At 72.3% G+C, this 52279-nt stretch carries 50 protein-coding genes and 5 pseudogenes; 18 read left to right on the forward strand and 37 right to left on the reverse strand.

Annotated features, from left to right (window positions below):
* Positions 1-139: 139 nt before the first annotated feature.
* From AC07BS_RS14960 to AC07BS_RS14970, 3 genes are all read right to left on the reverse strand, one after another.
* On the reverse strand, positions 140-1504 hold the full coding sequence (locus AC07BS_RS14960; RefSeq protein WP_478932419.1) for a dihydrolipoyl dehydrogenase family protein: 1365 nt from the start codon (positions 1502-1504) through the stop codon (positions 140-142).
* 60 nt (positions 1505-1564) lie between these two features.
* Complete coding sequence (locus AC07BS_RS14965; protein ID WP_478932420.1) at positions 1565-3139, reverse strand: alkaline phosphatase D family protein; 1575 nt, start codon at positions 3137-3139, stop codon at positions 1565-1567.
* 136 nt (positions 3140-3275) lie between these two features.
* Entirely contained in the window at positions 3276-4103 is an 828-nt protein-coding gene (locus AC07BS_RS14970) for an alpha/beta fold hydrolase (RefSeq protein ID WP_478932422.1), read from the reverse strand.
* A 236-nt stretch (positions 4104-4339) separates the two neighbouring features.
* Between AC07BS_RS14970 and AC07BS_RS14975 the strand changes: the two genes are divergently transcribed.
* The gene (locus AC07BS_RS14975; protein WP_478639523.1) at positions 4340-5089 is read left to right on the forward strand and encodes a GntR family transcriptional regulator; all 750 of its coding nucleotides are present in this window, start codon (positions 4340-4342) and stop codon (positions 5087-5089) included.
* A gap of 7 nt (positions 5090-5096) precedes the next feature.
* Here AC07BS_RS14975 and AC07BS_RS14980 read toward each other — a convergent pair whose 3' ends face one another.
* From AC07BS_RS14980 to AC07BS_RS14990, 3 genes are all read right to left on the reverse strand, one after another.
* Positions 5097-6260 carry an ROK family transcriptional regulator gene (locus AC07BS_RS14980; RefSeq protein ID WP_478639520.1) on the reverse strand — a complete coding sequence of 388 codons (1164 nt, stop codon included), beginning with the start codon at positions 6258-6260 and terminating at the stop codon, positions 5097-5099.
* An 80-nt stretch (positions 6261-6340) separates the two neighbouring features.
* Positions 6341-6991, reverse strand: a complete 651-nt coding sequence (locus AC07BS_RS14985; RefSeq protein ID WP_478639517.1) for a response regulator transcription factor — start codon at positions 6989-6991, stop codon at positions 6341-6343.
* A gap of 4 nt (positions 6992-6995) precedes the next feature.
* A complete protein-coding gene (locus AC07BS_RS14990; RefSeq protein WP_478932425.1) occupies positions 6996-8234 on the reverse strand; it encodes a sensor histidine kinase in 1239 nt (412 codons plus the stop codon).
* A 107-nt stretch (positions 8235-8341) separates the two neighbouring features.
* Here AC07BS_RS14990 and AC07BS_RS14995 point away from each other — a divergent pair.
* Positions 8342-8992: pseudogene (locus AC07BS_RS14995) on the forward strand (ABC transporter ATP-binding protein); the annotation flags it as partial.
* Between the two features lie 80 nt (positions 8993-9072).
* Complete coding sequence (locus tag AC07BS_RS15000; protein WP_478932427.1) at positions 9073-9822, forward strand: ABC transporter permease; 750 nt, start codon at positions 9073-9075, stop codon at positions 9820-9822.
* A 20-nt stretch (positions 9823-9842) separates the two neighbouring features.
* Here the strand turns inward: AC07BS_RS15000 and mug are convergent, their stop codons facing one another.
* From mug to bioB, 10 genes are all read right to left on the reverse strand, one after another.
* Positions 9843-10403, reverse strand: coding sequence for a G/U mismatch-specific DNA glycosylase (gene mug, locus AC07BS_RS15005; protein ID WP_478639510.1), 561 nt, complete (start codon positions 10401-10403; stop codon positions 9843-9845).
* A 1-nt stretch (position 10404) separates the two neighbouring features.
* Positions 10405-11838 carry an adenylosuccinate lyase gene (gene purB / locus AC07BS_RS15010; protein ID WP_478639509.1) on the reverse strand — a complete coding sequence of 478 codons (1434 nt, stop codon included), beginning with the start codon at positions 11836-11838 and terminating at the stop codon, positions 10405-10407.
* Between the two features lie 109 nt (positions 11839-11947).
* Complete coding sequence (locus AC07BS_RS15015) at positions 11948-12733, reverse strand: SGNH/GDSL hydrolase family protein (protein WP_478639506.1); 786 nt, start codon at positions 12731-12733, stop codon at positions 11948-11950.
* Positions 12734-12745: 12 nt separating this feature from the next.
* On the reverse strand, positions 12746-13783 hold the full coding sequence (locus tag AC07BS_RS15020) for a hemolysin family protein (RefSeq protein WP_478639505.1): 1038 nt from the start codon (positions 13781-13783) through the stop codon (positions 12746-12748).
* Positions 13780-15129, reverse strand: a complete 1350-nt coding sequence (locus AC07BS_RS15025) for a hemolysin family protein (RefSeq protein WP_478932429.1) — start codon at positions 15127-15129, stop codon at positions 13780-13782. Before AC07BS_RS15025 ends, AC07BS_RS15020 begins: the two co-directional genes overlap by 4 nt.
* Before the next feature lie 214 nt (positions 15130-15343).
* Entirely contained in the window at positions 15344-16234 is an 891-nt protein-coding gene (locus AC07BS_RS15030; protein WP_478932431.1) for an LLM class F420-dependent oxidoreductase, read from the reverse strand.
* A 65-nt stretch (positions 16235-16299) separates the two neighbouring features.
* Complete coding sequence (locus tag AC07BS_RS15035; RefSeq protein WP_478639500.1) at positions 16300-16998, reverse strand: class I SAM-dependent methyltransferase; 699 nt, start codon at positions 16996-16998, stop codon at positions 16300-16302.
* Positions 16999-17201: 203 nt separating this feature from the next.
* Complete coding sequence (bioD, locus tag AC07BS_RS15040) at positions 17202-17918, reverse strand: dethiobiotin synthase (protein ID WP_478932433.1); 717 nt, start codon at positions 17916-17918, stop codon at positions 17202-17204.
* Positions 17919-17992: 74 nt separating this feature from the next.
* Positions 17993-19297, reverse strand: a complete 1305-nt coding sequence (locus AC07BS_RS15045) for an adenosylmethionine--8-amino-7-oxononanoate transaminase (RefSeq protein ID WP_478932435.1) — start codon at positions 19295-19297, stop codon at positions 17993-17995.
* Positions 19290-20522: a biotin synthase BioB gene (gene bioB / locus AC07BS_RS15050; protein WP_478639494.1), complete on the reverse strand. Its 1233-nt coding sequence runs from the start codon at positions 20520-20522 to the stop codon at positions 19290-19292. Before bioB ends, AC07BS_RS15045 begins: the two co-directional genes overlap by 8 nt.
* A 151-nt stretch (positions 20523-20673) precedes the next feature.
* Here bioB and AC07BS_RS15055 point away from each other — a divergent pair, with 151 nt between their 5' ends.
* Positions 20674-21825, forward strand: a complete 1152-nt coding sequence (locus AC07BS_RS15055) for an 8-amino-7-oxononanoate synthase (RefSeq protein ID WP_478932438.1) — start codon at positions 20674-20676, stop codon at positions 21823-21825.
* 2 nt (positions 21826-21827) lie between these two features.
* Here the strand turns inward: AC07BS_RS15055 and AC07BS_RS15060 are convergent, their stop codons facing one another.
* Both AC07BS_RS15060 and AC07BS_RS15065 read right to left on the reverse strand, forming a co-directional pair.
* Entirely contained in the window at positions 21828-22127 is a 300-nt protein-coding gene (locus tag AC07BS_RS15060; RefSeq protein ID WP_478639492.1) for a DUF397 domain-containing protein, read from the reverse strand.
* Between the two features lie 9 nt (positions 22128-22136).
* The gene (locus tag AC07BS_RS15065; protein WP_478932440.1) at positions 22137-23006 is read right to left on the reverse strand and encodes a helix-turn-helix domain-containing protein; all 870 of its coding nucleotides are present in this window, start codon (positions 23004-23006) and stop codon (positions 22137-22139) included.
* A gap of 294 nt (positions 23007-23300) precedes the next feature.
* Here AC07BS_RS15065 and AC07BS_RS15070 point away from each other — a divergent pair, with 294 nt between their 5' ends.
* A complete protein-coding gene (locus tag AC07BS_RS15070; protein WP_478639487.1) occupies positions 23301-23738 on the forward strand; it encodes an ATP-binding protein in 438 nt (145 codons plus the stop codon).
* A 195-nt stretch (positions 23739-23933) separates the two neighbouring features.
* On the opposite strand, the gene AC07BS_RS15075 is transcribed toward AC07BS_RS15070, so the two are convergent.
* From AC07BS_RS15075 to AC07BS_RS15105, 7 genes and pseudogenes are all read right to left on the reverse strand, one after another.
* A complete protein-coding gene (locus AC07BS_RS15075) occupies positions 23934-24422 on the reverse strand; it encodes a C40 family peptidase (protein ID WP_478932443.1) in 489 nt (162 codons plus the stop codon).
* A 498-nt stretch (positions 24423-24920) separates the two neighbouring features.
* Complete coding sequence (locus AC07BS_RS15080; protein ID WP_478932445.1) at positions 24921-25229, reverse strand: hypothetical protein; 309 nt, start codon at positions 25227-25229, stop codon at positions 24921-24923.
* Positions 25230-25234: 5 nt separating this feature from the next.
* Entirely contained in the window at positions 25235-25810 is a 576-nt protein-coding gene (locus AC07BS_RS15085; protein ID WP_478932447.1) for an ATP-dependent Clp protease proteolytic subunit, read from the reverse strand.
* Between the two features lie 137 nt (positions 25811-25947).
* Positions 25948-27326, reverse strand: a pseudogene (locus AC07BS_RS15090) (UDP-glucose dehydrogenase family protein).
* A 79-nt stretch (positions 27327-27405) separates the two neighbouring features.
* The gene (locus tag AC07BS_RS15095; protein WP_478932448.1) at positions 27406-27843 is read right to left on the reverse strand and encodes an NUDIX domain-containing protein; all 438 of its coding nucleotides are present in this window, start codon (positions 27841-27843) and stop codon (positions 27406-27408) included.
* Between the two features lie 28 nt (positions 27844-27871).
* The gene (locus AC07BS_RS15100) at positions 27872-28213 is read right to left on the reverse strand and encodes an asparagine synthase-related protein (protein WP_478932450.1); all 342 of its coding nucleotides are present in this window, start codon (positions 28211-28213) and stop codon (positions 27872-27874) included.
* Positions 28214-28512: 299 nt separating this feature from the next.
* Positions 28513-29505: pseudogene (locus tag AC07BS_RS15105) on the reverse strand (asparagine synthetase B family protein); the annotation flags it as partial.
* A gap of 253 nt (positions 29506-29758) precedes the next feature.
* Between AC07BS_RS15105 and AC07BS_RS15110 the strand changes: the two are divergent.
* Positions 29759-30592, forward strand: coding sequence for a hypothetical protein (locus AC07BS_RS15110; RefSeq protein ID WP_478932452.1), 834 nt, complete (start codon positions 29759-29761; stop codon positions 30590-30592).
* A 44-nt stretch (positions 30593-30636) separates the two neighbouring features.
* Positions 30637-30891, forward strand: a complete 255-nt coding sequence (locus tag AC07BS_RS15115; RefSeq protein ID WP_478932454.1) for a hypothetical protein — start codon at positions 30637-30639, stop codon at positions 30889-30891.
* A gap of 907 nt (positions 30892-31798) precedes the next feature.
* Here AC07BS_RS15115 and AC07BS_RS15120 read toward each other — a convergent pair.
* The gene (locus AC07BS_RS15120; RefSeq protein WP_478932456.1) at positions 31799-32908 is read right to left on the reverse strand and encodes an alkene reductase; all 1110 of its coding nucleotides are present in this window, start codon (positions 32906-32908) and stop codon (positions 31799-31801) included.
* A gap of 546 nt (positions 32909-33454) precedes the next feature.
* A pseudogene (locus AC07BS_RS15125) lies at positions 33455-34620 on the reverse strand (IS30 family transposase).
* A 202-nt stretch (positions 34621-34822) separates the two neighbouring features.
* On the opposite strand from AC07BS_RS15125, the gene AC07BS_RS15130 reads away from it, so the two are divergent.
* Positions 34823-35239, forward strand: a complete 417-nt coding sequence (locus tag AC07BS_RS15130; RefSeq protein ID WP_478932457.1) for a competence protein CoiA family protein — start codon at positions 34823-34825, stop codon at positions 35237-35239.
* Positions 35182-35631 (forward strand): hypothetical protein, encoded by a 450-nt coding sequence (locus AC07BS_RS15135; protein ID WP_478932459.1) that lies wholly within the window; start codon positions 35182-35184, stop codon positions 35629-35631. Before AC07BS_RS15130 ends, AC07BS_RS15135 begins: the two co-directional genes overlap by 58 nt.
* A 1084-nt stretch (positions 35632-36715) precedes the next feature.
* On the opposite strand, the gene AC07BS_RS15140 is transcribed toward AC07BS_RS15135, so the two are convergent.
* From AC07BS_RS15140 to AC07BS_RS15180, 9 genes and pseudogenes are all read right to left on the reverse strand, one after another.
* Positions 36716-37267 (reverse strand): hypothetical protein, encoded by a 552-nt coding sequence (locus tag AC07BS_RS15140; protein WP_478932461.1) that lies wholly within the window; start codon positions 37265-37267, stop codon positions 36716-36718.
* Between the two features lie 18 nt (positions 37268-37285).
* Entirely contained in the window at positions 37286-37843 is a 558-nt protein-coding gene (locus AC07BS_RS15145; RefSeq protein WP_478932463.1) for a Tn3 family transposase, read from the reverse strand.
* Positions 37844-37872: 29 nt separating this feature from the next.
* Positions 37873-39012, reverse strand: a complete 1140-nt coding sequence (locus AC07BS_RS15150; protein ID WP_478932465.1) for a Tn3 family transposase — start codon at positions 39010-39012, stop codon at positions 37873-37875.
* A gap of 52 nt (positions 39013-39064) precedes the next feature.
* Complete coding sequence (locus tag AC07BS_RS15155; RefSeq protein ID WP_478932467.1) at positions 39065-39226, reverse strand: hypothetical protein; 162 nt, start codon at positions 39224-39226, stop codon at positions 39065-39067.
* A gap of 190 nt (positions 39227-39416) precedes the next feature.
* The gene (locus AC07BS_RS15160) at positions 39417-39662 is read right to left on the reverse strand and encodes a hypothetical protein (protein ID WP_478932469.1); all 246 of its coding nucleotides are present in this window, start codon (positions 39660-39662) and stop codon (positions 39417-39419) included.
* A 15-nt stretch (positions 39663-39677) separates the two neighbouring features.
* Positions 39678-40139: a hypothetical protein gene (locus AC07BS_RS15165; protein WP_478932542.1), complete on the reverse strand. Its 462-nt coding sequence runs from the start codon at positions 40137-40139 to the stop codon at positions 39678-39680.
* 40 nt (positions 40140-40179) lie between these two features.
* A pseudogene (locus AC07BS_RS15170) lies at positions 40180-40461 on the reverse strand (DUF4158 domain-containing protein); the annotation flags it as partial.
* A 245-nt stretch (positions 40462-40706) separates the two neighbouring features.
* Positions 40707-41702: an Lrp/AsnC family transcriptional regulator gene (locus tag AC07BS_RS15175; protein WP_478932471.1), complete on the reverse strand. Its 996-nt coding sequence runs from the start codon at positions 41700-41702 to the stop codon at positions 40707-40709.
* 110 nt (positions 41703-41812) lie between these two features.
* The gene (locus AC07BS_RS15180; RefSeq protein WP_478932473.1) at positions 41813-42652 is read right to left on the reverse strand and encodes a LysR family transcriptional regulator; all 840 of its coding nucleotides are present in this window, start codon (positions 42650-42652) and stop codon (positions 41813-41815) included.
* 93 nt (positions 42653-42745) lie between these two features.
* Between AC07BS_RS15180 and AC07BS_RS15185 the strand changes: the two genes are divergently transcribed.
* Positions 42746-43495, forward strand: a complete 750-nt coding sequence (locus tag AC07BS_RS15185; protein ID WP_478932474.1) for an SDR family oxidoreductase — start codon at positions 42746-42748, stop codon at positions 43493-43495.
* A gap of 404 nt (positions 43496-43899) precedes the next feature.
* Here AC07BS_RS15185 and AC07BS_RS15190 read toward each other — a convergent pair whose 3' ends face one another.
* Positions 43900-44808 carry a hypothetical protein gene (locus AC07BS_RS15190; RefSeq protein ID WP_478932476.1) on the reverse strand — a complete coding sequence of 303 codons (909 nt, stop codon included), beginning with the start codon at positions 44806-44808 and terminating at the stop codon, positions 43900-43902.
* 482 nt (positions 44809-45290) lie between these two features.
* Here AC07BS_RS15190 and AC07BS_RS15195 point away from each other — a divergent pair, with 482 nt between their 5' ends.
* The 8 genes from AC07BS_RS15195 to AC07BS_RS15230 all read left to right on the forward strand — a co-directional run bounded on the left by AC07BS_RS15195 (position 45291) and on the right by AC07BS_RS15230 (position 52169).
* Entirely contained in the window at positions 45291-45617 is a 327-nt protein-coding gene (locus tag AC07BS_RS15195; RefSeq protein WP_478932478.1) for a type II toxin-antitoxin system Phd/YefM family antitoxin, read from the forward strand.
* A 199-nt stretch (positions 45618-45816) separates the two neighbouring features.
* Complete coding sequence (locus AC07BS_RS15200; RefSeq protein WP_478639478.1) at positions 45817-46119, forward strand: urease subunit gamma; 303 nt, start codon at positions 45817-45819, stop codon at positions 46117-46119.
* 13 nt (positions 46120-46132) lie between these two features.
* Positions 46133-46444 carry an urease subunit beta gene (locus AC07BS_RS15205; protein ID WP_478639476.1) on the forward strand — a complete coding sequence of 104 codons (312 nt, stop codon included), beginning with the start codon at positions 46133-46135 and terminating at the stop codon, positions 46442-46444.
* Entirely contained in the window at positions 46437-48158 is a 1722-nt protein-coding gene (locus tag AC07BS_RS15210) for an urease subunit alpha (protein ID WP_478932481.1), read from the forward strand. Before AC07BS_RS15205 ends, AC07BS_RS15210 begins: the two co-directional genes overlap by 8 nt.
* Positions 48159-48167: 9 nt before the next feature.
* Positions 48168-48848: an urease accessory protein UreF gene (locus AC07BS_RS15215; RefSeq protein ID WP_478932483.1), complete on the forward strand. Its 681-nt coding sequence runs from the start codon at positions 48168-48170 to the stop codon at positions 48846-48848.
* A gap of 75 nt (positions 48849-48923) precedes the next feature.
* Entirely contained in the window at positions 48924-49613 is a 690-nt protein-coding gene (ureG, locus tag AC07BS_RS15220; RefSeq protein WP_478639468.1) for an urease accessory protein UreG, read from the forward strand.
* A gap of 2 nt (positions 49614-49615) precedes the next feature.
* On the forward strand, positions 49616-50404 hold the full coding sequence (locus tag AC07BS_RS15225; RefSeq protein WP_478932539.1) for an urease accessory protein UreD: 789 nt from the start codon (positions 49616-49618) through the stop codon (positions 50402-50404).
* Positions 50405-50618: 214 nt separating this feature from the next.
* Entirely contained in the window at positions 50619-52169 is a 1551-nt protein-coding gene (locus AC07BS_RS15230) for an alpha/beta hydrolase (RefSeq protein ID WP_478641049.1), read from the forward strand.
* Positions 52170-52279: the final 110 nt, after the last annotated feature.

A 52279-nucleotide genomic window follows, 5' to 3' on the forward strand; every position in this document is an offset into this window, starting at 1 on the left:
GGGAGTTTTGTGGTGGTTTTTTTTGGTTACCCACACCCCCCTTGGCAGAGTGTTTTTGCAGCACCACACCTCCCCTTTCCCCGGGGGCAAAAACCCCCCCCCCCCCCCCCCCCCCCCCCCCCCCCCCCCGGGCGGTCGCTCAGGAGCGCCGCAGGTCGCGCAGCGCGTCCTCGACACTCCGGTGGAAGGTGGGGTAGGCGAAGATCATGTGTCGCAGCGTGTCGACGGGCACCCGCGCCTGGACGGCCACGGCCAGCCCGTACATCACCTCGCCGCCCGTCGGTCCCGCCGTGGTCGCGCCGACGAGCACGCCCCGGTCCACGTCCTCGACCAGCTTGACCAGGCCCCCGTTGCCGGCCTTGTGGATCCAGCCGCGCGTGGAGTCGGGCACCCGGGACAGGCCGGTGCGCACCCGGAGGCCCTTCTCGCGGGCCTGCTTCTCGGTCAGGCCCACGGCGCCCACCTCGGGGTCGGTGAAGGTCACCCGGGGCAGGGCGCGGTAGTCGGCGTCCGGGCCGGGTTCGCCCAGGACGCCCCGGACGACGATGTCCGCCTCGTACATCGCGACATGGGTGAAGGCCCCGTGCCCGGTGATGTCGCCGGCGCCCCACAGCCCCGGTGCCGCGAGCATCCGGCCGTCGGTCCGCAGCCACCGGGCCGAGGGGTCCAGGCCCACGGTGTCCAGGCCGAGCGGGGCGAGGTCGGCGTGGCGGCCCGTGGCGACCAGCAGCCGCTCGCCGGTCAGCTCCTCGCCGTCCTCCAGCACCAGGGTGAAGGCGTCCCCGGCGTGGCTCGCCCGGGTGACCCGCGCCCCGGTGCGTACGGTCAGCCCCTCGTCCCGCAGCACCCCGGCCACCAGCGCGCCCGCCTCCGGTTCGTCCGCCGGGATCAGCTCGTCGAGCGCCTCCACGATCGTCACCCGGGTGCCGAAACGGGCGTAGACCTGGGCCAGTTCCAGGCCGATCGCGCCCCCGCCGAGCACCAGCAGGGAGCGCGGCGGCTCCTTGGCGGCGATCGCGTCCCGGTTGGTCCAGTACGGCACCCCGTCGAGCCCCGGCACGGGCGGGATCGAGGGGCGGGTGCCGGTGGCGAGGACGACGCCGCGCCGGGCCTCGAAGACCTGGCCGTCCACCTCCACCCGCCCCGGCCCGGCCAGCCGGCCGCGGCCGCGCACCAGCCGGCCGCCCTTGCCGGTGAAGCGCTCGGCGGCGACCCGGTCGTCCCAGTCGTCGGTGGCCTCGTCGCGGACACGGGCCGCCACGGGCGCCCAGTCGGGCGTGACGTGCGCGGTGCCGGCCATGCCGGGCACCCGGCGGCCCTCGGCGAGGAGGTTCCCGGCCCGGATCATCATCTTGCTGGGCACACAGCCCCAGTACGGGCACTCGCCGCCGACCAGCTCGGCCTCCACGCCCACCACGTCCAGACCGGCGTCGGCCAGCTCGCCGGCCACGTGCTCACCGCCCGGGCCCATCCCGATGACGACCACGTCCACCTGCTCGGCCACGGCACGCACCTCTCTCGCGTCGGCTCCGGATGCCCACCATCCCACCGGCGCCGGGGAGCGTCACTGTCCGACGCGCCCCGGTTGGAGCACCTTGGTGAACAGCACCCCGCCGTTCTCGTCGCGCAGCCGCACGGTCAGTTCGCCGCCGTCGCCGTCGATGGCCACCTCGCCGAAGAACTGGCTGTCCCGGCCCGGCGGGACGTTCGCGGTGGCCGGGGCCTTGACGAAGGGCTGCTCGGGGCCGAAGGTCCCGTCCAGCCGCACCGCGGGGAAGCCGCCCGCGTTGAGGGGCCCCGTCACGAACTCCCAGAAGGGGGCGAAGTCCTTGAACGCCGCCCGGGCGGGGTCGTAGTGCTGGGCCGAGGTGTAGTGGACGTCGGCGGTCAGCCACACGGTGCCGGTGATCCGCCGGTGCTTGATGTGCCGCAGCAGCTCGGCGATCTGGAGCTCCCGGCCCAGCGGCGCCCCGGGGTCGCCCTGGGCGACCGCCTCGATGTTCACCGGGCCGTCCTGGACGACGAGCCCCAGCGGCATGTCGGCGGCGATCACCTTCCACACCGCCCGCGACCGCGACAGCTCCCGCTTGAGCCAGCGCAGCTGCTCGGCGCCGAGGATGCCCTGGGTGTCGTCGGGGCGGCGGCCGGGGGAGTTGGCGTCGCGGTAGGTGCGCATGTCGAGCACGAAGAGGTCGAGCAGCGGGCCGTGGCGCAGTACGCGGTAGACACGTCCGGAGCCGTCCGGGCGCTGGGTGGACAGCGGGACGTACTCGGAGAAGGCCCGGCGCGCGCGGGCCGCCAGCACGTCGACGTTCTTCTCGGTGTAGCGGGCGTCGTCCAGGATCTGGCCCGGGTACCAGTTGTTGCGCACCTCGTGGTCGTCCCACTGGATGACGGACGGCACTTCGGCGTTGAAGTCGCGGAGGTTGGAATCGAGGAGGTTGTAGCGGAAGGCACCGCGGAACTCGGCGAGGGTCTCGGCGACCTTCGACTTCTCCTCGGTGGTGACGTTCCGCCAGGTGCCGCCACCGGGCAGCGCGACGGTGGGCTGGATGGGGCCGTCGGCGTAGATGTTGTCGCCGCTGCACAGGAAGAAGTCGGGGTTCAGGCGGCGCATGTGCGTGAAGACGCGGTAGCCGCCGAGGTCGGGGTTGATGCCCCAGCCCTGCCCCGCCAGGTCGCCCGACCAGACGAAGCGCACGTCCTCGCGGCGCGCGGGCGCGGTGCGGAACGAGCCGTGCACCGGGCGGCCGGTGCGCCGGGGGTCGTCGGGGTCGGCGAGCAGGACGCGGTAGTGGATCCGCTCGCCCGGCGGCAGGCCGTGGAGGGCGGTACGGCCGGTGAGGTCGGTGCCGGGGCCGATCACCGGTCCCGTCCAGCGGTGGACGCGACGGAACGACTCGGTCGCCGAGGTCTCGACGATCATCCGCGCCGGACGGTCCGCGCGCGCCCAGACCAGGCCCGAGGAGCTCGTGACGTCCCCCACCTGCACGCCCCAGCGGGCCTCCGGCCGGCCAGGGAGCGCCAGCGCCGGGGCGCCCCCGGAGAACGCCGGGAGCGCGGCCGCCCCCGCGGCGACCGCCGTCCCCCGCAGCAGCGCCCGCCGCCCGATGCCGTCCCGCCCCGAACCGTGACTCATGAACAACTCCTCCTGTGCGTCCGGCCCCGTGGTTCCGTCCGGCCGGTGCCCCGATTCCTACCGGGGCCGGGTGCCCGGCGATCGAACACACCGTGAACACCGGGCACGGCCGCCCCGGCCGCCCCCCGGCCCCGGCTCAGCGCGAGGTGTCGAGGATGACCCGGGCGACGCGTGCCGGGTCGTCGTTCATGGGGCAGTGGCCGCAGCCGGGCAGCCGCACCAGCCGGGCGCCGGGGATGACGTGCTTGGCCCGGACGCCCTGGCGGCGCGGCAGGATGCGGTCGCCGGTGCCCCAGGCGATGGTGACCGGCAGGTGCGGCAGGTCGTGGGTGAAGCGGACGGTCCGGCCCGCGGCGAGGACGGCCTCGAAGCCGGTGGCCTCGCGCATCGCCCGGGTCTCGGCGACCACCGCGTCGGGCGAACGCCTGCCGGGGCGCGCGTAGATGGCGCTGGTGAGCGCGGCGCGGCCGGCCGCGGTGCGGGCCAGCCGGGTCACCGCCCCCTCGGGCAGCCGCAGCGCCGCGTGGCGCATCCCCAGCAGCATCGTGACGGCGTAGAGGCGCTCGGCCTCGGTCCAGAACCCGGCGGGGGAGAGGGCGGTGACGGACCGTACGAGCTTCTCGTGGCCCAGCTGGAGGGCGATCAGGCCGCCGAGGGAGTTGCCCGCGACGTGCGGCCGGTCCAGGCCCAGCGCCTCGAAGAGGGCACGCAGCACCGGGATCACGCCCGCCAGGTCGTAGGTGACGCCGTCGGGCAGGGCCGGGGAGAGGCCGAAGCCCGGCAGGTCCACGGCGATCACGTCGCGCTCGGCGGCCAGGACGCCCACCACCGGGTCCCAGACCTGGAGGTGGTGGCCTATGCCGTGGAGCAGGACCAGCGGCTCCCCGCCGCCGACCCGTTCGTAGACCACCTGGGCCGTCCGGCGCCCGCCGGGGTCGACGGGGAAGGAGATCGTCTCGGCCATGGGAGCTCCTCGTCATCGGTGGGGCGGCGTACCGAGACAGGATGTCAGCAACGGTTACCACTGGGTAGACCTCGTGGGCCGGACGGCGCCGGGCCCTTCGGGTGACGACAGCGGCCGCCCGTGGCCGGATGAGGACGGCATTGGTCTTGACCAAGTCCGCGCACCGTCCTATGGTCGCAGGCATACTGCAACAACCTTTAATAAAGAAGCGCGCGAAATCCTTGCGGAGGATCAGGGTGGGGACCACGCAGCTGGAATCGGTACCGGAACCGAAGTACTGGCACCTGAAGACCGTCCTCAGCGACGCACTCGACTCCGAGTTCGCCGTGGGCGAGATCCTGCCCAACGAACGTGAGCTCGCGGCCCGGTTCGGCGTCGCCAGGGCCACGCTCCGCCAGGCCCTGGAACAACTGGAGCTCGAAGGCCGCCTGCAGCGCCGCCGGGGCGTGGGCACCACCGTCGCGCCGCCGCGCATGGGTGTGGCCGTCGCCGACGCGGCGCACACGTGGCCCGGCGCGGCCGACGACGCCTGGGAGACCCTCGACGGCACCGAGGAGGCCCCGCCCGCCGCCGTCGCCCGGCTGCTGGACCTCGCGCCCGACGGCACCGCGCACGCGGTCCGCCGCCACCGCAGGACCCACGGCCAGCCCGTCGCCGCCGAGACGCTCTACGTCCCCGCCGCCAGCGTCCCGGGCCTCGCCGCCATCGACGACGCCGCCGGGGCCGCCCGCGCCCGCGCCGTCCTGCGGGAGCTCCAGCGCCTGCGCCTCGACGGCCAGGAGCGGTCCGTCGAGCTCGGCTCGGCCCGCGCCGACGAGGCCAAGCAGCTCGACCGGCTGCCCGGCGCCCCGGTGCTCGTGGTCACCACCCGCTACGTCGCCCAGGGCCGCACCGCCGCCGTCGCCGTGGCCACCTACCGGGCCGACACCTGCCGGCTGACCTTCGGCGACCCGGCCGGCGCCGGCGTCCAGCTGCTGGCCGGCTGACAGGACGTCATACGTCGCGCCGCGCCGTGACGGTGCTCTCGACCGCGAAGAGCCGTTCCTCCACGTGGTCGAGGGCCAGTCGCAGCGCGCCCGTCGCCACCGCCGCCTCGCCCAGCAGCGACTGCGCCACCACCGGCGGCCGCAGGCAGTAGCGGGCCAGCTCCGTCCGCAGCGGCTCCAGCACCCCGGCCGGACCGGCCGCCCAGCCGCCCACCACGACCAGCTCCGGGTCCAGCGCCAGCACCAGTGCCGCCACGTCGTGCACCAGCCGGCGCAGATACCGGTCCACGGCGGCCCGGGCCCGCTCGTCGCCCTGCCCGGCCAGCGCGAACACCCGCGCCACTTGCGCCTCGTCCAGGGGGTGCAGCGGCTCCCCGGTGGTGGACAGCACCTCCTCCGGGGTGGCCTCGCGGCCCAGCAGGTGCAGCGCGCCGATCTCCCCGGCCGCGCCCCCGAACCCCCGGTGCAGCCGCCCGCCGATCAGCGAGCCGGCGCCCGGGCTCAGCCCCGCCTGGACGTACACCACGTCGTCCGAGCCGACGGCGGCGCCCTTCCAGTGCTCCGCCACGGCGGCGGCGTTCGCGTCGTTCTCCACCAGCACCGGGCAGCGGAACGAGCGCCGCAACCGCTCCCCGAGCGGCAGTCCGGTCCACTGGGGCAGGGCCGTGCCCAGCCGGACGGTCCCGTCCGCCTCCACGATGCCGGGTGTGGCCACCCCGACGGCCCGCAGCGCGCCGCGCGCGACGCCGGAACGCCTGAGCAGATCGGAGACGGTGAGCCGGACCTGCTCCAGCCGCTCGTCGGCCGGGGCGGTCGCGGAGACCTCCGCGTGCGCGGAACCCGTCACGCGCCCGCCGAGGTCGGCCAGCAGCGCGGCGACGCGGTGCGGCCCGATCTCGATGCCCAGCAGATGCCCCGCCTCCACCCGGAACCGGAACCGCCGGGCGGGCCGCCCCTGGCGGCGCGCGGCACCCTCGTCGGCGGCGGCCTCCACCACGAGGCCCGAGGCCATCAGCCCCTCGACCACGCCCTCGACGGTCGGCCGGGACAGCCCCGTCACCTTGACCAGGTCGGTGAGCGTGGGGGCCGCGGCGGCACGCAGCGCGTGCAGCACCACGGCCGAATTGATCCGCCGCAGCAGGGACGGGTCCCCACCGGTGAGCCGCCCCAACGTGCCGCCTCCTTGCTTTGCGCGCCCTTTGCCCGCACGGATCGTATCCGCTGGAACGGCACCCGGCGAGCCTCGCGGACCTAGCCGGGTGTGACGAACCCCGACTCGTAGGCGGCGATCACCGCCTGCGTCCGGTCCCGCGCCCCCAGCTTCGCCAGCACGGCGCTGACGTGCGACTTCACCGTCTCGGTGCCCAGCAGCAGACTCCGCGCGATCTCCGGGTTGGACATCCCCCGGGCCATCAGCCGCAGCACGTCCGCCTCACGCGGGGTCAGCGCGGCCCGCTCCATGGCGGCGCGCGCGTCGTCGTTGCCGCGCGCGGCCGCCAGCCGGCGCAGCGCGGCCGGGAACAGCAGCGAGTCCCCGGTGGCCACGGTCCGCACGGCCTGCACGATCTCGGCCGGCGCCGAGCGCTTGAGGAGGAATCCGTCGGCGCCGGCGCGCAGCGCGTCGTAGACGTAGTCGTCATTCTCGAAGGTGGTCACCACGAGGATCTTCGGCGGCTCCGGCACCGTGCGCAGCACGGCCCGGGTGGCCTCGATGCCGTCCAGCAGCGGCATCCGTACGTCCATCGCCACCACGTCGGGGCGCAGCGAGCGGACCAGCGGCAGGACGGCCGCGCCGTCCGCCGCCTCTCCCGCGACCCCGATGTCGGGCTGGGCCTCGAGGATGGCGCGCAGACCGGCGCGCACGAGGGGCTCGTCGTCGACGAGCAGAACGGATATCGGCACGGCGTCACCCTAGTCGGCCGGCCGGGACCGCCAGCGGGAGCCGTACCCGTACCCGCCAGGCGCCCTCGTGCTCGCCCGTCTCGGCGTGCCCGCCCAGCAGCGCGGCGCGTTCGCGGATACCGCGCAGCCCGCTGCCGCTCCCGGTGACCGCCGCCGCGCCGCCGGGCCGCGCGGCGGGGGCCTCCAGGGTGTTGCGGACGTCCAGTTCCAGCGCGTCCGCGCCGACCGTCATCCGTACGGACACGTCCACGGCACCGGCGTGGCGCACCACGTTGGTGAGCGCCTCCTGCACGATGCGGTAGCCCTCGCGCGAGACCGGGCCCGGCACGTCCGCCAGCGTGCCGGTCACCTCGGCCGTGACCCGGGCGCCGGAGGCGCGGGCCGCGGACAGCAGCCGCTCGGCGTCCGCCAGTGAGGGCCGCCCGGACGGGTCGGGGGCGTCCTCCCGCAGCAGCCGCAGCACCCGTTCGAGGTCCTCCAGGGCGTGCCGGCCCGTCTCCTCGATCGCCGCCAGCGCCTGCCGGGTGAACTCCGGCGAGCCGGCGGCGCGCGCCGCGCCCGCCTGGACGACGGCCACCGTCAGCGCGTGCCCCACCGAGTCGTGCAACTCCCGTGCCAGCCGGTTGTGTTCCAGTAGCCGCTCGGTGCGCTCCTCCAGCGCGGCCAGCCGCGCCGCCGCCGACGGGCCGAGCAGCGCGCGGGCGGCGCGGGCGGTCAGCCCGCCCGCCACGACGACGAACGCCGCGAACAGCGCGGCGACCGCCGGGGCCAGCGGCGCGTACCACCAGTGGGACGCGTGGGAGGTGTGCGTCAGGGGAATGCGCAGCGGCACGCCGCCGTCGGCCGACCGCAGCAGCCTCACCACCAGCGTCGGCACATGGACGCTCAGGAAGGCCGTCACCGTGCCCAGTTCGTACCGCAGCACCAGCCACAGGGCCGTGCGCCACCGGTCCTGCCCGGAGGCCGAGGGCGCGGGTACGAGGGCCGGCTCCCCCTCCGTCCCGCGGGGCAGGAGCAGCAACTGCGCCTGCATCCCCTCCGAGAGCCGCACCCCGGGGACCATCGCGAGCCCGGCCAGCAGCGGTAGCGGCACCACCAGCAGCCATACGGCGGCGGGGGTGTCCATCCTCCCCAGCCCCGGGGAGACGAAGGCGCAGACCGTCGCCAGGACGATCGCCATCACCAGGTGGAACCAGCGGGTCCAGGTGAGCGCGCGGGTCAGCGGGCGCAACGCGGTGATCATGAGGCAATCCTCCCAGCGTCCCCCGCCCCTGCCCTCCCCCACGCGGGGGAGGAGCGGCCCACCCGCGGGGGATCACCGGCCCCGGTCCCGGACGGCAGCCTGGTGCCATGACCTCGATCGACATCCGCGAACTCACCAAACGCTACGGCCCGGTGCACGCCCTGGACCGGCTCACCGTCACCGTCCGCCCCGGCCGGGTCACCGGCTTCCTGGGCCCCAACGGCGCCGGCAAGTCCACCACCCTGCGCGTCGTCCTCGGCCTCGACCGGCCCACCTCCGGCACGGCCCTGGTCGGCGGCAGGCCGTACGCGTCGTACGCCGAACCCCTGCGGCAGGTCGGCGCCGTGCTCGACGCGGCCGCCGCCCACCCCGCCCGGACCGCCCGCGACCACCTGCTCACCCTGGCCCTCAGCAACCGCATCCCCGCCCGCCGGGTCGAGGAGGTCCTGGAGGAGACCGGACTGGCCTCCGCCGCCGGGCGCCGCGTGCGCACCTTCTCCCTCGGCATGCGCCAGCGCCTGGGCCTGGCCGCCGCGCTGCTCGGCGACCCGCCCGTGCTGATGCTCGACGAGCCCACCAACGGACTCGACCCCGAGGGCATCGTCCAGCTGCGGCGGCTCACCCGCCGGCTGGCCGACGAGGGGCGCACGGTCCTGATCTCCAGTCATCTGATGAACGAGATGGCGCGGACCGCCGACCACCTGGTGATCCTCGGCCGCGGCCGGCTGCTGGCCGACGCCTCCCTCCAGGACGTCGTCGGCGACCACGCCTCCCTCGAGGACGCCTACTTCCGCCTCACCTCCGCATCCGCCGAATACACCGCTACGGAAGGCCGGCCGTGAACACGCTCACCCCCGTCCTGCGCTCCGAATGGATCAAGATCCGTTCCGTCCGGTCGCTGCTCGTCACCCTGTCCGCCGTCTTCGTCGCCACGGTCGGTGTCACCGTCCTGGTGCACGCGATGGTCGGCCGGGCCGAGGCCGACAACCCCGACTTCGAACCGGTCGGCGGCTCCTACTTCGGCCTCAACTTCGGCCACATCGCCGCCGTCTGCCTCGGCGTGCTGGCGGTGGCGGGGGAGTACGGCACCGGCGGCCAGATCCGGCTGTCGCTCGCGGCCGTCCCCCGGCGGGGCCTCTTCTGGACCGCCAAGCTGGCCGTGCTGGCCGCCCTCGCGCTGCCCGTCGGCCTGGCCACCGGCATCGGCTGCTTCGCCGGGGCGCAGGTGCTGCTCGGCGAGTACGGCGTGGGTCCCGGCGCGCCCGGCGCGCTGCGCTCGATGATCGGCTGCGGGCTCTACCTGACGCTGCTCACCCTCTTCTCGGCCGGGGTGGCGGCGGTGGTGCGCAGTCAGGTCGGGGCGCTCTCCCTGCTCACCCCGGTGGTCTTCCTGATCTCCCCGATCCTGTCCGGCGTCTCCGTGATCGGGGACGCGGTGGCCTTCCTCCCGGACCGGGCGGGCCAGCAGATCCTCCACCCCCACCCCGAGGGCCCGCTCGGGGCGTGGGACGGGATGGGCGTGATGGCCCTGTGGGCGGCCCTGGCCGTGGCCGCCGGATGGTGGGTGCTGCGCCGCCGCGACGCGTGACCGGCCGCGGCGGCGCCCGGTCAGGCGGTGGTGTCGTCGGCGGCGTCGGCGGCCGTGCGCAGCCGGCCGAACTCCTCCGCCATCCTCGGCAGCGTCCAGGAGGCGTTGAGGCCGCTGGGGTTGGGCAGGGCCCAGATCCGGGTGGTGCCGATCGTCCGCTCCTGCGGGCCGATCGCGGCGCGCCGGTCGCCGAAGGCGGTGCGGTAGGCGGTCACCCCGGCTATCGCCAGCCAGCGGGGCCGCAGCAGCTCCACCTTCTCCACGAGCAGCCGGCCGCCCTCGCGGAACTCGTCGTCGGTCAGCTCGTCGGCGCGCGCGGTGGCCCGCGCCACCACGTTGGTGATCCCGAGGCCGTAGGAGAGCAGCTCCTCCTGCTCGGCCGGGGCCAGCCGGCGCGGGGTGAAGCCCGAGGCGTGCAGCACGGGCCAGAAGCGGTTGCCCGGGCGGGCGAAGTGGTGGCCGGTGGCCGCCGACATCAGGCCGGGGTTGATGCCGCAGAACAGGACGCGGAGGCCGCCCGCGGTCACGTCGGGGACGACGCGGTCGCGGGCGGCCTCCAGCTCCTCGGGTGTGAAGCCCACGTCAGAGGATGGAGCCCGGCGCGTAGGCGGCGGCCTCGGGGTACCGCTTGGCGATCTCCTCGATACGGGAGACCACGGTGGCGACCTGGTCGCTCGCGGCGCCGGTGAACGACAGCTTGTCGGCCATCAGGGCGTCGAGGGCCGCACGGTCCAGCGGGATGCGCTCGTCGGCGGCGAGCTTGTCCAGCAGCTCGTTGCGCTCGGCACCCCGCTCCCGCATGGCCAGCGCGGAGGCCACCGCGTGCTCCTTGATGACCTCGTGCGCGACCTCGCGGCCGACGCCCGCGCGCACCGCGCCCATCAGCACCTTGGTGGTGGCGAGGAACGGCAGGTAGCGGTCGAGCTCACGGGCGACGACGGCCGGGAAGGCGCCGAACTCGTCGAGCACGGTCAGGAAGGTCTCCAGCAGGCCGTCCAGCGCGAAGAACGCGTCCGGCAGCGCGACGCGGCGCACCACCGAGCAGGAGACGTCGCCCTCGTTCCACTGGTCGCCGGCCAGCTCGCCGGTCATCGAGGCGTAGCCGCGCAGGATGACCATCAGACCGTTGACGCGCTCGCAGGAGCGGGTGTTCATCTTGTGCGGCATGGCGGACGAGCCGACCTGGCCGGGCTTGAAGCCCTCGGTGACCAGCTCGTGGCCCGCCATCAGCCGGATCGTCTTGGCGAGCGAGGACGGCGCGGCGGCCAGCTGCACGAGCGCGGTGACCACGTCGTAGTCGAGCGAGCGCGGGTAGACCTGGCCCACGGAGGTGAAGGCGTGGCCGAAGCCGAGGTGCTCGGCGATCCGCCGCTCCAGCTCCGCCAGCTTGCCGGCGTCGCCGCCGAGCAGGTCGAGCATGTCCTGGGCGGTGCCGACCGGGCCCTTGATGCCGCGCAGCGGGTAGCGGGCGAGCAGCTCCTCGGTACGGGCGAAGGCGACGAGCAGCTCGTCGGCGGTGGTCGCGAAGCGCTTGCCGAGGGTGGTGGCCTGGGCGGCGACGTTGTGCGAGCGGCCCGCCATGACGAGCTCGGCCTGCTCGGCGGCCAGCTTCCCGAGGCGGCCCAGGACGGCGACGACGCGGTCGCGCACCAGCTCCAGGGAGAGCCGGATCTGGAGCTGCTCGACGTTCTCCGTCAGGTCGCGGGAGGTCATGCCCTTGTGCACGTGCTCGTGGCCGGCGAGGGCGTTGAACTCCTCGATGCGGGCCTTCACGTCGTGCCGGGTGACCTTCTCGCGCTCGGCGATGGAGGCCAGGTCGACCTGGTCGAGGACCCGCTCGTAGTCGGCGAGCGCGGTGTCCGGCACCTCGATCCCCAGGTCCTTCTGCGCGCGGAGCACGGCGAGCCAGAGCTTCCGCTCCAGCGTCACCTTGTACTCGGGGGACCAGAGCACGGCGAGCTCGGGGGAGGCGTAGCGGCCGGCCAGGACATTGGGGATGCGGGGCTTTGCAGTCACGTGACCGAAGTCTACTGGCGTATCGCTCAGGTCGTGGCCCCGCCCCGGTTCGTGCGTTGCTACGAGAGCCGGCCGGGTTCCCGTACGGAGCGCCGGCCGGCGACCGGGGTCACGACGCCGGCACGTCGTACGGCAGGAGTTCGGCGCGCTTGGGCGGCCGGCCGTCCCCCGAGGAGCGGCCGGTGAGCCGGCGGCCGATCCAGGGGACCAGGTGCTCCCGGGCGAAGCGCAGGTCGGAGCCGCGCCGGGCGCCCCAGCCGGGGCGCGCCGCAGGCGGCAGCGGCGTGTTCCAGTCGGCCTCCGCCGGGTGGCCGAGCGCCTGCCAGACGGCCTCGGCCACCCGGCGGTGGCCCTCGGCGTTGAGGTGCAGCCGGTCCTCGGCCCACATCCGCGGGTCGCCCAGCGCCTCGGAGGAGAAGAGGTCGACGACCACCGCGCCGTGCCGCTCGCCCAGCTCGTCGATGAAGTCGAACAACTCCTCCATGCGCGGCCGGACGCGCTCCAGCACCGGACCCCGCCGGCCCGGGCTGCGCATGAGCACCAGCTGCCGGCAGGAGGGGGCCAGCCGCTCGACGGCCTCGGCGAGCCGGGCGCACACCAGCCCCACGTCGCACGAGGGCCGCAGCACGTCGTTGAGCCCGCCGACGAGCGTGACCAGGTCGGCGTCCAGGGACGCGGCGGCCACCGACTGCTCGTCCACGATCTGCCCGATCAGCTTGCCCCGCACGGCGAGGTTCGCGTAGCGGAAGCCGGGGGCGCGGGCGGCCAGCCGGGCGGCGAGCAGGTCCGCCCAGCCGCGGTACGAGCCGTCCGGCAGCTCGTCCGACATGCCCTCGGTGAAGGAGTCGCCCAGGGCGACGAAGCTGGTGTGGGGGTGCGCGGAGGTCATCGGCATGGCGCCGTGATCCTATCGCCCGGCCGTCGCCCCCGGCTCCCGGCCGGTCCCGACCAGCTGGCGCAGGACGTCCTCCAGCGTCACCAGGCCGGCGAGCCGGTTCTCCTCGCCGATGACCGCGGCGAGGTGCGCGCCGGTGGCGCTCATCGCCGTGATCACGTCGTCCAGCGGGGTGGCGGCGCGGACCCGGGCGATCGGGCGCATCCGGCGCAGCGGGAAGGGCAGGTCGCGCGGCCGGGTGTCCAGCGCGTCCTTGACGTGGAGATAGCCCAGGATGCGGCCGGAGTCGTCGACGACGGGGAAGCGGGAGTAGCCGGACAGCGCGGAGAGCCGTTCCAGCTCCTCGGGGGTGACCCCGAAGCGGGCGCAGACCACCTTCTCCAGCGGCAGCACCACGTCCTCCACCGAGCGCTTGCCCAGCTCCAGGGCGTCGCGCAGGCGGGCGGTGGCCCGCTGGTCCAGCAGCCCGGCCTCGCTGGCGTCGGCGACCATCCGGGCCAGCTGGTCGTCCGAGAAGACGGCCGCGACCTCGTCCTTGGGCTCGACCCGCAGCAGCTTCAGGAGGCCGTTGGCCAGCCGGTTGATGGCGAAGACGAAGGGGCGCAGGGCGCGCGCCAGCGTCACCAGCGGCGGGCCGAGCAGCAGGGCGGTGCGCACCGGCTCGGCGAGCGCGATGTTCTTCGGCACCATCTCGCCGAACAGCATGTGGAGATAGGTGGCCACCGCCAGCGCGATGACGAACGACACCGGGTGGATCATCCCCTCCGGCAGTCCGACCGCGTGGAAGACCGGCTCCGCGAGATGGGCGATGGCCGGTTCGGCGACGACGCCGAGCACCAGGGTGCACAGCGTGATGCCCAGCTGGGCCGCCGCCATCAGGGCGGAGATGTGCCGCAGGCCCCACAGCACGCTGCGGGCGCGCCGGTCGCCGCGCTCGGCGCGGGGCTCGATCTGACCGCGGCGCACGGAGATCATGGCGAACTCGGCGCCGACGAAGAAGGCGTTGGCGACCAGCGTCGCCAGGCCGATGAGGAGCTGGAGCAGGGTCATCGGTCCGTCTCCCCGCGGCGGTCGCCGGGCGTGTCCGCGCCGGGCGGGGGAGCGGTCAGGCGGACCCGGGCCGCCCGGCGCCCCGAGGCGTCGGTGACCTCGATGAGCCAGCCGCCGGCCTCCACCGTGTCGCCCCGGACCGGGATGCGGCCGAGCTCGGTGGCGACCAGACCGGCCAGGGTCTCGTACGGACCCTCGGGGGCCCGCAGCCCGATGTGCTCCAGCTGGTCGGTACGGGCCGCGCCGTCGGCGTCGTAGAGCTTGCGGCCCTCGGGCGTCTCGCCGGCCGGGGCCAGGTCGGGCAGCTCGTGCGGGTCGTGCTCGTCGCGGACCTCGCCGACGACCTCCTCGATGATGTCCTCCAGGGTGACGACGCCGGCGGTGCCGCCGTACTCGTCGATGACGACGGCCATGCTGCGCCGGCCGGAGAGCCGGTCCAGCAGCCGGTCCACGGTCAGCGACTCCGGCACCAGCAGCGGCTCGCGCACCAGGGAGGTGACCGGCCGGTGCGGGCGCTCGTCGGCGGGGACGGCGAGGACGTCCTTGATGTGGGCGGTGCCGATGACGGTGTCCAGGGTCTCCCGGTAGACGGGGAAGCGGGACAGGCCGGTGGCCAGGGTGGCGTTGGCGACGTCCTCGGCGGTGGCGCGCGCGTCCAGCGCGATGACCTGGACCCGGGGGGTCATCACGTTCTCCGTGGTCAGGTCGGCGAGGTTGAGGGTGCGGACGAAGAGCTCGGCGGTGTCCTTCTCCAGCGCGCCCTCCTTGGCGGAGTGGCGGGCGAGGGCGATGAGCTCCTGCGGGCCGCGGGCGGTGGCCAGCTCCTCGGAGGGCTCCAGGCCCATGCGCCGTACGACGTGGTTGGCGGTGTTGTTGAGGTGCCGGATGAGCGGGCGGAAGGCGGCGCTGAAGGCGCGCTGCGGCCCGGCGACCGTACGGGCCACGGGCAGCGGCCGGGAGATCGCCCAGTTCTTCGGCACCAGCTCGCCGACCACCATCAGCACCACCGTGGAGAGCACGGTGCCCAGCACCAGGGCGGCCTGGGAGGCCACGGAGGCGGGCAGGCCCAGCGCCTCGACGGGGCCGGTGAGCAGGGCGGCGATGGACGGCTTGGAGATCATGCCGATGATCAGGCCGGTGACCGTGATGCCGAGCTGGGCGCCGGAGAGCTGGAAGGTCAGGCCGCGCACGGCCTTCAGGGCGGTCTCCGCGCGGCGGTCGCCGCGCTCGGCGGCCCGCTCCAGCTCGGCGCGCTCGACGGTGGTGAGCGAGAACTCCGCCGCGACGAAGACCGCGCAGGCCAGCGTCAGCAGCAGGGCGAGCACCAGGAGGAGCACTTCGGTCATCGGTTCACCTCCGTCCCATGGTCGTGCAGGGGCGGAGGGGTCGCGCGACGTCGACTCCCGGGACTACTGGGGGGCTCGCCCATGGGCGGACGCTCACACCTTTCGATCGGATTCCGGCCGGATCGCGGCCGGAGGGGAAAAACCGGTGGTCACCATCATCATGACGCGACGGTGACCACCAATGGTAAAGGACGGGCAAAGCGAGTGCCGTGGGTCAGTGCCTGAGCTCCGCCATCACCGGGGCGAACGCCTCCATGTGGGGCTCCAGGACCGTGAAGTAGGTGAAACCGTAGCGCTCGCGGTGGGCCCGGACCCGGTCGGCGATCTCCGTCACCGAACCGGCCAGCAGGGCGGGGTGCTCCAGCAGCTCGTCCACCGTGAAGTCCTCGGTGTGGCCCTTCATGAGGGCGAGCAGCTCGCGGGCCTTCGCCCGCGGGTCGCCGCCGACCGCCACGGCCTGGACCAGGTAGTTGAGCTCGGCCGGGGTCTCGCGGCCGGCCGCGAACGCCTTGTATCTGGCCACGCGCTCCTCCAGGGCGGCGGGGGCGATGAGGCGCAGGGTGCCCTCGGCGTCGGCGGTCGCGCCGGTGAACGCCGCGATGTCGGCGTGCCGGGCGGCCAGCCGGAGCATCCGGTCGCCGTTCCCGCCCAGCAGCAGCGGCGGCCGGGGCGCCTGGGCCGCGGCCGGGACGTGCCCGGGATCGTCCAGCAGCCGCCCGAGCTCGGTGACGGTGCGCTCCAGGTGGTCGACCCGCTCGCGCGGCGAGCCGAACGGCAGGCCCGCGCTGTCGTGCTCGGCCTTCACATAGCCCGTGCCGAGCCCCAGCTCCAGCCGGCCGCCGGTGAGCTGGTCGGTGGACGCCACCTCGCGGGCCAGCAGGGACGGGTTCCAGAAGCCCGCGTTGAGGACGAAGGTGCCGACCCGGGGCCGCTCGGTCACCTCGGCGGCCGCCACCAGCGACGGGAAGGGCGCGGGCATCCCCAGGTGGTCGGGGACCAGGACGACGTCGTAGCCCAGCTCCTCCGCGGCCCGGCACTTGGCGCGCCACTCGGCGCCCGTGCCGGGGCTGAGCATGTTGACGGCGAAACGGAACGGTCGTGACATGAGTACCCCCAGGTGCGTCGATGACGGTCATCAACGTACCGGAGGCTCTCTCCGTTTGTCTTCCGCTACGACCGGCCGTCCGTCCGGCCGTCCACCGGCGCGGGGGGCCGTACCGCCACGCCCAGCACGCACGGGGTGACGGGCAGCGCGGAACCGATCGCCCCCGACCGGAGCCGCCGGTACGCCCCGAGCTCGAACCCGGCCGCCGCGATCGCCCCCAGCGGATCCCGGGCCGTGTGGCACCCCCCGAACAGCAGCGGCCAGACCGTGCGGTCCAGCACCCGCTGTGCCAGGGCCACCGCCGGCCGCTCGGCCCGCCCATGCTCCAGGAAGCGCAGCTCGCCGCCCGGCTTGAGCACCCGGCGCAGCTCCGCCAGCGACCGCCGCACGTCACGCACCGAACACAGCGTCAGGGACAGCACCGCCGCGTCGAACGCCTCGCTCTTCACCGGCAGCGCCTCCGCGGCGCCCGGCACCACGTCCACCGGCACCCCGGACCGGACGGCGGCGTCCACCGCCAGCCGGCGCAGCAGCCGCTCGGGCTCGATCGCCACCACCTCGGAGACGGTGCCCGGATAGTGGGCGAAGTTCAGGCCGTTGCCCGCACCGATCTCGATCACCCGCCCGGACAGCCCGGCCAGCAGCTCCCGGCGGTACGCGGCCACCCCCGCCCGCGCGTCGACGACCGGGCTCACCCGGGCGTAGAACCGGGCGAACAGCGGATGGTGCACGGCGTCGTGCGGCGTTCCGGTGCTGCGCGGCATGAGCACCCCTTCCACGGGGACGGCGAGGGGATTTTTCCCCTCCCCGCCCCGCTCGAACCGGACTCCGCGCCCGGTCACGCCCCAGGAGTGCCTCAGGACCCCGGCGGGCGCCCGCGCCCCAGGGCCTCGGCGGTCTCAGGGCCTCGGCGGTCTCAGGGCCTCGGCGGTCTCAGGACCTCGGCGGCCTCAGGACCTCGGCGGCCTCAGGGCCGGTGCCGCGCCGTGAAGCGGGCCGCGTCCCAGGTGCCGTCCAGCGCCGGCGCCAGCCAGTCCGCCGCCACGGCACGGAAGTCGGCCGGGGGCAGCGCGGCCGCGCCCTCGGGCACCGCGCCCAGCAGGGGGGCGCCCGCCACCTCCGGCAGATCGGTGACGTTGCAGCGCATCGCCAGACCGGGGTCCGCCGGCCAGCTGCCGATGACCACGCCGGCGCAGGTCAGACCGCGGGCGCGGAGCGCCTCGCCGGTCAGCGCCGTGGTGTTGAGGGTGCCCAGCCCGGCCTGCGCCACGACCAGGACGGGCGCGTCGAGCAGTCCGGCCGCGTCCGCGAGCGTGGCACCCGTGTCGTCCAGCCGCACCAGCAGCCCGCCGGCGCCCTCGACGAGCACCAGGTCGTGGGAGGCGGCCAGTTCGCGCGCCGCCCGCTCGATCGCGGCCGGCCCCACGGGCGCCAGCCCGGCACGGCGGGCCGCGGTGTCCGGGGCCAGCGGCTCCGGGAAGCGGGCGAGTTCGGCGCCGGTCACCGGGCCGGCCAGCCGCCGCACCTCCGCGACGTCGCCCGGCTCGTCCGCGGCCACCCCGGTCTGCGTCGGCTTGAGCACGGCGACCGTGCGGCCCGCGGCCAGCGCCGCGGCGGCGACGGCCGCCGTCACCACGGTCTTGCCGACCTCCGTGCCCGTTCCCGTGACCACCAGCACCGACATGCGCCCACGCACCCCTTTTTCTCTTCCGTCGTTCCCTGTTGGTTCCGGTCGTTCCGGTCGTCCCGGTCGTCGCGTCAGGCCTCGCGGGCCACCGCGCGCACCGCCGCGCAGATCCGCTCCACGTCCGCGTCCTCGGTGACGTAGGGCGGCATCGTGTAGATCAGATCGCGGAACGGGCGCAGCCACACGCCCTCGCGCACCGCCGCCCGGGTCGCCGCCGCCATGTCCGCCTCGTGGTCGAGCTGGACCACGCCGATGGCACCGAGCACCCGGACGTCCCGGACGCCCGGCAGCGCGGCCGCGCCGGCCAGGCCGTCCCGCAGTCCCGCCTCGATCCGCTTCACGTCGCCCTGCCAGTCGCCCGACAGCAGGAGGTCGATGGAGGCGCCCGCGACGGCGCAGGCCAGTGGGTTGCCCATGAACGTCGGGCCGTGCGCGAGCACCGGCACCTCGCCCGAGCTGATGCCGTCCGCCACCCGCGGGGTGCACAGGGTCGCCGCCAGGGTCAGATAGCCGCCGGTCAGCGCCTTGCCCAGGCACATCACATCAGGGGTGATCCCCGCGTGCTCCGCCGCGAAGAGCCGGCCGGTCCGGCCGAAGCCGGTGGCGATCTCATCGAGGACCAGCAGCACGTCGTGCTCGTCGCACGCCTCCCGCAGCACCCGCAGGTACGCGGGGTCGTGGAAGCGCATGCCGCCCGCGCCCTGCACCACCGGCTCCACGATCACCGCGGCCAGCTCGTCGGCGTGGCGCGCGATCGTCTCGCGCAGGTGCGCCGAGTACGCCGGCACGGCGTCCGTCTCCCGGGCGTGCGGCGGGACGTCGGCGAAGACCTGCGGCTGCAGGGCGCCCGACCACAGGTGGTGCATCCCGCCGTCCGGGTCGCACACCGACATGGGCTGCCAGGTGTCGCCGTGGTAGCCGCCGCGCCAGGTCATCAGCCGCCGCTTCGCCGGCCGCCCGACCGAGCGCCAGTACTGGAGGCACATCTTCACGGCCACCTCGACCGACACCGAGCCGGAGTCGGCGAGGAAGACGTGCTCGAGCCCCTCGGGGGTGATCTCCACCAGCCGGGCGGCCAGCCGTACGGCGGGCTCGTGGGTGAGCCCGCCGAACATCACATGGCTCATGCGCTCCAGCTGCGCCCGCGCGGCCTCGTTGAGGACCGGGTGGTTGTAGCCGTGGACGGCCGACCACCAGGACGCCATGCCGTCCACCAGCTCGTGGGCGCCGTGGGCCGGTTCGGCCAGCCGCAGCCGGACCCCGGCGGCCGACTCGACCACCAGCGGATCCTGCCGGCCCGGCATCGGGCCGTACGGGTGCCACACGTGCTGCCGGTCGAGCGCGATCAGCCGGCCGGGATCCATCGGCTCAGGCATTGGGCGGCAGGTCCGTTCCCGCGCCGCGGCGGCGCACGGCCACCAGGTCGGTACGGGCGTCGCCGGTCCCGGCCGGGGCGGCGGCCGCCACCGGCTCCTCCGCCGCGCCGCCACCGCACGGACCGCAGCCGCCACCGGCGTGCCCGCCGCAGCCGGCGGCCTCGTGCGAGCCGCAGCCGCTCGCCTCGTGCGAGCCGCAGCCGGCCGCCGCGAGGGCGTCGGCGCGGTGCTCGGGCAGGGTCGTGGTGCCCGCGCCCTCCACCTCGAAGCCCGCGTCCGCGATCATCGCCAGGTCGGCCTTGCCCTCCTGGCCCTCACTCGTGAGGTAGTCGCCCAGGAAGATCGAGTTGGCGATCTCCAGCGCCAGCGGCTGGAGCGTGCGCAGGTGCACCTCGCGGCCGCCCGCCAGCCGGACCTCCACGTCCGGGCAGACGAAGCGGACCATGGCCAGGATGCGCAGGCAGCGCTGGGGGGAGAGGTTCCACTCCTTGGCCAGCGGCGTGCCCTCGAAGGGGATGAGGAAGTTGACCGGCACCGAGTCGGGGTCCAGCTCACGCAGCGAGAAGACCACGTCCACCAGGTCGGCGTCGGCCTCGCCCATGCCCGCGATCAGGCCCGAGCAGGCCGACATGCCCGCCTCGTGGGCCTGCCGCACCGTCTCGACGCGGTCGGCGTAGGTGTGGGTGGTGGTGATGTCCCCGTAGGTGGCCTCGGAGGTGTTCAGGTTGTGGTTGTACGCGTCGGCACCGGCCTCGCGCAGCCGCTCCGCCTGGCCGTCGGAGAGCAGGCCGAGGCAGGCGCACACCTCGATGCCCTCGTTCTGCTCCTTGATCGTCTCGATGGTCTTCGAGACCCGGTCGACGTCCCGGTCGGTCGGACCGCGGCCGCTGGCCACCAGGCACACCCGCTTCGCGCCACCGGCGACGCCCGCAGCGGCCGCCTTCGAGGCATCCTCCGGCTTCAGCCAGGTGTACTTGAGGATCTCCGCCTTGGAGCCCAGCCGCTGCGAGCAGTACGAGCAGTCCTCCGGGCAGAGCCCGGACTTCAGGTTGACCAGATAGTTGAGCTTCACTCGTCGCCCGAACCACTTGCGGCGTACCTTGCCCGCCGCGGCGACCACGTCGAGCAGCTCGTCGTCGGAGGTCGCCAGAACGGCGAGAGCCTCTTCACGGGTCGGCAGCTCGCGCCGCAACCCCTTGTCCACCAGCGTGTTCAGCAGGTCCATGGCGCCGATCCTTGCCTACGGCACCCTCGTCGGCCAAGGAGAGATCGCACAACAGCCGTCGAATCAGGTGTGTGTATTGCCACACCCTGACCGGGCGCGCGGACGGCTAGGTTTTATGCAAACCCAACAGAACCACTTCGGGGGACGGCCCATGCCCAAGGATCCGTTCGACTGGATCGAAGCACAGCGCGAACGGCTCCACGCCGCCGGACTGGTGCGCACCCTGCGCCCCCGGCCGGCCGACAGCGCCCTGGTGGACCTGGCCGGAAACGACTACCTGGGGCTGACCCGCCACCCCGAGGTCACCGCCGCCGCGGCCGCCGCCGCCCACCGCTGGGGCGCCGGTGCCACCGGCTCCCGCCTCGTCACCGGAAGCACCGAGCTCCACGCCCGGCTGGAGCGGGAGCTCGCCGCCTTCTGCGGTTTCGAGGCGGCGCTCGTCTTCTCCTCCGGCTACACCGCCAACCTCGCGGCGGTCACCGCGCTGTCGGGCCCCGCCGGCGACGACACGCTGCTGGTCTGCGACGAGGCCAACCACGCCTCGCTCATCGACGGCTGCCGGCTGGCGCGCGCCGAGCGGACGATCGTCCCGCACGCCGACCCCGAGGCCGTCGCCAAGGCGCTGGCCGCCCACGAGGGCCGGGCGCTGGCCGTGACCGACTCCGTCTTCTCCGTGGACGGCGACGCCGCCCCGCTGCGCGCGCTCGCCGAGGTGTGCCGGGCGGGCGGCGCGGCGCTGCTGGTGGACGACGCCCACGGGCTGGGCGTCCTCGGGGACGGCGGCCGGGGGGCCCCGTACGCGGCCGGGCTGGCCGGCGACCCCGGCGTCGTCGCCACGGTCACCCTCTCCAAGTCGCTCGGCAGCCAGGGCGGCGCGGTGCTCGGGCCGGCCCGGGTGATCGAACATCTGGTGAGCACGGCACGCAGCTTCATCTTCGACACCGGCCTGGCCCCCGCGGCCGCCGCCGGCGCCCTGGCGGCCCTGGAGGTGCTGCGGCGCGAGCCGGAACGGGCGGCCGGGGTCCGGGCCGTGGCCGGCGAGCTCCACCGCCGGGTCACCGCGGCCGGCCTGGTGGCGGTGCGCCCCGACGCGGCGGTGGTCTCGGTGCGGGCCCCCTCCCCGGAGGCCGCGGTGCGGTGGGCGGCCGACTGCCGTACGGCCGGGCTCGCGGTCGGCTGCTTCCGGCCGCCGTCCGTGCCCGACGGCGTCTCCCGGCTGCGGCTGACCGCGCGCGCGGACCTCACGGACGCGCAGGTGGCCCGGGCGGCCGACGTGATCGTACGGACCGCGCCGGCCGCCTGAGCTCACCACCACCCGCGGCCGGCCCGGGCGGCCCTCCGGCGGGCCGAGCCGCACGGCGCGTGGCACAGGTCGGTGGTGAAAGCGGACCAGGAGCCCGGGGAGAAGAGCAGCACAGGGCCCGGGGTGCGCTTGGAGTCGCGCACGGCGAGCAGCCCGGGCGGCAGCACGGTCGCTTCGACGCAGTTGTTCATCCCCGTGCTGTAGCTGCTCCGGCGCCATCCCGCGCGATGGGGTGCGCGGTGGCGGCACCGGGCCGTGCGGTGAGCCGATCGAGAGGGAACGTACCGAGGCATTGCAGACATGTTGCCTCCTTACGCGCCGTCGCTGATCCCGGCGATGAATTCCAACGATTTCTCGTGCGAGAGGGCGTGCGCACGCAGCGTGGTGAATGCCGAGCCGTAGGCCAGGAGGTCCTCTTTCTGCTCCAGGTAGAGGCTACTCGTCAAATGGTCGAGAACAACCACGTCCAGATCGGCGATGCGCGGGAACGAGAAAATGACGAAAGGGCCCGTGATGCCGATGTGGTTGCCCCGGGTGAACGGCAGCACGTGCAGCCGCACATGCGGCGAGCACCCCCGGTCCAGCAGGTGCCGCAGCTGCTCCGTCATCACGTCGCGCCCGCCGACCTCGTGCCGCAGCACCGCCTCGTCGAGCACCGCGCAGAGCTCCAGCGGGCGGTCGCGGGTCAGCACCGACTGCCGGGCCATGCGCACCCGTACGAGCTCGTCGACCAGCTCCTCCGGCGGGTCGCACAGCGCGGCGCGGGTCACGGCGCGGGCGTACGCCGGCGTCTGCAGCAGACCGGGCACCACCGTGGTTTCCAGCGTCCGGGAGCGGGAGGCCTCCGACTCCAGGCTGATGAAGTCGAGGTACGCCGCCGGCAGCAGATCGCGGTAGGCGTACCACCAGCCGCGCCGCGATCCCTCCGACCCCTTCGACCCGGCCCCGCACAACGCCCCCAGCAATGCCCGCAACTCGGGGTCGGAGACCCGGTAGACGTCGAGCAGCCGGGTCACGTCGGCGGGTTTCACGCCACTGCTGCCCGTCTCGATCCTGCTCACCTTCGATTGGTGCCAGCCCACCGCGCAGGCGGCCTCCCGGCTTGTCATTCCGGTCAGTTCGCGCTGGCGCCGCAGTTCCGCGCCGAGTTTTCGGCGGCGCACCGCGGGTCCGTTCCGCATCAGCTCTCCCTCCCCGCCGCTGGGATCCAGCCGCTGAATCGCACATGTTCGGAGTCGACGTGTTCACCGTCGACGTCAGAGTCAATAGACCACCCCGGGGTCCCCGTCCGGTCGCTCGGAGAACGGTTCACCGCTTCGAGCGACAGATATATCCACAATCCGGTGGATCGCGCCCATGACCACCCTTATCAGTGGCACGCTGGCCCGACAGAGCCGCCGGGTGCCGCTCCCGACTTCCACCGCACTGCCGCGCATCGCGTCGGAGTCCGGTCCCGGTGGGAAAGGGACAGCGCCATGGCGGACCACCAGGAAGCAACCGTCACCCTGCCGAGCGCCCCGGCCTCGGTCTCCACCGCGCGCCGCTACGTCACGGACGTCCTGTCCGCCTGGGGTCTGCCCGGCGACGCGGAGGACACCGACACCGTCCGGCTGATCGTCTCCGAACTGGCCACCAACGCCGTGCAGCACACCCGCGGCCAGTCGCCCACCTTCACGGTGGACCTGCGGCTGGACCGGGAGGAGCAGCTGCGGATCGGGGTCACGGACAGCCACCCGTGCCACCCCCGGCGGCTGCCGGCCGCCGTCCAGCAGGACAACGGGCGGGGCCTGGTGATCATCCGCGGCCTGACCGCGGAACGCGGCGGCAGGGTCTGTGTGACCCCGACCGCGGAGGGCGGCAAGACGGTGTGGATCCGCCTGCCGTTGACGGCGCGACCGCCGGACGACCGCTGACCGGCGTCGCGAAGGGGCCGGGCGGAGGTGTCCGCCCGGCCCGGCGCTCTCGTGGAGCGCGCGCACGGGAACCGGTGGGTTCACAGGTGGCGCGGGTGCCGGTTTGGGGCACCGGAAGGCAGCAGGGTCAGCTGCCATGGAAAGGGTCGCGCGGGGCGTTACGGCGATGTCGCGTGACGGCGGGACCGCGCGCGGTCAGCCGTTGACGCGTCCGTAGGAGACGCTGCGGCTCCAGATCCTTTCGAGGCGGACGACCGAGCCGGTCTTCGGGGCGTGCCAGATCTGGTTGTTCCCGGCGTAGATGCCCACGTGGTAGACGCCGCCCCGGCCGTGGAAGAACACCAGGTCCCCGCTCCGGCGGGAGACGCCGGGGATCTGCCGGGTGTGGTTGTACTGGTCCTGCGCGGTGCGCGGCAGGCGTTTGCCCACCTGCTTGAAGGAGTACTGGGTCAGCCCCGAGCAGTCGAAGCGGTACGGACCCGTCGCCCCCCACTGGTAGGGGGAGCCGGCCTTGGAGGCCGCGATCCGCAGGGCGTTGGTGGAGAGCGTCGCCGCGTGCGCGTCGGTCGCGGCGCCGGGTGCCAGCACAGTGGCACCGACGGCCGCCAGGGTGAGGGCGGATTTCACGGTCAGAGGTACGGTCCCGGCCTTGGAGAGCGGTGAGGGACGTTTGTGAGCGCCCATTGCCAAACCCTTCGTCAGCCGCCTGTGAAGGATGACCTGTCGGGTTCGGGCAGGCGAAGAATGCCCGGCCGCTCAACGCGGCTTCACCCCAAGGGCCGACCGGCCGTGTCGCCGGTGCCGGTCGTCCCGCCGTGCCTGGGTCCTCCATCCCTGCCGGTGCATTCGTGTCGACCCGTCGGCCCCGGGCGGCGGCAGGGTTCGGCGTCCGCCCGGACCGCCCCGCCGTGGTGGCGGGGGCTGTCGTCGGGGAGGATCTTGGCGCAGCGACGACGGCCCGGCCGAGAGGAACCGGCGTTATGTGAGCCTCGTCACCTCTGGGCAATTCGGGTGGACGCGGGGCGGTTCGACGGTCACGGCCTTCGCCTGGTGAGTCCGCCACCTGCGGTGAAGCGATCTCCCCCGGCGCGCAATGAGCGGACCGCCCGAGGTGATCGCCGCGAGCCGTCTACGATCCCATCCGACGTCTGAAGGAGATCGGGGGAAGAATGTTTCCGCTCCTCAGTTCGCCGCCGCGGGTGGCAACATCACCCGGCTCGCCCGCCGTTCGCCGTCCAGGACCCGCATCGCCCGTGCCAGCGTGCTCGTATACACCTCGCGTTCGCCGCGTTCGTGCATGGCCGTGAGCGCGTCGCGCAGCCCCGCGGCCGCGATCGCGAGCGTCTGCGCGGCTCGTAGCGCGCTGTACGTGTCGTGCGTGCGAGCCGGGTTGATCCGTCCGAGGAGATCCAGTACTTCCAGATAACGGTCCACCAGCTCGCCCTCGGCACGGGTCAGGGCGGGCAGCGGGGGAAGGGGCGGCGGCCACATCCCGCTCACCTCGCCCCGGCCGGCGCGGCCGGCGTCCGGCGTGCGGTGACGACCCGGTCGGCCAGCCCGTAGGCGACCGCCTCCGGGGCGTCGAGGATCATCTCCCGCTCGGTGTCGCGCCGTACGCGCTCCTCGTCGTTCCCCGTGCACCGCGCGAGCATCCCGGTCATCACCCCGCTCACCCGCAGCATTTCCCCGGCCTCGCGGACCAGGTCGTCGCGCCGGCCGTGCACCGGTGCGCTCAGGGCGGGCCGGCGGATCGTCACCCGGGCGTGCGGCAGCACGGCCCGCTTGCCCGGCGCGCCGGCGGCCAGCAGCACGGCCGCGGCGCCGGACGCGCGCCCGAGGCAGACCGTCTCGATGTCGCAGGCCAGATGGCGCATCGTGTCGTGGACGGCGCACAGGGCGGAGAAGGAACCGCCCGGTGAGTTGAGGTACAGGGCGATGTCCCGGTCGGGCGCCTCGTGCTCCAGGAGCACCAGTTGGGCGACCAGCGCCTCGGCCGCCGCGTCGTCGAGCGGTGTCCCGAGGATGATCACCCGCCCGGCCAGGAGGGTCGTATACGGATCGGAATGTTCCATGACGTGCGCCTCTCGTCGGCCGTGTTCTGTACAGAACGTACAGTACGTACGTCCCGATAGAATAGGGCCCGATTCTGGTGATCAAGTCAAATGCCCAGGTCAGAGGGGCTTTTTTGCTCCTCTTTGGGGCTCGCATCTCACATTGCTGTCACCGTTCGACGGGGGCGTCCATGGCTACCCCGGTCCGCGCGCTTGTCGCGACTACGGCCGAGCGCCCGGTGGACCCATCCGGCTCCGCGCCAGCGTGCGGGGTCCAGGGTGCCGCGTCCGTCGATGACCTTGGCCTGAGCGACGCGGGTCGCGAGTCGTTCGGGGCTGATGCCGGTGAACTCGGGCCATTCGGTCAGGTGCAGCAGAAGGTCGGCGCGTTCTGCGGCGTCGAAGGCGTTGTTCGCGTAGTCGAGCTCGGGGTGGCCTTGCGGGCGTTGTCGAGGGCCTTGGGGTCATAGACGGTGACCTCGGCGCCGAGCCGGTGCAGCTTGGCGGCGACGGCGAGGGCGGGTGAGTCGCGGATGTCGTCGGTGTCGGGCTTGAAGGCCGCGCCCCAGACGGCGACGCGCTTGCCCTTGACGGTGCCGCCGAGCTGTTCGCGGGCGAGGTCGACCATGCGCTCGCGGCGGCGGTTGTTGATCGCGTCGACTTCGCGGAGGAAGCCGAGGGCCTGGTCGGCACCGAGCTCGTCGGCGCGGGCCATGAAGCCGCGGAGGTCCTTGGGCAGGCAGCCGCCGCCGAAGCCGAGCCCGGGACGCAGGCCGCGCGGGCCGATGCGGGCATCGTGGCCGAGGGCTTCGGCGAGCTGGTGGACGTCGGCGCCGGCTGCTTCGCAGACCTCGGCGATGGCGTTGATGAAGGAGGCCTTCGTGGCGAGGAAGGCGTTCGCCGAGCCCTTGACCAGCTCGGCGGTAGCCAGGCTGGTGGTGATCGTCGGCGTCCCGGCCTCGATGATCTTGCCGAAGCACTGCCGCAGCACCGACTCGGCATGGGTGTCCTCACCGGCGAAGCCGAGGACGAGCCGGTCAGGGTGGAGGGTGTCCTCGACGGCGAAGGACTCGCGCAGGAACTCCGGGTTCCAGGCGACCTCGGCCTGCTCGCCCGCCGGGGCCTTGTCGCGGAGGATGCCGGCGACGCGCGGGGCGGTGCCGACCGGGACGGTGGACTTGCCGACCACGACGGCGGGGCGGTGGATGTGGGGGGCGAGGCGGCGGACGGAGGCGAAGAGGTCGCTGAGGTCGTAGGCGTTGTCCCCGGTCCGCTGAGGGGTGCCGACGCCGAGGAAGTGCAGATCAGCGAAGGAGGCGGCCTCGGCGTAGGAGGCGGTGAACTTCAGGCGTCCGGTGGCGGTGTGCTTGGCCAGGAGGTCGTCCAGGCCGCGTTCGAAGAAGGGGGCCTTCCCCGCGCCGAGGGCGAGGATCTTGTCGCGGTCGGTGTCCATGCCGAGGACTTCGTGGCCAAGTTCGGCCATGCAGGCGGCGTGGGTGGCGCCGAGGTAGCCGCAGCCGATGACGGTGAGCTTCACGGGGCTCGTCCTTCCGAAAGGGAGGGGGTGGGGCCGCCCGGCCCCACCCCCCGTTGCTCCTGTCCGGAAGGGCGGGGTGTCAGGCGGGCCGGGCGGCCAGATAGCGGGTGATCCCGTCCCGGATGAACGGCGGGATCGTGAGGATCTGGAGGTGTTCGGGGGCGAAGAACTGGAGCTTGACGCCCTCGGCCAGGGGGAGGGTCTTCTCATCGCCGTCCCAGGTGGCGGCGAAGAAGGTGATGAGCTGGCCGGAGCCGTCCTCGTCACGGACCTCGAACAGCTCGGTCAGGCCGTTGACGGTGAGGCCGGCTTCTTCGTCGAGTTCGCGGACGATCGCCTCGGCCTGACTCTCGCCGGGGTCGCTGCCCCCGCCGAGAAGGCTCCAATGAGCGGGCCAGGCGATGGCGGGGAGGTCGTCGCGCAGGTGCATCAGCACTTCGCCCCTGCGGTTGGTGATGATCGCGACGGCCCCGCGGGCGGTGGACGGGCCCTTGGCGGTGGTGGTGTCGGAGTGCATCCCGACACCGTAGTGACGTGAGAGACCGTCATGCGGCAGCCTTCACCGTCTGATCCGAAAACCAGGCAGCTGCCATCAAGGCCTGCATGCGGGAGCGGTCGAACTGTCCGCCGGCTTCCAGGCCGCGTTTCAGCAGCGGCCGCAGCGTCGCGGGGGCGTCGTCGAGGGCGGTGCGGATCTGGGCGTCGGCCCACTGGGCGAGCGGGCCGGTCAGCCAGGCGGGGACCGGGGAAGCGAAGCCGAGCTTGTCCCGGCTGGCCCAGACCTCGCGCGGCAGGCCCAGGGCCTTTGCGGCGTCCCGCAGGATGCGCTTGCCAGCCGCCGGGGCGGTGATCTTGTGCTTGGCCGGGAGCCGGTAGGACAGTTCCACGAGGTCGCGGGCGAGGAACGGCGAGCGTCGCTCCAGGGCGAAGGCGAGGCGAGCTTGTCGCTGGTCATCACCAGCGGCCGCCAGGCCGTCGCCAGCTCGGCGAGCGTCAGCGCGCGGGCCGCATCGCCGCCCGACCGGGTGAACGCGTCGGCCACCAGCTCGCGGACCCGGCCATCAGGATCGGGGCCGCGAAGGATCAGCCGGGCGGCGGCCTCCGCCGGGTCCAGGGGCTCCCCGGCGGTGTGCAGGAGTTTGCCCGCGAGCGGCCGGTATGCCTCCAGGCCAGCGTCCAGGACGGCGTCGGGGCCGAAGAGGACCAGGGCATGGCGGACGTAGCCCATCAGGAACTCGTCCGGCCCGAGCCCGCCGACGACGACCTTGATGCCCCGGTCGGCGACGGCCCGGTAGGCCATGTATTCGGAGAAGACGGCCGCGTTGCCCATCGGGTAGTCCAGCGCGTTGCTCATGTGCGGCAGGACGGTGGTGAAGTCGGCCGTGTCCGGCTCGACCACCACCAGCTCGGCGCCGATGTCCCGGGCGATGGCGGCGGCGATCCGGGACTCATCCAGGCGGTCCTGGCCCCGGTAGCGGACGGTGACGCAGACCGGCGGCCGCATCAGATAGGCCAGGACCGAGGAGTCCAGGCCGCCCGACAGCAGCAGCGCGAAGTCGCCCGAGGGGGCTCGCAGCGGGACCTGCTCGGCCAGGACGACGGAGAAGCGGGCCAAGGCCGGCTCGTAGTCGGTCTCCCAGGGCTCGCGGTCCTCCAGACGCCACCACGTGGTGTGCTCCAGCGATCCGGAGGCGAGGTCGAAGGACAGCAGGCTCGCCGGGGCCAGCAGCTGGACGCCCTGGAACGGGGTCTCGACGCCGACGGGTGTTTCGATGGCCAGCATCTCGGGGCGGACGACGAGCGGGGCCTGGCCGTAGCCGGTCAGGGTGGTGACCTCGGAGGCGAACGCGAGCCGGCGGCCGTCGAGCCGCCAGTAGAGCGGCTTCTCCCCGAGCCGGTCGCGGGCCAGGAACAGCCGTCCGGCCACCCCGGCGTGCGGGTCGTAGAGGGCGAGCGCGAACATGCCGTCCAGCCCGTCCAGACAGGCAGCCCCGAGCTTGGACCAGGCCCGCAGAACCAGGTGGGCGTCCGTCTCGTGAGGGGCGAGCGGGATGCCCCAGGCGGCGGCCTGCTGCAGGAAGTTGTAGATCTCGCCGTTGAAGGCCAGCAGCAGCCCACTGGCGGCGTCCAGGTAGGGGCCGGGCTGGGCTGCCGGATCGACGATCAGCAGGGTGTTCATGGCCAACACCGCCCGCCCGTCCGCCCAACGCGGACCTGGCCCGGCTCATCGAAGCCAGCGGCGCGAGTCACAAAGCCCTCGCCCACCGCATTAACCAGCTCGCCCAGGCCGCCGGGATAGAGACCGACTACTCGCATACTTCCATCGCGAACTGGTGCCGCCGGGGCATGACCCCGAAGTGGCCGTCCCCCGAATGCTGGCCCAGGCCGTCGGTGAACGGCTCGGCCGCCCAGTCTCGTTAGCGGAGATCGGGATGGGCGAGGCCGAGACACCGGATGCGGATCTGGGGTTGGATTTCCCCAGGGAACCCGTTGATGCCGTCCGCGTCGCCACTTCGTTCTGGAGCAGTGTGAACCGCCGCGACTTCCTGACCGGATCGAGCTTCGCGCTCTCCGCGTTCACCACCCCCGTCACCCGCTGGCTCGTCACCCCCGCCGACGACACCGCCCATCACCGGGGCGGGACGCAGGTCGGGCGCCTGGACCTGGACGAACTGCGGGACGCTGCCGATGAGGCTCGTCGCTGGAACTCCAAATACGGGGGCGGGAACTGGCGGGCGAACTCCGTCACCACCTGCTTGGAACAACAGGCCGTTCCGCTGTTGCAGGGCTCGTTCTCCGACGGGGTCGGCCGCGAGCTGTTCTCCGTCACCTCCGAGCTCTCCCGCCTCGCCGGCTGGACGGCCTTCGACGTCGGGCAGCACGAGGTCGCCCAAAGGCACTTCATCCAGGCCCTCCGCCTCGCCCGCGCCGGCGGGGACGTCCAGCTCGGCTGCTACGTCCTGACGACCATGGCCATGCAGGCCCTCATGCGGGGCTTCGCCGAGGAAGCCATCGACATGGCTCAGGGTGCCTTCGAAGACGCGCCAAGCACGACGCGGTGCCCCGGGTGCTGGCCTTCACCAAGCTCATCGAGGCCCGCGCTCACACGCGGACCGGAGACGAGCGGGCCGCCTCCCGGGCCCTGGCTGCCTCCGAAAGCCTCCTCGATCGAACCCGCGAGGACAGCGGCGACGAGCCGGGCTGGATCGACTTCTATCACCACGCGCGACTGTCCGCCGACGCTGCCGAGGTCTTCCGCGACCTGAAGAATCCCCTGGCCGCCCTGGCCTGGAACCAGCAGGCAGCCGCCATGCAGCCCGGAGTCTTCACCCGATCCGTCGGCATGCGGCTCGCCATCGTCGGAACCGCCCACCTCCAGGCCCGCGACCTCGACCACGGCCTGGAGCTGGGCAACCGCTCCGTCGACATCCTCGCCCGCGTGAAGTCGACCCGCGCTCTGGACTACGTCCGCGAGTTCAACGCCGCCCTCGCCCCCTGGCGGCGCGAGCCGGCTGTCCGGGAGTTCATCCACCGCACCCGCAAAGACCTCGGGATCGCCGCCTAGCACGACAGCACTGTGCCAGCAGCCTGCTGCCTCGCCTCGCCGGTGGACGATCAGCGCTGAGATCGTAAGACCTCGGTGATTGAGGTGCGGCGAGGAGGTTTCCCGCAGGCCCGACCCGCTCCACCTCGCCGAGGTGTTCGGCCTCGACGAGAAGACTGCGATGCGCTACGCGAACTCCGCACGCGCCCTGCTGCACCAGGCCGCTGAACAGCCACTTCAATGACGTCTGCTGACCAGTCCACGCCTGATAACGACACGTCACCTCCCCGAGAGATGTGAGCCCACTCTGCACAGAGGTTTCCGGTTCCGGTGTCGTTCCTTCTGCTCTCATGACTCCTACGGTGTCAGCACCGTTTTCAGGGAAGGCACCCAGGGGTGGGCCCGCTCGGCACCCACCCCGTGTGTTCGCCTGAACCCGGGGCACGAACCCACGAGAACACGACCGTCCGCCCTCGGGTTCCCACGGAAAGTCCTTCAGTTTCCGTGAACTCGCGGGCCTCTCCAGGGTTAGGGAACATCGGTACAGCCATTAACGCTAAGCACTTGAGCATGGTCGGCGACGACCCCACCGGTTGAAGTAGTAGGTCATCACGCGGGACGGGGACGTCCGGGCCTCTACCGTCCGCCGACAGGATCGGCGATCCACTCGGGATCGAAGGTCCGGATGGCCTGTAGACACAGCCGACACGGACCATCGGTGTTGAGGTGGCTCTCGTGTCCGCACCGACGGCACGGACCCGGATCCGGGTGCATCCCAGTTGCGCAACGCGGCCTCACGCCCGCCGGGCTCGCCGGTCGCCACGATCGCTCGGATGCCCATGTTCGTGCCCAGGGCGAACAGCGTGAGCAGCAGGCGGCGCTGGAGTGCGCCGCGCTCGATGCGCTCGCTCCCGGTCTGACCCGACCGTCAGGGCGTCGCGTGCACACCGGCTTCGGTCAGTGCCGGATAGTCCGTGTAGCCGCGGTGGTCGCCGCGGTAGAAGGTCGCCTGGTCGGCCGGGGCGACGGCGCCGCCGGTGCGGAGCCGTCGCACCAGGTCGGGGTTGGAGATGTACAGGGTGCCGAAGGCCAGGATGTCGGCCAGGCCGTCTTCGATCAGGTGCAGGTCGCCCGGCCCAGCGGGCCAGGATTCGGGGGTCTCGTGCGGGTTGAGCATGAAGACCGACGGCCAGGCGGCGCGCAGGCGCCTGGTGAGCGCCCGGTGACCGGGGAACTCGAAGATGTGGAGGTAGGCCAGGTCACCCCGCAGCTCGGACACCAGGGCCGGGTACAGGTCATCGACGTCGGTCTCGGTGAGGCCGAAGGCGGGGCAGCCGGGTGAGATCCGCAGGGCCAGGCGTCGCGGACCGATCCGGGCGGCCACGGCGTCCACCAGCTCCAGCACGAAGCGGATACGGCCCGCGATGGAGCCGCCGTAGCGGTCGGTGCGGTGGTTGGCGTTGTCGGAGAGGAACTGCTGGATCAAGTAGCCATAGGCGCCGTGCAGTTCCACCCCGTCGAAGCCGGCCCGGATGGCGTTGTGCGCGGCCTGCGCGAAGTCTTCGATCGTCTCCCGCACCTCCGTGATGCTCAGTTCGTGCGGTGCGGGGTAGGGCTTGCGGACGGCGGGCTCGGCGCCGCTGATGCGCACCATCCCCTCGGCCGCCACGGGGGAGGGGGCGACGGGGTGCAGCCCGTCGCCGAGCAGTTCGGGGTGGCTGTTGCGCCCGGCGTGCATCAGCTGGGCGTAGATCCGGCCGCCCGCCGCGTGTACCGCGTCGGTGACCGGGCGCCAGGACCTCACCTGCCGCTCGTCGTGCAGGCCGGGGGTGTCGGTGTATCCCTGGCCCACGCGGCTGGGCTGGAGCGCCTCGGCGATGATCAGGCCCGCCGTGCTGCGCTGCACGTAGTACTCGGTCATCAGCGCCGTGGCGGACAGCCCCTCGCCGTAGGCGCGGCGGCGGGTCAGTGGCGCCATGGCGATGCGGTTGGGCAGCGTCAGCGAGCCCAGGGCGATGGGGGCGAAGGCGGTGGTCATGAGGTGCGGTTCCTTTACGGGTGGCAGAGCCGGTGCGGCAGTCGCCAACCCTGACAACCGGCCCGCTCCACGACCAGTCGGCCCGGGAGTTCTGGCGATATCCGATGACAGCGCGTCCGACCGCAGCGTTTTCTTCCTCGCCTTCATGGGGGATCACCGAGATAGGCCCAAAATGGGCCACGGGATGATCTTGAAGCCCTGAAGGTCTTCGGGCTGCGAACCTGGAGTGGCGGTGCTCGTTGGGCTGGCCATGACCATGCGGCGTGACCGTCCCATCTGCGTCGGCTACGCCCTGGTGGAAGCCGACGTGACAGCGAACGAAGCCGAGGCCGGCGCTGCCTTCGATGATCAGTACGAGACGGACTCCCAGCTCTGCCCCCAGGGGCAAAGTAGCTCTCTGTGATGCTCAGGCCGTTGGACGCGCTCAACAACACCGGCGACTTCGACAGGACCGAGATGACCGATGCGGTACCGACTCCGTTGAAGCCCTGCAAGGACATCTACGAGTGGTCGCTATCAGGTCATCCGCCAGTGACGATGGCGAGCTCAAGCGGTCAGCGCATCACCGCTGTTCAGGAGGTCAGCGTAGACCTCTGCCGGAGTGCGGTGGCCATGGGCCTTGCGCGGACGATGGTTGAGCTCGTGGGCGATGGCTTCCAGGTCGGCCTGGCTGAAGGTGCGGAGGTCCGCGCCCTTGGGGAGGCACTGCCGAAGCAGCCGGTTGGTGTTCTCGTTGGTCCCGCGCTGCCATGGGCTTCGCGGCTTGCAGAGGTAGACCGGCATCCCGGTCTCGGCCGTGATGGCCTGGTGCTCAGCCATCTCCCGGCCCCGGTCCCAGGTGAGCGTCCGCCGCAGTTGAGGCGGGATACCGAGGAGGCTCCTGGTGAGGTGCGGAGTGACCTGTTCGGCCTTGATGCCGTCCGGCAGCGCAACGATGGCCGTATAGCGGCTGGTGCGCTCGACGAGCGTGGCGACCGCCGAGGGCCGGGTGCCCATCACGAGGTCGCCCTCCCAATGACCCGGGACCTAGCGGTCCTCGACTTCGGCGGGGCGGGCAGTGATGGACACCATTCCGCGGATGATGCCTCGCCCAGTGGGGCGGCGGGCGATCTTCGGGCGGCGCATGGGCCTGGCTGACCGCAGCCGCTGGGTGAGGCTGCGGTCGATCGCCTGCCGTCGGCGCGGGTCATAGAGCGAGAGGTAGATCGCTTCATGTGAGATCTGCATGGAGGCGTCACCGGGGAACTGGCGTCGCAGCCATCCTGCGATCTGCTCGGGAGACCAGCACAGAGCCAGCTTGGCCTCCACCAGCGCGCGCAGAGTGGGCCGTTGGGCGAGCTTGGCCTGCTTGGGCCGGCGCCCACGCGCGTAGGCGACCGCATCGGCAGACGCGGCACGGTAGCGGTCCCGACCGCCGTTGCGGGCGATCTCGCGGGAGACGGTCGAAGGCGACCTGCCCAGCCGCCTGGCCAACTGCCGGGCGGACTCTCCAGCGGCGATGCCACGGGATATCTCTTCGCGCTCGCCGCTGGTCAGGTGCCGCGCTGCTCGCTGCTGCGGGGTGAGGCGGACGCCGCCGCTCTGGTACAGGAACTGGCGGACGTGATGCATCGGCGCCCCGAGCGCCCGCCCGATCAAGCTGAACGACTGCCCTTCGCGCCAGCGTCTCCAAATCTCGTCCTGCTGAGCTGGCGAAACCCGTAGTCACGCACCTGTGCCTCCACGATCACATGATCATCCGTGAGTGGTGCGTTGTTCACTTGAGGGTGCCATCGTTTGCAGACAGGCTGGAACCCCCTTCGGATGTCAGCTCGAATCCGGTTCCTTTGTGCGGCCTGCGGGGAGGCCACTGTCAGTGCCTGTTGCGATGCTCTGCGCACACGATTCAGGTGAAGTGAGAGGAGTTGCCCGGTTTTGGGCGATCTGCTCCTAGTGGGGTTCGACCTGGAGACGCAGCGTGAGGTGCACATCGGTGACCGGCCCCTGGAGCAGTGGCGGGCGCTGGGCTACGGGCGGCGGGAGACGGTGGTGTGCTTCTACTGCTGGCACGGCATCGACGCGTCCGTGGGCACCAAGGTGCCGCTGCTGGCCCGCGGCCGGATCGGCGGCCTGGTCCGGCCGCACTTTGCGCACCCGGCTGGCACCGCACCGCCGCGGGGGCGCAGCGGCGAGACGGTCTGGCACGTCAATGCCAAGCACCGGCTCGCACGCTGGGCCGCCGTCCTGCCCAACGTCACCTGGGTGCGGCTCCGGACCGCGACCGGCGCGCGGACGTGCATGTCGTCCTCGACGACGGCGCCCGCCTGGCGCTGGAAGCCCAGCCCGAGCTGATCACCGACGAGCGGTGGCAGGCCCGGCACCGGGACTACGCCGCCGCAGGTGTGCGGGACGTGTGGTTCATGCGCCCGGACACCCGTTTCCCCCTCGCCGAACTGGGCCTGGACGCCGACGGTGTGACGTTCCCGCCCGTGATGACCGAGCGCCTGGCCGAACAGGCAGCCCGCGTACGGCGGGCCGCCGACCAGGCCCAGCGTGCTCACGAACAGGCTCAGCGCTGGCGGCGCGAAGCCGCTCCCCGGCAGACGAGGCGCCCCTGGGTGTCCACCCCGCTGCCACCCGTACGGCCAGTTCCCCGGCCGGCGAACGGGGAACCGGTCTGCGATGTCTGCCACCGCCGGCTCGCCGAGCCCCTGGTGTGCTACGGGCGCCACGTCCTGTGCTGATCGTCCGGGTCAGGAGCGGTCGTCGCCCAGGCGGTCGAGGACCGCGCCGACCGGATGCGCGGCGCGGTGGGGTTCGAGTTCCGTAGGCGACCAGCGCCGACCTCTACCAGCGCGGGAGCAAGGCCGTGGCACGTTTCGCTCGTATTCCGGCCCCACCCCTACGAAACCCGGCCCGAACACTCCGAAGCGATGCTCACCCTCGCCACCATCACGCTCATGACCAGGCGCCTCACCCGTCAGGCCGCCTATCCGACCGCAGCGACACCACGGCCGACAAAAACAGCTCAGGCAGCGTGATCACAGACCCTTACGCTTGGACCAGACCTGCCCGCTCCTCCATGCGGCAAAGAAATAGCAGCGGCAAGGCTGCTTCGCCAGAAGATGAGCCGGGAACCATGAATTGCGTATAAGGGAGCCCCGGGTTCCTTGCCGCGGCTCCCTCGGCCCTACGACCTGCAGGTGCCCTGGTTTCGGCCAGCAGCGGTGATAGCGGCGGAGATGTCGTTCATCGAGATGCGGCCGTCGGCCCTCCCACCCTGCGCCGCAGTGTCGAGCTCATCGAGCCGATTTGGGTGGTTTACCAAGTAGGCCGCAGCATTCCGTAAAGCAGGGCTCGGATGAGTGCCGTTTGCTGGACGTCCGTTGGCAACCGCAATCAGGTCGTTGCGTGAGATGAAACCGTCCCTTCCGCCTCCATGGGCGGCATTGTCGTAGTCCCCGAAAGTCCGCTGGATCTGAATTAGTGACGCGGTACAATTGGAATCTGCCGCATAGGCATTCATTGAGTCTACGCCGGTCAATGCACCCGATGCAGCAACTATCGCAGTCACAGTTGCCACCCTCTTGTATATCTTCCGCACAGCCCTCTCCTTTGCTTCCTCTTGCCCTTGCGGACCGTATGAGGAGAAAAAAACCTAGGAGGTTTCTCGTCAGCCGCGTGAAGTAAGTCACATCCTGGCCTGATGCTCCCCCGGATCCGCCGGGCGCCGAAACCGGGAGTCCATACCGCTGCTTTCCTGGCTATCCCTACCGATCTTTAGTCTTTTCGACATATCTGGCCTATTGCGACAGTAGGTATGCGTCCTTAAGTTGAAAGACAGGTTCTATGCGTCCTCGCCAAGGTTCCTGCGCAAGTCCTCGGCGAGGAGGTCTCCGATCCTGGCGTCGAGCTGGTCAATCTCGGCCAGGATCCCAGCCACCTGCGCTCCTGCGCCTCTTTGAACCGGGCAGGGGCGGCGTGGTGCCGGTGGCGCTCCGCGCGGAACTCGGTGAGGGCCTTGCGGAACTCAGCGCCCGGGGCTGCACATCCGCTTTCACATGCGACGTGGAGATCTCCCTGCCTCATCACACCGGCTACCGGCGGGGGCTGCCCCTCCCCGAGCATGATCACCGGGGACGGTGGGCCGGTCCACTGCTGATCGAACGGGGCCGGGTCGACGACGGCGCGGCCGTGCTCGTCGAACACCAGGTGCCACAGGGCGATCCCCTCGGGCCAGTCCCACTCATCCATCGGTGTGCCGGTGGTGGTGTGGCCGACGGCGTACAGGTGCAGGACCTCGTGGCCCACGCCGCCTTCGTCGACGTGGTCCCGCTCGGCGTAGTAGAGGCGGCGGCCCGTGCGTGCGGCGCCGGACATAGCGGAGTCCTTCGTCATTCAGGCGCCCTGACCGAAGCCGACGGCGGTATGGTCCGGTTCGCGCAGCGGGGTGAAGTCGACGTCGAGTTTCGGGTCGTACGCCTCGGGCTCGATGCCGAGTTCGTGCGTGCTGTACTCGCGGAACCGCTTGATGTGCTCGGTCAGGTACGGCGAGACGTAGGCCAGGTCCTCGGGGTCGATCTCCCATCCCTCGTCCAGGAGCTGGCGGACGATCTCGGCGATGTCCAGGGCGTTGTGGAAAATCACGGCGTTCGTGAGCAGCGCCTTGAACTTCATCGCCTTCTCCTGCTCGACGGGGTCGTTGTCGGCGATCACGCCGCGGTTGCCGAAGCCGACCCACTGGGAGAATCGGTTGAACGACTCGACCTTGTTCGTCGCCGCCGTCACCCACCGGCGAAGCGGCGCGTCCGTCAGGTACCGGAGCAATTGCACGGTACGGATCACACCGGCCACCTCGCGGAACGCGGTGTACGTGGCGTTCTTGTGCGACCCGGAGCGCAGCCGCTTCAGCAAAGTGGACGAGGAGATGACGCCCTCACGGACGGAAACGGCCACCCGCATCAGATGCCGGAACTGGGACTCGATCAGGTCCCAGTCGATGACGTTCTTCCCGGCCTCGCCGAAAGCGCATGGATGTGCACGTACTCGGTCTGCTTGGACGGTCGGTGGAAGGTCAGGCCCTTCCAGTTCCTGATCCTGGGCATCAGGTCGAAGCCCAGCAGGTGGGCGCGGGTGAAGACAGGCAGCGACTGGCCCTGCGTATCCGCGTGCACGGTGGTGGGCTTGACCTCGGAGGCGTTCTTGAGCAGGCCCTCGATGATGTAGACGGCCTCCCATACCCCACACGGAATGAAATGAGTGAAAAGCGCAATATAGGTGTCTGAGATGTGGTGGTACGCGTTGCCGCCCGGCTTCCCGTACCGGACGGACGTCTCGACGAGCAGGTTGTCGAGGTAGGTGTCCATGTGCGTGCCTTCGGCGGCCACGGCGGTCCCGTCGCCCCACGCCTGCGAGATGTCCGGGCGCGCGTGCGCGTTGACCAGGTCGGCAATCGCCTCGTTCAGCAGCACGAGGGAGAAGTGCCGGTTCGCCACGTACGCCAGCTCGTGCCCGCTCACGCCGGGGATGTGGCGGGCGGCCTCGTACGGGCCCATGTTGGTGCCCTTCACGAAGGTGGTCAGCACGTACCGGCCGAACGGGTCGGCAAGTTTCGGGTCGTTGCCTGATGGCGGGCCGAAGCGGCGCCACCACTCCACCCAGTACGCGGTTCGCGCGCAGATCCCGATCAGCGTGCGCTCCGGCATCCGCGCCTTGATCTCCTGCTCCAGCCGCTTTGCCGAGGGGCGTTGCCCCTCGGATCGGTGCTGCCTGAGCGAGGGGAGGATGCCGGTGGCGGGGTCGATGACCAGGCTCTCGTTGTCCGGGTATCCGGCGTCGGCCGCCGCGGCGACGGCCCGCAGCCGGTCCTCCAGCTGACGGCGGAAGGACGCGGCGTCGAAGGCGGCGGCCTCGTCCTCGGTCTCGGCCAGCCCGATCTCGACCAGGTAGGCGGGCAGCTTCTCCTCGACGGCCTCCCATGCGAGCAGCTGCTTGGACCAGTCGCCGTACTCCTCGGAGCCGGCCACCGCCACGTCCCCGGTGCGCAGTTCCTCGGCGAGGTAGGTGAACACCATCGCCTCGAAGTGCCGGCGCACGAACTGCCCCGGCCGTGTCCGGTCGGCCACCGCCTTCTGCCAGTTCTGCGTGGCGAAGGAGATGTCGACAACCCGGCCGTCCTCACCGACGGCGCTGATGTACTCGCCGCGAGCCGCCTGGCCGGCGGGCGTGCGCGAGCGCGTCCAGTACCGTCCGGTCCTCCGACGTCGCGGCGAACTCCAGCTTCCCGGCCAGGTCGAACATCAGCGCCCGGTCCCGGCCGATCTGCCCGTACAGCAGCACTTCCCAGAAGTTGCCGTGGTGGGCGGAGACCTATCTCGATCTGCTCGTACTGCTGGGCAAAGCCGCCGAACCCCTCCACGGCCCTGGTCACCGTGGCACCGCTGGGGAGACCTTCCCCTCCAGCCGCCGGGCGACCTTCTCCGCCAGCGCCTGTTCGTCCAGGCCCTGAAGGCCCCCGCCGCTTCGGCGGTCATCGCGACGGCCTTCGCCAGCGCCTCCTGCGCCGGGCCGCCTCGTCCAGGTGCTTGAGCACCGTGCGGTAGTTGCCGATCAGCGCCTCGGTCATCTCCCGCTCGGCGAGCCGGAGCGCCTCCAGCTCCTCCTTCGCCTTCCTCGTCTTCGCCCCGACCCGCTTGCAGAACATCAGCGCCAGCTCATCCCGCACCCGCATCCGGGCCTTGTGCGCCAGGCACGCCACCAGCGCGACCCGCTTCACCCGACACGTACGCCTTCAGCTCGGCCGCGTCCGCCGCGTCCGCCTCCCAGCGAAGTCCGTAACCTTCCGCGGTGCGACCCCGTCCGTCCACGCCCCGGTGTCACCCAGGGCATCCAGCCATTCCAGCTGCGCGATCAGCCGCTTGAAGTGTGACCAGGTCGGGCTCTGTGCGAACTTCTTCAGCCGGTTGTACTGCGTGGTGCCGTCCTCGTGGCGCTCCTCCAGCAACCGCAGCAGCCCCGCCCGCTCCAGCGCGCTCATGCGGTCGTGGATGCCCGCGCAGATCGACGCGTTCACCTTCTTGCGGACGGTCGAAGCCATCGCGTCCAGGGTGGAGAACGCCGGCAGCTCCAGTCCGGCCCCCACAACCTTCTCCAGCGCGATGTTGATCAGATCCGCCGGGCGGTTCTTCGCGGCGGCCTCCTGCCGGATCGACGCCTCGGCGATCCTCCGCGCCTCGGCCTGGTCGTAGACCACACCGACCCGCTGCCGTACCAGGCCCCCGGTGGTTCTTCGCGGTCTTCACCGCCCGGTACAGCGGCAGCGTGCCCTCCGGCAGCTCCACCGCCCGCCGAACGAAGTCCACCACCATCTCCGGGACGTCCTCCAGCCTCGGGAAACACCCCATCCGCTGGTAGGACTTCAGCATCAGCAGCAGGGCCAGCAGATGCCCGTCGCAGTCCGTGGCCTCCGACGCCCACGCGACCTCATCGCGTGTCGGCGAGAAGAACAGATGCAACTCACGCGCGGTGATCAGCCGCTTGAACCGCGGGTACGCGGTCCGCTCGATCGAGGTCACAATCCCGCCCCGGCCCCAGACGACAAGCCCAACATCACATCAACGAAGCCGAGGCGAACGGGTGACGGGCCGGACGCTCAGGGCTCCAAGATCATCCCGTGGCCCCTTTTGGGCTTACCTCGGCGATCCCTCTTCATGGAACGGTTCGTCACGGAGGCAGGGCGGGGCAGGGGACACGAGGTCTGACACACCGACGAGCAGGGTGTCGGAGGTTCACGGCAGGCTGTTTCAGGCGATCGGCCGACTCAGGGCCGCTGCCGTGGCGGGCGCCGGGCGGGACCGCCCTCCTGCGGGCGGCCGACCTGCTTGACGGTGCGTGTCGCCGGTGCGGTCTCCACCGACCGGATGCCCGGGAGCTGTGCCACCGGGCCGGTCAGGTAGGCGTAGAGCGCCTTGGTGTCGCGGCACTGCACACTGGCGTACAGGTTGGCCGGGCCGGTCGTCGCGGCGGCGAAACTCACTTCCGGATGGGCGGCCAGTGCCTCCCCGGCAGCGGACAGCGCGCCCGGTTCCACCGTCAGCCACAACGAGGCCAGCGACCGCAGACCAAGCATCGCGGCATCGAAGTCGATGTCGAAGTACACCACCGAGGTACGGCGCAGTTCGGCGAGCCGACGTCGCACCGAGGTCTGCGACCAGCCCGTGACGGCTGCCAGGGCCCGGTAGCCGGCGCGGCCGTCCTCGGCCAGCGCGTCCAGCAGCGCCTGATCCTGGTCCGACAACACCGCGCGGTCGCGGTCCGGGGCCGTGGCGGGCGGCCGCAGCACGGCGCACTGCGCGGTGGTGAGCGGGCCGTGCTTGACCAGCGGGCTGACGGTGCCCCCGCAGAACGTGTACAGGACGCAGTGGGCACTGATGCCCGTCAGCCGGGGTGTGCGCGGTAGCTGGGCGAGGGCCGTGGAGGCCGGGCCGATCCGCAGCATGCTCAGGATCTCGGCGCCTCCGGACATCTCCAGCACCCAGGAGGTATCCGGTCGTCGGGCCAGAGAGCGCGACAGCGCTCCGGCCGCCTCCGGAGCACACTGCACGCGCACCAACCACACCTCTTGGCCGACCGCTTCGGGCCACGTCGTGCCCCGTACGTGCACCGCACCGCCCGCGCGCAGCGCGCGGTAGCGGCGGGCGACCGTCTGGTCCGACACTCCGAGGATCTCCGCGACGGCGCTGAATGCCACCCGCCCGTCGATCTGGAGCGCCTGCAGCAGCCCCCGGTCGATCTCGTCCAGCCCTACCCCACTCATCACGAACCGCCGTCCAAGAAATCTTCCGGGTTGGGCAGCTGTCCCGGAGCGTTGGGTTGCCAGTTGCTTGAACGGGGCTGTCGTCGGGTGGCCGCCCCGCTCATCGGAGTTCAAAGACGTGTGGCCACGCGGATCAGGTCAGCGACTGTGCGAAGGCGGCTGTGCGGCGGCCAGGCGATGACCGTCGTCACGGGCGGAGCGTCCAGGACCGGCACGGCGGCGAGGTCCTGGCGCAGGTCGCCGCCGGCCGACTCGGGAAGGACCACGGTGGTACGGCCGAGCGCGATCAGCTGGAAGACCTGTGTCAGGTTCCGTACCTCTGGGCCCGGCCCTTCCGGGTAGCTGCCGCCGGGACCGGGCCAGCGGGCTATCGGGAGCGTTGGCAGTGAGGCGACGTCGGCCATCCGGACCTGGGAGCGGCCGGCGAGCGGGTGTGAGGCCGGCAGGATCGCGACCTGTCCCTCGGTGTGCAGGGTTTCGGTGTCGAGCCCGGCTGCTGAGTCGAAGGGCAGGTGCAGTAGGGCCACGTCGGCCTGCCCGTCCTGCAGCAGCTGCTGGTGCTGGTGTGCCTCGCAGAGCAGCAGATCAACGGTGGCTGCGCCGGGTTCGGCGGCGTAGGCGTCGAGCAGTTTCGTCAGCAGCTCGCCTGCGGTGCCGGATTTGACGGCGAGGACGAGGCTGGGATGTGTAGTTGCGGCCCGTTGGGTACGCCGCTCAGCCGCGGTCACCGCGCTGAGGATCGCGCGCGCTTCGTCCAGCAGTACGGCCCCGGCCTCGGTGAGCGTGACCTTGCGGCTGGTGCGTTCCAGCAGCGCGATGCCGAGCCGCCGCTCAAGCCGGGAAATCGTGCGGGACAGCGGCGGCTGAGCTATCCCGAGGCGCTGGGCGGCCTTGCCGAAGTGCAGTTCCTCGGCGACGGCGACGAAGTACCTCAGCTCGCGTATCTCCATGAGCCCAGGCTAGTGACGGCAGCCGGCAGATCAATACCGTTCGGGTATCGCCGCACTACCGAGAGGGAGTTGGTGCCCGGCGGCGGCGCGGGCATGCTCGCTGTCATGAGCGAGAACACGAGCGAGAGCATGGTCGCGCTGGTCACTGGCGCGAACAAGGGGATCGGATATGCGATCGCGGCCGGTCTTGGCGCGCGGGGCTGGAGCGTCGGTGTCGGCGCCCGGGACGGGCAGCGCAGGGAGGACGCCGTGGCGAAGCTGCGCGCCGCTGGTGCCGATGCGTTCGGCGTACCCCTGGACGTCACCGACGACGGGAGCGTGAGCGCCGCGGTCCAACTGATCGAGGAGCGGGCGGGACGCCTCGACGTACTGGTCAACAACGCCGGCGTGGCCGGCGGCTGGCCGGACGAACCCACGACCGTCGACCTGGAGACCGTGCGGCGGCTGGTGGAGACCAACGTCATCGGCGTCATCAGGGTCACCAACGCGATGCTCCCGTTGCTGCACCGCTCCGAGCACCCGCGGATCGTCAACCAGTCCAGCCACGTCGGCTCCCTGACCCTGCAGACCACGCCCGGCGTCGACCTCGGAGGGATCAGCGGGGGCTACGCGCCGACCAAGACCTACCTCAACGCCCTCACCATCCAGTACGCCAAGGAGCTGAGCGGCACCGGCATCCTGATCAACAACGCCTGCCCCGGCTACGTGGCCACCGACCTCAACGGATTCAACGGGACCCACACCCCCGAGCAGGGCGCGGCGATCGCCATCCGTCTTGCGACCCTCCCGGACGACGGCCCGACCGGCCGGCAGTTCGACGACAACGGGGTCGTCCCCTGGTGAGCTGACCTTCGGATACCGAACGACAACGACCCGCCGCCTCAGCCCCCGCGCACGAGGGCGGGGGTCATGGTCCGTGTTCCTCGGCGACGGCGAGCGGGACGAGGGCGGTGTAGCAGGAGTACGGAGTCACTCACCGGCCGGCTCCCGCCGGCGGGGCAGGCAGCATCGCCTGCGGGATGGAGGGGATGCTGTGGGTCACGCGGGCAGCCTTCCGGATCTCGGCTGCGCCCGGGCGCCGGGTTCGTTGCGTTGATTCGGTCGACCGCCCGGGCACCGGGGTCGGCGTTGCGTCCGACCACGGTGACCGAGAACCCGGCGCCGGCCGGCTCAACGAACCGGCGCCCCCGGGGCAACGGGCGACCTGACCAACCGTGGACAAGCAGCGCGCTACCTTGCGGCTGGGGTCAGAGGTAGGACTCCGGGGCCGTCATCGACGGCCCCGGCGCGCAGGCACGAGAGCAGAACTGTGCTGGAAAGGGAACCTCGACGTAGGCGAACGGGAAGTCACCTCCGCAGCCAGTGCAGACCCCGGCCTTCTGCCGGATACGGCGGGTCTCCGCCGCGGCAACACGGTGCAGCCGCAGCTCCTCACGGGCCAGTGCGTGCCGCATGGCCAGGGCTGCCTCATCGTCGTATACCTCGTCGATCAGGTCAGGGTCCTCGAAGCACGCGTACGCGAAGGACCTGATCACCTGCTCGACTGCACCGGTAGCCACGGCCGCCTTGACGAGGAGGTCGGCCTCCGGTCCCGGCTTGAAGCTCACCGGGTCGTCACGGTCGAGGTCCTCGAAGAGGGCGTAGCCCCAGCACCTGGCCTGGTCGACCAGCTCGACGGGATCCGATTCCGCCAGGTGCCGCGCACAACGCACGATGGCCCCGTTGACCATCGGCAGCTTGCAGCGGGCAGTGCGGCACAGCTCCTCGATCCGGCCCTGCGTAAGCGTCAGCTCGAACCGGCGATGCCCAGTGCAGGCGACCACCACTTCATGCGGAGGGCTCACAGACTCCAGCGTCAGAGACGTCCCTCGGCCTTCCTGCGCGAGGGCGCCGGCCAGTTCCAGGACTGTGCCGAACGGCACCGCACACCCCAGCAGCCGAGACTCGAACCTTTCCGTCGGCAGGTCGTATTCGCCGTCCCACCAGCCAGCGGGCACCGATGAGCTGGTGATGCACTCAGCAAGCAGCTCCTGCAACAGGAATGTGCTGCCGACCCGGCCCTGGGCGACCGCCAGCTCGCGCGCGGCCTGGGTATAACGATGTCCCGTCAGCTCCACAGCCGCCCGGATCTCCTGCTTGCGCTTCTTGTCTCTCACGACGGTTCCCTCGCGCGACACGCCCACGCCCGTGCCAGAGCAAGGTCGTCATGATCAGATGAGAAGGCGCGCGAGTCGGTGACCCTTGTCCGCGAACCGCTGGCGTGGGTGCTCGACGGTCGGGAGTCTGGCAGGCGCGTGCTGCCGCAGGCAGCACAGTAGCCCGCCCATCGCCCCCACCACCATCTGACACCAGAGCATCACGCTCAGCTACTTGTCACTTGGTTCGCCGCTCGTTAAAGGCACCCCGACGGGTCAGTCACCCGGTCGGCCGGAGCTCCGTGCGGGGCCGGTGGAGCGGGGCGTTCCGCCGCACCGGAGACCTGCCAGGATTCAGTGCGACCAGATAGCTCTCCGTCTCACCTCGTCTCACACATTTCTCACAGACGAGAGCGCAAGGGAGCGGCGAGAACCTCTGACCTGGACATTCGTCGTTGCCACGGACCACGGCGGACCAGGTGGACATTGCATAGGCTGGGGGGATGGCCTACGAGATTCCCGTGACGCAAGCCCGAGCCGAGCTGGCGGACCTGATCAACCGCGTCGTCTACGGCGGCGAGCGGGTCGTCGTCACCCGCCACGGCAAACCGCTGGTCGCCCTGGTGTCCGCCGAGGACCTGCGGCGGCTGGAGGAGAGCCTGGCGGCGGAGGAGGAGACGGGGGACGACGCGGCGGCCGGCGAGGAGCATGTGATCGGCACGGTCTCCGCGACGGTGCTCGGCACGACGCCGCACGCCCCCGACGCGCCCCATCGCTTCGGCATCGCCGCCGAGCACCGCGCCCCCGGCGGCGGCATCGCCCCGGCGTGACCGGTGTGCCCGGCGTGATCGATGACGACCGGCGTGACCGGTGTGCCCCCGTCCGGCCCGGCCGGACGGGGGTCACGGCCATGACAACGCAAAGAGCCGGTCAGCACGGTTAACGCGTTGGAAAAGCTTGCGTCCTAATCTGCGGTCAGCGGCCATGGGGAGAAGTACCCCAGGTCAACACTGTGTTGAGGTGGGACGCATGCAACTGACCCCGCACGAGCAGGAACGGCTGCTCCTCCACGTGGCCGCCGACGTCGCCGAACGGCGCCGGGCCCGCGGGCTGCGCCTGAACCACCCCGAAGCGGTGGCCCTCATCACGGCGCACGTCCTGGAGGGCGCCCGGGACGGCCGCACCGTGGCCGAACTGATGGTGTCCGGCCGGTCGGTGCTCACCCGCGACGAGGTCATGGACGGCATCCCGGAGATGATCCGCGACGTCCAGGTCGAGGCCACCTTCCCGGACGGGACCAAGCTCGTCACCGTCCACGAACCCATCGCGTGACGGGGGGAGAAGGATGATTCCCGGAGAGATCCTGTACGCCGACGGGCCCGTACGGCTCAACGAGGGGCTGCGCCGCACCCGGCTGACCGTCCTCAACGCCGCCGACCGGCCGGTGCAGGTCGGCTCGCACTACCACTTCGCCGAGGCCAACCCCGGACTGGACTTCGACCGCGCCGCCGCGCACGGCATGCGGCTGGACATCCCGGCCGGGACGGCCGTGCGCTTCGAGCCCGGCATCCCCGTGGAGGTCGGCCTCGTCCCCCTCGCCGGCAAGCGGATCGTGGCGGGCCTGCGCGGCGAGTGCGGGGGACCCCTCGATGTCTGAACTCTCCCGCGCCGCCTACGCGGACCTCTACGGTCCGACCGCCGGCGACCGGGTCCGGCTCGCCGACACCGACCTTCTCGTCGAGATCGAGGAGGACCGCTGCGGCGGCCCCGGCCGGGCCGGGGACGAGGCGGTCTTCGGCGGCGGCAAGGTGATCCGCGAGTCGATGGGCCAGTCCCGCGTCACGCGCGCCGAGGGCGCCCCCGACACCGTGATCACGGGCGCGGTCGTCCTCGACCACTGGGGCGTCGTCAAGGCGGACATCGGCGTGCGCGACGGTCGGATCACCGGCATCGGCAAGGCCGGAAACCCCGACACCATGGACGGCGTCCACCCCGACCTGGTCATCGGGCCCGAGACCGAGATCATCGCCGGCAACGGGAAGATCCTCACCGCCGGCGCCATCGACGCCCACGTCCACTTCATCTGTCCGCAACTGGCCGACGAGGCCCTCGCCTCCGGCATCACCACCCTGCTGGGCGGCGGTACGGGCCCCGCCGAGGGCAGCAAGGCCACCACCATCACCCCCGGCTCCTGGCACCTCGCCCGGATGTTCGAGGCGATGGAGGACGTCCCCCTCAACATCGGGCTCCTCGGCAAGGGCAACACCGTCGCCCACGACGCGCTGCGCGCCCAGCTGCGGGCCGGCGCCGTCGGCTTCAAGATCCACGAGGACTGGGGGGCCACCCCGGCCGCCATCGACGCCTGCCTGACCGTCTGCGAGGAGAGCGGTGCCCAGCTCGCCCTCCACACCGACACCCTCAACGAGGCCGGCTTCGTCGGCGACACCCTCGCCGCGATAGCCGGGCGCTCGATCCACGCCTACCACACCGAGGGGGCCGGCGGCGGGCACGCGCCCGACATCATCACCGTCGTCTCCGAGGCCAACATCCTCCCCAGCTCCACCAACCCCACCCGCCCCCACACCGTCAACACCGTCGAGGAACACCTCGACATGCTGATGGTCTGCCACCACCTCAACCCGGCCGTGCCCGAGGACCTCGCCTTCGCCGAGTCCCGCATCCGCCCCTCGACCATCGCGGCCGAGGACGTCCTCCACGACCTCGGCGCGATCTCGATCATCTCCTCCGACTCCCAGGCCATGGGCCGCGTCGGCGAGGTCGTCCTGCGCACCTGGCAGACCGCCCACGTGATGAAGCGCCGCCGGGGCGCCCTGCCGGGCGACGGCCCGGCCGACAACGCCCGCGCCCGCCGCTACGTCGCCAAATACACCATCAACCCCGCCGTCGCCCAGGGCCTCGACCACGAGATCGGCTCCGTCGAGACCGGCAAGCTCGCCGACCTCGTCCTGTGGGACCCCGCCTTCTTCGGGGTACGGCCACAGCTCGTCCTCAAGGGCGGCCAGATCGCCTACGCGCAGATGGGCGACGCCAACGCCTCCATCCCCACCCCCCAGCCCGTCCTGCCCCGCCCCATGTTCGGCGCCCGCGGCCGCGCCCCCGCCGCCAACTCCCTCAACTTCGTCACCGGGTGGGCGCTGGACGACGGCCTGCCCGAACGACTCGGCCTGGGCAAGCGCTTCGTCCCCATCCGCGACACCCGCCGCGTCACCAAGGCGGACATGCGCCAGAACGACGCCCGCCCCCGGGTGGAGGTCGACCCGGACACCTTCACGGTCACCATCGAGGGCGAACCGGTGGAACCGCGCCCCGCCGTGGAACTCCCCATGGCCCAGCGGTACTTCCTCTTCTGACGGCCGACGATGAACACCCTGTCCGCCGCCCTCCTCGTCCTGGCCGACGGCCGCTTCCCCGCCGGGGGCCACGCCCACTCCGGCGGCGCCGAGGCGGCCGTCCGCGCCGGGCGGATCACGGACGGCGCCTCACTGGAGACGTTCTGCCGGGGACGGCTCCACACCGCCGGGCTGACCGCGGCGGGACTCGCCGCCGCCGCGGCCGCCGGGGCCGACCCGCTCGACCTCGACGCCGCCGCCGACGCCCGCACCCCCTCACCCGCCCTCCGCGCCGCCGCGCGCCGGCTCGGCCGCCAGCTGACCCGCGCCGCGCGGGCCGTCTGGCCCTCACCCGAACTCGACGCCCTCACGGCGGCCCTGCCGCGCGGCGCCCACCAGCCCGTCGTCCTCGGCCTGGTCGCACGGACCGCCGGGCTCGACCCGCTCGCCGCCGCGTACGCCGCCGCGTACGAGGCGGTGAGCGGACCGGCGACGGCGGTGGTGCGGCTGCTCGGGCTCGACCCGTTCGAGGCGACGGCGGTGCTGGTGCGGCTGGGGCCGGAGGTGGACGACGTCGCCGCGCGCGCGGCGGAGGCGGCGGGGCGGGCGCTTGTCCAGGGGCCTGACTCCCTGCCGGCGCCGGCGGCGCCGCTGCTCGACATCACGGCGGAGCTGCATGCGGCGTGGCCGGTGCGGCTGTTCGCCACCTAGCCGTTGCCTTCCGGGGGCTCCGCCCCCGAACCCCCGCTCCTCAAACGCCGGAGAGGCTGACTTCTCGGAGGAACCGTGCACTTGGACCACCCCACCACCTACCCCCACCGCCACACCTACACCCCCGCCACCCCCACCCGCCCCGACGGATCCCGCCGTGCCCTCCGTATCGGCCTCGGTGGGCCCGTCGGGTCCGGGAAGACGGCTACGGTGGCCGCGTTGTGCCGGTCGCTGCGGGACGAGTTGTCGCTCGCCGTCGTCACCAACGACATCTATACGCGCGAGGACGCCGAGTTCCTGCTGCGCGAGGCCGTGCTGCCGCCCGAGCGCATCACCGCCGTCGAGACCGGTGCCTGCCCGCACACCGCCATCCGGGACGACATCTCCGCCAACCTCGAGGCCGTCGAGGACCTGGAGGACGCGGTGGGTCCGCTGGACCTCGTCCTCGTCGAGTCCGGCGGGGACAATCTCACCGCCACCTTCTCCAGGGGCCTCGTCGACGCGCAGATCTTCGTCATCGACGTCGCCGGGGGAGACGACATCCCGCGCAAGGGCGGGCCCGGCGTCACCACCGCCGACCTCCTGGTCGTCAACAAGACCGACCTCGCCCCCTACGTCGGCGCCGACCTGGCCGGCATGGCCCGGGACGCCCGGGCCCAGCGGGGCGAGCTGCCCGTGGTCTTCACGGCGCTGACCGCCGAGGACGGCGTCGCACCGGTGCGCGCCTGGGTGCGCGAACGGCTCGCCGCCTGGGTGGCGGCGTGACGATCACCGATGCGGCGCCGGTCGCCGGGGTGCGGGCCGCCGCCCGCCTCGTCGCCGTGCCCGACGGCAGGGGCGGCACCGCCCTGCCCGTGCTGGAGGGCGCGGGCCCCTTCGCGCTGCGGCGGTTGCGCCCGGACGGGCCCGTGGCCCGGGTGGCGCTCGTGGGCGCGATGAGCGCGCCGCTCGGCGGGGACCGGCTCGCCCTGAGCGCGGACGTCCGGCAGGGGGCCGCGCTGTGCTTCACCACCACGGCGGCCACGATCGCCCTGCCCGGCCGTACGGGCGCCCCGGCGACGTACGACACCGTGCTGACCGGCGGCGAGGGCGCCGTGCTGCGCTGGCTGCCCGAGCCGCTGATCTCGGCCCGGGGCAGCGACCTGCGCCAGCGGACCCGTGTCGAGCTCGCCTCCACCGCCTGCCTGGTGCTGCGAGAGGAGCAGGTGCTCGGGCGGTCCGGCGAGCCGCCCGGCCGGCTGACGGCCCGGCTGACGGTGCGGCGGGCGGGCCGTTCGCTGCTGGACCAGGAGCTGGCGTACGGGCCGGGGGCCCCGGGCGGCTGGGACGGCGGGGCCGTGCTCGGCGGCCACCGGGCCGTGGGCCAACTCCTCGTCGTGCACCCCGCCTTCGAGCGTAGCCCCGTGGCACCCCGGGTCCTGGGGTCGGCCGCCGTGCTGGCGCCGCTGGCCGGTCCGGGGGTGCTGGTGAGCGCGCTCGCGCCGGACGCGCTGGAGCTGCGCAGGGTGCTGGATTCGGTACTAACTCAAATGAATGCCGTAATCCGGGCGTTCTGAGGGGAGTTGGGGCGAACGCCGCGACATGTTGCGTTCCATGTTTCGTCGTGTTTACGGATGAGTAAAGAACGCCCCTGAGGGCTGTCCTTTGTGGCAGGGGAGGCGAAAGGATTCCCCCCTGCAGACCGCGTGATCTTCGCCGTTTCCGGCGACACACCAAGCAGGGGGATTCCACGTGAGACCACACGCGATATTCGGGGCTGCCGGCACGGCCATGGCCGGCGCCCTCGTCGCGGGCTTCCTGGCGGCTCCGTCCGCCGGGGCGGCGGAGGCCGTTCCGGGCGGCGCCGCCGAGGCCAAGGGCGTGAAGATAGCCGCAGAGCGGGCGGCCAAGTCCGGCGTCAAGTGGCAGGACTGTCCGGCCGACTGGGGCCTGGAGAAGCCGATCCAGTGCGGCTTCGTGACGGTTCCCGTCGACTACGCCAAGCCCAACGGCCGCACGATCAAGATCGCGGTGGACCGTGCCAAGTCCACCGGCACCGCCGCCGAGCGCCAGGGCTCGCTGGTCTACAACCCGGGCGGCCCGGGCGGTTCCGGCATGCGCTTCCCGAAGCGGATCACCGCCAAGAGCCCGCTGTGGGCCAAGACCGCCAAGGCCTACGACTTCGTCGGCTTCGACCCGCGCGGCGTCGGCCACTCGGCCCCGATCTCCTGCATCGACCCCCAGGCGTTCGTGAAGGCCCCCAAGGCCGACCCGGTGCCCGGCAGCGAGGCCGACAAGCGCGCCCAGCGCAAGCTGGCCAAGGAGTACGCCGACGGCTGCGCCGAGCGCAGCGGCGACCTCCTGCCGTACCTCACCACGGCGAACACCGCCCGTGACGTCGACGTCGTCCGTGCCGCCCTCGGTGACAAGAAGCTGAACTACCTCGGCGTCTCCTACGGCACCTACCTGGGCGCCGTCTACGGCACGCTCTTCCCGAACCACGTCCGCCGCCTGGTCGTCGACAGCGTCGTCAACCCGGCCCAGGACAACATCTGGTACAAGGCCAACCTCGAGCAGGACGTCGCCTTCGAGGGCCGCTTCAAGGACTGGGAGAGCTGGGTCGCCAAGTACGACTCCGTCTTCCACATCGGCGACAGCCGTGACAAGGTCCAGAAGGAGTGGGAGAAGCTCCGCGCCGCCGCCAAGAAGCAGCCGATCGGCGGCGTCGTCGGCCCGGCCGAGCTGATCAACTTCTTCCAGGGTGCCGCGTACTACGACTCCTCCTGGGTCCCGGTCGCCGAGACCTGGAAGAAGTACCGCGCGGGCGACACCAAGGCGCTCGTCGAGGCCGCCGGCCCGAACCTGGCCGACAAGGCGGGCAACATCGCCTCGGAGAACAGCAACGCCGTCTACACCGCGGTGGAGTGCGCCGACGCCAAGTGGCCCACCAGCTGGGCCAAGTGGGACCGCGACAACACCCGCATCCACCGTCAGGCCCCCTTCATGACCTGGGCCAACGCCTGGATGAACCTCCCCTGCGCCACCTGGAAGGCCCCGCAGGGGACGCCGATCGAGGTCGCCACGCACAAGGGCCTGCCCAAGACCCTCATCGTGCAGTCCGACCGTGACGCCGCCACCCCGTTCGTGGGCGCGGTCGAGCTCCACAAGCGCTTCCGCGGCTCGCAGCTGATCATCGAGAAGGGCGCCGGTTCGCACGGTGTCACGGGTCTGACCAACCCGTGCATCAACGACCGCGTCGACAGCTACCTGCTCACCGGCAAGACCGACGGCAAGGACGTGACGTGCGCCCCGCACGCCACCCCGGTGCCGTCGACCAAGTAGGACCCGCCGCTCCCGGCACACGGGAGCACGGCCCGGGGGGGGGGGGGGGGGGGGGGGGGGGGGGGGGGGGGGGGGGGGTCGGGAGTGGGGGGGGTCTTCCCACCCTCAAA

This window comes from Streptomyces sp. NPDC044063, assembly GCF_056434285.1.

Coding starts and splice junctions, on each gene's coding strand:
- AC07BS_RS15035 (WP_478639500.1), bottom strand. CDS start 16,998: ATGCCGCGCAGCACCGGAACGCCGCACGACGCCGTGCACCATCCGCTG.
- bioB (WP_478639494.1), bottom strand. CDS start 20,522: ATGGACCTGCTGAACACGCTGGTGGACAAGGGGTTGCGGCGCGAGCTG.
- AC07BS_RS15030 (WP_478932431.1), bottom strand. CDS start 16,234: ATGTCACGACCGTTCCGTTTCGCCGTCAACATGCTCAGCCCCGGCACG.
- AC07BS_RS15215 (WP_478932483.1), top strand. CDS start 48,168: ATGAACACCCTGTCCGCCGCCCTCCTCGTCCTGGCCGACGGCCGCTTC.
- AC07BS_RS15060 (WP_478639492.1), bottom strand. CDS start 22,127: ATGTCTGCAATGCCTCGGTACGTTCCCTCTCGATCGGCTCACCGCACG.
- AC07BS_RS15205 (WP_478639476.1), top strand. CDS start 46,133: ATGATTCCCGGAGAGATCCTGTACGCCGACGGGCCCGTACGGCTCAAC.
- AC07BS_RS15025 (WP_478932429.1), bottom strand. CDS start 15,129: ATGACCGAAGTGCTCCTCCTGGTGCTCGCCCTGCTGCTGACGCTGGCC.
- AC07BS_RS15175 (WP_478932471.1), bottom strand. CDS start 41,702: ATGAGTGGGGTAGGGCTGGACGAGATCGACCGGGGGCTGCTGCAGGCG.
- AC07BS_RS15065 (WP_478932440.1), bottom strand. CDS start 23,006: ATGCGGAACGGACCCGCGGTGCGCCGCCGAAAACTCGGCGCGGAACTG.
- AC07BS_RS15115 (WP_478932454.1), top strand. CDS start 30,637: ATGCAGCCCGGAGTCTTCACCCGATCCGTCGGCATGCGGCTCGCCATC.
- AC07BS_RS15015 (WP_478639506.1), bottom strand. CDS start 12,733: ATGCCGATGACCTCCGCGCACCCCCACACCAGCTTCGTCGCCCTGGGC.
- AC07BS_RS15210 (WP_478932481.1), top strand. CDS start 46,437: ATGTCTGAACTCTCCCGCGCCGCCTACGCGGACCTCTACGGTCCGACC.
- AC07BS_RS14970 (WP_478932422.1), bottom strand. CDS start 4,103: ATGGCCGAGACGATCTCCTTCCCCGTCGACCCCGGCGGGCGCCGGACG.
- AC07BS_RS15110 (WP_478932452.1), top strand. CDS start 29,759: ATGGGCGAGGCCGAGACACCGGATGCGGATCTGGGGTTGGATTTCCCC.
- bioD (WP_478932433.1), bottom strand. CDS start 17,918: ATGTCGGTGCTGGTGGTCACGGGAACGGGCACGGAGGTCGGCAAGACC.
- AC07BS_RS15185 (WP_478932474.1), top strand. CDS start 42,746: ATGCTCGCTGTCATGAGCGAGAACACGAGCGAGAGCATGGTCGCGCTG.
- AC07BS_RS15180 (WP_478932473.1), bottom strand. CDS start 42,652: ATGGAGATACGCGAGCTGAGGTACTTCGTCGCCGTCGCCGAGGAACTG.
- AC07BS_RS15120 (WP_478932456.1), bottom strand. CDS start 32,908: ATGACCACCGCCTTCGCCCCCATCGCCCTGGGCTCGCTGACGCTGCCC.
- AC07BS_RS15200 (WP_478639478.1), top strand. CDS start 45,817: ATGCAACTGACCCCGCACGAGCAGGAACGGCTGCTCCTCCACGTGGCC.
- AC07BS_RS15095 (WP_478932448.1), bottom strand. CDS start 27,843: ATGCACTCCGACACCACCACCGCCAAGGGCCCGTCCACCGCCCGCGGG.
- AC07BS_RS15045 (WP_478932435.1), bottom strand. CDS start 19,297: ATGCCTGAGCCGATGGATCCCGGCCGGCTGATCGCGCTCGACCGGCAG.
- AC07BS_RS15080 (WP_478932445.1), bottom strand. CDS start 25,229: ATGTGGCCGCCGCCCCTTCCCCCGCTGCCCGCCCTGACCCGTGCCGAG.
- AC07BS_RS15085 (WP_478932447.1), bottom strand. CDS start 25,810: ATGGAACATTCCGATCCGTATACGACCCTCCTGGCCGGGCGGGTGATC.
- AC07BS_RS14990 (WP_478932425.1), bottom strand. CDS start 8,234: ATGATCACCGCGTTGCGCCCGCTGACCCGCGCGCTCACCTGGACCCGC.
- AC07BS_RS15020 (WP_478639505.1), bottom strand. CDS start 13,783: ATGACCCTGCTCCAGCTCCTCATCGGCCTGGCGACGCTGGTCGCCAAC.
- AC07BS_RS15070 (WP_478639487.1), top strand. CDS start 23,301: ATGGCGGACCACCAGGAAGCAACCGTCACCCTGCCGAGCGCCCCGGCC.
- AC07BS_RS15140 (WP_478932461.1), bottom strand. CDS start 37,267: ATGTCCGGCGCCGCACGCACGGGCCGCCGCCTCTACTACGCCGAGCGG.
- AC07BS_RS15075 (WP_478932443.1), bottom strand. CDS start 24,422: ATGGGCGCTCACAAACGTCCCTCACCGCTCTCCAAGGCCGGGACCGTA.
- AC07BS_RS15195 (WP_478932478.1), top strand. CDS start 45,291: ATGGCCTACGAGATTCCCGTGACGCAAGCCCGAGCCGAGCTGGCGGAC.
- AC07BS_RS15055 (WP_478932438.1), top strand. CDS start 20,674: ATGCCCAAGGATCCGTTCGACTGGATCGAAGCACAGCGCGAACGGCTC.
- AC07BS_RS15230 (WP_478641049.1), top strand. CDS start 50,619: ATGGCCGGCGCCCTCGTCGCGGGCTTCCTGGCGGCTCCGTCCGCCGGG.
- AC07BS_RS14965 (WP_478932420.1), bottom strand. CDS start 3,139: ATGAGTCACGGTTCGGGGCGGGACGGCATCGGGCGGCGGGCGCTGCTG.